This is a genomic window from Nocardia sp. NPDC127526 (assembly GCF_042672265.1).
GTDB lineage: Bacteria > Actinomycetota > Actinomycetes > Mycobacteriales > Mycobacteriaceae > Nocardia.
The window spans coordinates 1-57,313 of record NZ_JBHXVO010000012.1 but is presented as its reverse complement, the minus strand read 5'-3'; the positions used below and the strand labels follow the sequence as shown (position 1 = coordinate 57,313).

Here is a 57,313-nt window from a genome sequence, read left to right as displayed (position 1 = left end):
GTGTAATCGGTCGCCGGAATCTTGGTGCCGTTGAAGATGGTGTCGCAGATCTGCTGCCGGTTGATCGCCATGGAGATGGCCTGGCGGCGCAGCAGCCCCTCCTGCCCGCCGAAGTGCGGCAGGTTCGGCTGAATGCCGAGATGCTCGTTCTGCGCGGTCGCCTTGGTGATGGCGCGATCCCCGAGATCATCCTTGTACGTGGACAGCGCATTGTCCGGGATCGTGTCCAGCACATCGAGATTGCCGGCCAGCAGATCCGCGTACGCGGTATCGAAGGACTGGTACATCTTGAACTGCAGGCCCTTGTTCTTGGCCGGCCGCCCGCCCTGGTAGTCCGGATTCGGCACCAGGTCGATCTTCACATTGTGCTCCCAGGCATCCGGCCCGGCGAACTTGTACGGCCCGTTGCCGATCGGGTTCTTCCCGAACGCCTCCATATCCTTGAACGCCGCTTCGGGCATGGGATAGAACGGCGCGAACCCCAGCGAGAGCTCGAAGTCGATCGACGGATGCTCCAGCTCGATCGTGAAGGTCCGATCATCGACCACCTTCAACCCCGACATGGTTTGCGCGACAGGCTTTTCCGCGGCCACGTCGGCATATCCCTTGATCGAGGTGAACACCCAGTTCTGCAACTGCCCATTGGTGCCGAGCGCACCGTAGTTCCAGGCGTCCACGAACGACTTCGCCGTCACCGCCGTGCCGTCGGTGAACTTCCAATCCGGTTCGAGCGTCACCTTGTAGTGCTGCCGATCGGTCGTCTCGATCGACTGCGCCACCTCGTTGTGCGCCACCCCCTCCGCGTCGTAGTACTTCAACCCCGCGAACAGCCGATCCACCACCCGGCCGCCGAAGAACTCATTGGTATTCGTCGGCACCAGCGGATTCTGCGGCTCGCCGCCATTCACGGTCACCACATCACTGTGGCTCTCGCTCGAGGAACATCCGGTCAGCGCCAGGCTCGTGGCCAGCACCGCCGCCGCTGTCAGCGCACCCCATCGTAGAAATCGCAACGCCCTCTCCTGTCCTCCGGGCATGAGTGATCGTGCGCGACACGCGGGTTCACCGAGGCCCCGCCCGATCACGTCGGAATTGGTTCGCACACTAACCGTGTGAAGGGGACTTGTCAGCGCATCCGGCGAGAAGCCCTGTGAAACCGAGCCTTTCACAGCGAGTCTGTGCCTAGACTACGCAGATCCGAGATTAATCCGGCGGATTGGGTCAAAAGCCTGTCAATCTGCCGGAATAACCGGCGAATAGCCGGATAATATGCGAGGCAGGCGTCAGATGAGAGTTGGCATCACGGGCGGGTCGGGATTCATCGGCTCCTATGTGTGCGAGGAACTCGCCCACCGGGGTCACGAACCCGTGATCTTCGACCACCGGCGCCGCGCGGGCGCCCAGCCGTACGAGATCATGCTCGGCGATATCCGCGACGCGACCGCCATGACCGAGCTCGCCGCACACTGCGACGGCATCATCCATCTGGCCGCGGTACTCGGCACCCAGGAGACCATACGCAGGCCGCAACCGGCGGCGGAGACGAATCTCACCGGCGGCCTGAACTTTCTGGAGGCCGTGGCGCAGTACGAGCTGCCGGGCGTGTACATCTGCGTCGGCAATCACTGGATGAACAACAGCTATTCGATCTCCAAGACCGCCGTCGAGCGGTTCGTGCACATGTACAACGCCTACCGGGGCACCCGGGTCGTCAATGTGCGGGTGGTAAATGCCTACGGCCCGCGCCAGGTGGCCGCCGCGCCGTTCGGGGCGGGCAAGGTGCGCAAGCTCACCCCGGCGGTCATCTGCCGGGCGCTGTCCGGGTGGCCGGTCGAGTTGTACGGCGGCGGCGTGCAGCGCTCGGACATGGTGTGGGTGGGCGATGTGGCGCGGGCGCTGGTTTCGGCGCTGGAGACGTCCGCGCGCGGCGAGGTGCCGGAGGCCGTCGTGGAAGTCGGTCCCGCACAGTCGCATTCGGTCCGGTCCATCGCCGAGCTGATCATCGACCAGTGCGTCGAGCTGGGTCATCCCCGGGTTCCCGTCCTGAGCCTGCCGATGCGGCCGGGTGAGGAGCCGGGGGCCACGGTCTCGGCGGATCCGACCACCCTGACGGCCATCGGGATCGACCCGGAGTCCTTGCGGCCGCTGGCGGAAGGCATGCGCGATACCGTTGAATGGTTCGCCGAAACCCGTGGCTCGCATTGGCTTCCGCAGCCCGCGCCGGTCTCGTCGGCGACCGTGTGAGGCGCGCCGGCCATGCTGAGCCTCACCGTGGTCGTCCCCTGCCTGGACGAGGAGGACACCGTGCTCGCCGCGCACCGGGCGATCGTCGCCGAATTGGGCGAGCACGACCTGGAACTGGTGTTCGTCGATGACGGCAGCACCGATTCGACGCTGCCGCTGCTGCGCGATCTGACCGCGAACGACGCACGCGTGCACTACATCTCGTTCGCCCGCCGGTTCGGTTTCGAAGCCGCCTTCGCCGCGGGCTACAAGTACGCGAGCAAGGACTGGGTGCTGCACGTGGACGCCGACCTGCAGGGCCATCCGGCCGAGGCGCACCGGCTCATCGCGGCGGCGACCGACCAGGTGGACGCGGTCTTCGCCGTCCGCGACCACCGCGACGATCCGCGGCTGCGGCGCTGGGGATCCACGCTGTCGGACCTCATCGCCCGACGCCTGCTCCGGATCGAGCTGCCGCGCGGCGCGACCACCTTCCGCCTCATCCGGACCGGCGTCGCTCGTCGCGTGGTCGAATTACGCCGTCCAGCACCGTATTTCATGGCGACGCTGCCGCGGATAACCAGCCGCTACATCACCGTGCGGACCGCGCATCGGGCCCGCCGGGCGGGACGATCGAAGTTCACCATCGCCCGCCTCGCCAGGCACGCCCTCGACCTGTACGTCGGGCACTCCACCGCCCTCGCCACGGCCGCCACGGTCGGGCTGGCGGCCGGGACGCTCGCGGCGCTCGCGGCACTGATGCTGTTGGGCCCCGCCGGAAACTCGCCGGCTATGGCCGCATTGCTGCTCGCCCAGCTGGCCATGCTGCCGACCGCGGCTCTACTGCTGCGGTATTCGGTCCTGGCGGCCGGCCGCTACGGCCCGGCGCTCTACTACGTCCGCGAATCCGATCTACCGATCGAGCCGCCGGATCGGCTGGAGCTCGAGCGCGCCGAGATCACCGGTGGCGTCCGATGAGCGGCACCCTGGTAATCCTCGGCGGCGCGGACGGTTCCATCCCCACCTACCGCCGCGCCCGCGAACTCGGCTACCGCACAATCTGTGTGGATCGCCGTCCCGATGTCCTCGCACGGCCACTCGCCGACGAGTTCGTGCACCTCAGCATTCACGATCCGGAACCGATCGCGAACGCGCTCGACGGCCGCACCGATCTCGTGGGTGTGCTGTCCCCCGCCAGCGACACCGGCTTGCCCGCACAGCGCAGGCTGATCCGCAACTGGCGGCTCCCGGGTGCACCGGCGGAGGCGGTGGTGCGCGCATCGGCCGACAAAGCCCATTTCCGAGCCGTCTGCGACGGTCTCGGCTTTGCACACCACCGCTATGTCACGGGTCTCGTCGATGCGCATCTGCCGATCCGCGCCGCGTCCCTGCGATTCCCCGTCCTGGTGAAGCCGATCGACGCGCAGAGCAGCCGCGGCATCCAGGCCTGCGCCGACGTGCATGAGGTGGCGGCCGCGGCGGCGACGGCCAGCGACTTCGCCAGCGACGGGAGAGTGATCGTGGAGGAACTCATATCCGGAAGACATTACAGCGCCGAAGCATTCGTCGACCAGGGCCGTATCGCCTTCGTCGGCGTGAGCGCCAGAACCCTCACCCCTCCCCCGCACTTCGTGACCACGGCGCATCGGGTCCCCGCCGATCTCGACGCCGCTCGAACGCACGAACTGACCCACATGCTCGACGACCTGGTCGCCGAACTCGGCTACCGGCGCGGCCCGCTGACCGTCGATCTGCTGATCGATGACGCGGACCGAATACACCTGATAGAGATGGGCGCCCGAGTCGGCGGCAATGGCCTCGGCGACCTGGTCCGCCACGCGTACGGCGTCGACCTCGTCGGCGCATCCATCGCGGCGGCCACCGGACAGCCCGCCGATGTCACCCCGACCCAGACCCGCGAAGCCGTCGCACAGATCCTGTTCGCCGACCGAGCCGGCACGATCACCCGGGTGATCGGCGCCGACGCGGCCGAGACGATCCCGGAGCTGGTCGAGCTCACCCTGTTCGCACACCCGGGTTCCCCGGCGCTGCCGTACGACAATGCGGCGAACAAGCTGGGGCACTTCGTCATCGCGGCCGATTCGCCACAACAGGCTGCCGCTGCGGCCGCACGAGCACACAATGCACTGCGCTTCGAGCTGAGCGGTGCCGCATGAGCTCCGTGATTCGCAGTGCGGGCCTCGGGGTGCTCGCGGTCGTGACAGCCGCTGCCGTCTGGCTGACGGGTGGGCAGGAGCAGGATCTCGGGAATCTGTGGGCGTTGCTCATGCCGCTGGTTCCCTTTGTGTTCGCCACCGAGACGATTGCGAGTCTGCGGCCCGACTGGTTCCGGCGGGGGAGGTTGGTGGAGGTATCGGCGCTTGCCGGGTTTGTGGCGGTGTTCTGCTTCTTGGTGCCGAAGATCTTCGCGGCCGCCATGGACGGTGATCTCGATCGGCATTACGCGTGGATGCGGATATTGGTGCCGATGTTGATTCTGTGCCTGGTCTTCGCGTTGCGGCTGGGTGGGGGCGGGGCGGCGACGGTGCGCAGGGTCGGGTACGCGGGGATTCTCATCATGCTGTCGGGGATCGAGGATCTGACCTTCCAGTTGTTGCGCGGCAATGGGGTTGCCGAGCAATGGGATTGGGCCGATCACATGACGGTGGTGCTCGGGCATGTCGCCAGCCGGGCCGAGGCGTATGTGTTCATCGCGGTGCATTCGGTCATTGCCGTGGTGGTGGTTTGCCTGCCGGATCGGTTGTGGCATCGGGCCGGCGGTGAGGTGCAGCGGCGCGTGCGCGCACGGACGCGGTGATGGTTTCGGCCCCGGATCGGGTGGCGCTGCCCACGATCGGCACCGTGCTGTCGCTGCTGGCCGGGCGGGGAGCTTTCCGGATCGCCTACCACGCAATGGCTTTGGTATTGCTGGCGTGCTGGGGAGCCGAGGCGTTCGGGCTGTATGCCGGGGCGGCGGGTGCGACGGCCTGGATCGCGCTGCTGAGTTCCGGGGCGGAGAAGACCGTGCTCAAGTTGGTGCCACGACTGCCCCGCACCGCGAATGCCGTGGCGCGCACCGCTGTACTGACTTCGGCTGTGCCGCTGGCGATTGCCGTGCTCTGCACCGTGGTCGCGGCGGGTTCGACGGCGGTGGTCTATCCGCTGGCGGCGGCGTGGAGCGCCGGGCTCGGGTTGCTCACCGTGGTGGTGGCGGTCCATCGGGCAGCCGGTCGGCCGGCGCGGGACAGCCGGGGGTTCCTGCTGCTCACGGCACTCCTGCTGATCGCCACGGGTGCGGGAACGAGACTGACTCCCGCCGGTCAGCTCCTGCTGCTCGCGATGACCACCTGCGGCGCTGCGCTGTGGTCGGCCAGGGGAATCGGCGCGGCTCTGTCGGCGACGGCCGGATGGACATCCGCCCGACCACGGCGGCAGGTCACGGCGGCGGTATTGCGTTCCGAACTGCTGCTCGGCCTGTACGAGCCGCTCGGCGCGGCGTCGGTGGGGGTGCTCTATTTTGTGCTCGCACTCGGGAGCCGGCATGGCGACAGCACCACGTTGTATCTGGCCCTGCTGGTTTCGAGCGTCGTGGGATCGCTGCTGCTGTACCTGCTGCGGATCTATCAGCCCGCTTCCTCACTGCGGCTGCGCGGGACGGGGGCACGCGCGGGAATCGACATCGCCCGAAGGCTTTTCGTCATCGCGCTGGCCGGGAGCGGGGCGGGGTGCGCACTGGCGGCCGTGGCCGCCGGACCCTTCTCCGGCACAGCGCTCCTGGTGGTGCTGCTGTGTTTCGAGATCCCGATGCACGCGCTGGTCAGCCTCGCGCTGTTCCTGCTCGAGAACACCGGTTCCCGCGAGCTGATCATCGCCGCCACCGGCGCCGCGGCCCAATTCGCCGCGGTGGTAGTGCTCGCTCCGCTGCTGATCCCCGCGCACGGACCCGTCGCGGCGCTCTGGGCGCTGGTGGCCTCCTACGCCGTGCTCGCGGCAGCGGCCCTGGTCAGGCTCGGGAGGCCGGTGTGACCGTCGAAGTGTTCGACCCGAACCGGGATGGCGAACCCGCCTGGTGGGAGGAGTTCCGGCGCGCCAACGGGCTTCGCGCAACCTGGGCCTGGGAGGTCCTCGCGGCCGGCGGACCGCGGCTGGGCCTGGCCGTAGCGCGCGACAGCGGAACCCCGGTCGCCATGGCCGCGGCGCGCTGGACCTATGGCGTCGCGAACGTCGCCGCACCGGGCAGCACCGGACAGCCGGGCTGGTGGGTGGCCGACCCCGAACGGCACACCGAGATGCTGCGTCTCCTCGCGGGCGGGCTGCGGTCCCGGTTCCGGCATGCGGTGCTCGGCACATTGTGGCGCGAACTCGACCGTGAACAGGCCGCCGCGCTCGGCCACGTCCGCATCCTCAGGGAGGTGAATCCCCTTGCGGTGCTACCGATCGAATGGCCGGATGCGGACGGCTGGCTGGGGACACTGTCGTCGAATCGACGCAGGAGCCTGCGAAAAGGCGCCCGACTACTCTCGGCTGCAACGGATCTCGTTGCCGGAGACGGCTTGGCGAGCGAGCTCGACGCCGAGCAGCTGATCGGACTGTTCCGCCGCACCGAGGTCAAATACCGGGGCGTGCGGCAGCCCCCGCGCATGTCCGATCGGTGGCTGCGTACGCTGCTGGCCCATCCCGAGGTCCGGTCGGTGTCCTATCACGATGCGGCGGGAAACCTATTGGCGGCCTTCACCATCCTCGATCATCCGAGCTGGCCGCTGGTACACCGATGGGGTGCGTTGCCGGTCGGCGCGGGCGGACACCAGCACCTGTACTTCGACGGCGTCCGCCGCACCGTCGCTTGGGCGGCTACCTCCGGAAAGCAGGGCCTCATCTGGGGCAAGGGCCTCGATGAGGTCAAGCAGCGCCTCGGCTGCCGCCTGCTGCCCCGCTACGCCGTCGCCCTGCCCGGGCGCTGACCGCTAGCGGACCGCGAGCGCGACGACCTGGGTCACCTGTTCGGCATTGTCGATATGCGACAGACCGACGTCGTCCAGGTCCACCAGCAGTCGTTTGGTGACGGGCCGGGCGCCGGCCGTCGACGCGCCGTGCACATTGGTCGCCGAACGCAGGTCGGCTTCGTAGACGCGGACCTTGTTGCCGACGCCGGCGACGAACGAGCGTTCCATGACAAGGAGTTTCGAGGCGGTCGTGGAATCCGCGGCGAGGATGGAGACGGTTGAGGGAACCGGTGGTGGCGGTCGGATCGGGCCGCCCTGGAGGAGACTACGGGGGTGAGGGATGACAAGGCCGAGCTGATCGTTGTCGATGCCGCGAACGTCGTCGGGTCACGGCCGGACGGCTGGTGGCGCGATCGCGCCGGGGCTGCCCGCCGGTTGCTCCTCGCGGTATCGACCCTCCGGGACCGCCTGGACTACCCGGTCGACGTGGTGGTCGTGCTCGAAGGCGCGGCGAAAGCGGCCGATCCGGAAGGGATCGGCATGGACGGAGTTCGCGTGGTCCTGGCCGCCGGGTCGGGCGATGACGCCATTGCCGACACCGTGACGGCGGCCGCGGCACAGGACGGCGACCGGACCATCACGGTGGTGACGGCCGATCGCGGACTCCGGAATCGCGTCGAGGCCGCGGGTGCCGGCACGGTCGGTCCGCGCTGGCTGCTGGACCGTATCGAGTCCTGACACGAATGTGAACCATCACCGACCGGGAACTGGTGGCGGCGACACGCCGTCGAAGCCCGCCATCAGTTCCCGGTCGATGCCTTTTCGGATTTGCGGCGGTCGCCTTCGAGGACGGCGTCCACGTATTCGGCTATGGCGTCGCGGTTTCGGGTGAGGACCTCGATGCGGGTGGTCATGCGGGTGAGTTCGCATTCCAGCGTCGCGAGCATCTCCGGGGTGGCGTCGGAGAAGTGGATGACGCGCGGTTTGTCGAGGCAGGGCAGGATCTGCTTGATGATGCGGGTGGGCAGACCGGCGTCGAGCAGGCCGCGGATTTGCAGCACGCGGTCGACACAGGCCTCGTCGTATTCGCGGTAGCCGTTGACCTGGCGCTGCGAGACGATGAGGCCCTGCTCCTCGTAGTAGCGCAGCAGGCGGCGCGAGGTTCCGGTGCGGGCCGACAGTTCTCCGATGCGCATATCGGATCCCTCACAGGACTTCGGGTTGACCTTCACATTAATGTGAGGGTTTCAGCATACGTACATGGTCAATCGAACGTCCTCTCAGAACGATTCCCCGGTCGTGAAAGTCGATTCACGACTACCGCTTTCGGCCCTGCTGGCCTTGACGACGGCCGCGTTTCTCACGGTGCTGACCGAGGCGCTGCCGGCGGGTGTGCTGCCCGCCATGAGCGCCGGGCTGCACGTCAGCGAAGCGGCGACCGGGCAGCTGGTGACCGTCTACGCGACAGGCACCGCGCTGTCGGCGATTCCGCTGTCGGCGGCCACGGCGGGCTGGCGGCGCAAGCAGTTGCTGCTGGCCGGGATCGCGGGCTTCCTGGTGGCGAATACGGCGACCGCGGTGTCGCTGAGCTATCCGCTGACCCTCCTCGCCCGCTTCGTCGCCGGCATCGCCGCCGGGGTGGTGTGGGCCCTGCTGGCCGGCTACGCCCGCCGGCTGGCGCCGGAACCGTTGCAGGGCAAGGCGATCGCCATCGTGATGGCGGGCATTCCGCTGGCGTTGTCGCTGGGGATTCCGCTGGGAACCTTCCTGGGCAAGGCCGTCGGCTGGCAGCTCACCTTCGGCCTGATGTCGGTGATCGCGGTGCTGCTGATCGGCTGGATCATGGCGGCCGTGCCGGACTTCCCGGGCCAAGGTCGGGCGACTCGAATCCCATTGCTCGCCACCGCGAAACTGCCCGGCGTCGGCGCGGTGCTGTTCGTCACCCTGACATTCGTGCTGGCGCACAACATCCTGTACACCTACGTGGCCACCTTCCTCGACGAGGTCGAGTTGAGCGATCACGTCGACGCGGTGTTGCTGGTGTTCGGCATCGCCTCCATGGCGAGCATCTGGTTCACGGGCATCCTGATCGACCGCCAGCTGCGCGGATTGACCATTGCCGCAACCATTCTGGTCGCCATCGCCGTGGCGCTGCTGGCCGCGGTCTCCGGCAGCGCGGTCCTGGTGTTCATCGCCGCGGCGCTGTGGGGCCTGGGCTGGGGCGGCGTGCCCACCCTGCTGCAAACCGCGGCGGCCATCGCGGGCGGCGAGGCCGCCGACACCGCGCAGGCCATGCTGGTGACGCTGTGGAATGCCGCGATGGCGGGCGGCGGCATTGCCGGCGGCGTCCTGCTCGACGCGTTCGGACCGCGGGTGTTCCCGTGGAGCGTGCTCATCCTGCTCGCCCCGACCTTGGTGGTGGTCATGGCCGCTCGGGCACACGGATTCCCGGCCCGCGCACGCTGAAGGCACCCCGGATCAGCTGACAGCTCGGCGCGAGTCCCACCCGTCCTCCCGGCGCGCTTTCGCCCGGGATCCGCCACTCCGTGCGAGATTCCGGCCAAAGGCACGCCGGAATGACGAGGAGGGCCGAGGACTTTCGAGCAGGCGCTCAGTTGTTGGCGCGCCGAATGGAGCGCTGCACCAGACCTCGGAGGCCGGGCAGTTGGATTGCGCGCAGCATCATCTCGCCCAGCCACACCTGCGCCTTGCTGGACGGCACGAAGCGTGCCATCCCCTTGCGCGCCAGGGCTTGTCGTTTCGCCACCTCGGGCCGCAACTCGGCCTCCCATCCGGCGAGATCGGCGGGGATATCGCCATTGCCCGCCGCCAGCGCCGCACCCAGCCGGTCGGCGCCGTCGAGTGCGAGAGCCGCGCCGTAGCCGGCGAATACGGTGACGCACCAGGCCGCGTCGCCGAGCAGGACCACGCGGCCGCGACTCCAGTCGTCCAGCACCACCTGGGTGACGGAATCGAAGTAGGCCGCCTCCGGATCGGCCGCGAGCTGCGCCAGCGCATCGGCGACGCCCCGGCCCAGATCGCCGAAGGCGGCCGTCAGCGAATCCACCGGCCCGCGCGCCAATTCCGCCTCCGGATCGGCGCTGCCGTAGGTGAAGAACGCCGATGACCGCCCCGCACCGAGGTTCATCACCGCCGCCGTCCGCCCCGGCCCGAGGAAGGTCGTACCCACCCCCTGCGGCACATGCTCCGGCACCTCGGCGAGCGGAAAGGCCCCCACCATATTCCCCATATCGACCAGACACTCTGCGCCGGAGCCGAATACGAGATCCCGCACGCGCGAATGCAGCCCGTCGGCCCCGATGAGCAGATCGGCGTCCACCTCGTGGCCGTCGCTCAACCCGACTCGAACCCCGTTGTCGTGCTGGTGGATCGATTCCGCGGTGACGCCGAAACGAATCGTCACGAGCTCGCGCACCGCCTCGTACAACACCGTTTCCACGTCCCCGCGGAACACGCTCAGCGCCCGATCCCCCACCGCAGCCTGGGCGACCGCGGCCGGCACCGTCAACTTCTCCCGCCCGTCGGCGTGCACCAGCACCGAGGTGAAGAACCCGATATCCCGCGGCCCGAGCGCGGGCAGCAGCCCCAGCCGCTCCGCCGCATCGAATCCCGGTCCGTGCAGGTTCACCAGATAGCCGCCGCTGCGCCGCCCCGGCGCCCGCTCGAGGACCAGCACCTCCCAGCCGTCGCGCGCAAGCCGCAGCGCGGCAGCCAGACCCGCGATGCCGGCGCCGACGATCACCACCCGTTTCGCCGCGTTGTCTCTCACGTCCATGCGTCAACTATTAGTTGACGATGCCTATGTGGTCAACCTTAAGTTGACGATCTTGTCGGGCGAGATCGCACCCGAACCCGTCGGCAACGCCCGCGGACATTGCGAAGTTGCACTCATATCCGGTGGTCCGCGGCTATTGTCCCGGGGAGCCGCACCGCACGAGTCACCGTCGAGCTACACCTACTCACGGAAGACGCATCGCATGGCCGACGAACAACGCCTGCCCGTGGTCGCCTCGAGGCCTCCCCGGGATCGCGTCAGCGACGACGCCTGCCCGGCCCCGCCGTCGCGAATCGCACCGGAGGCGGCCCGCAGGCTCGCCGAACTGCTGGCGGGCATCGCGGCCGGGGATCGGGAGGCCTTCACCGAGTTCTACCGCGCCACCCAGCACCGCGTATTCGGGCTGGCGCTGCGCATCCTGCGCCGCCCCGCCGCGGCGGAGGAGATCGCGCAGGAGGTGTACCTGTACGTGTGGAACGCGGCCGGGCACTACGACCAGCGGCTGGCCACCCCGATCGGCTGGCTGATGATGCTGACGCACCGGCGGGCCGTGGATCGGGTGCGGCTCGAAAGGTCAGCGGCGACACGGGATCTCGCGTACGGGCACCGGCAGCTCGGGCGCGACCACGATATCGTCGCCGAGACCGTGGACCAGCGCTCGGACGAGCGGGCGGTGCTCGACTGCCTCGGCACGCTCACCGACACCCAGCACGAGACGATCGCGCTCGCCTACTACGGCGGGCACACCTATGCCGAGGTGGCAGACCGGCTCGGGGTTCCGCTGTCGACGGTGAAAACCCGAATACGCGACGGCCTCCGGCGATTGCAGAACTGTCTGACAGGATCGGTGACCGATGCCTGACATCTCGCGATCCGGCGACCTGGCCGAGTTCGCCCATCCGTACGCGCTCGATGCGCTCACCGAGGCCGAACGGCGCTCGGTCGACGCCTTGCTGAACCGCGCCGACGAGGTGGACGCGGCGTCGTTCCGGACCACCGTGCGGGAGATCCGCGAAACCCTGGCAACCATGACGACCGTGGACGCACAGGACGCACCGGCCGCACTGGAGGCGTCGATTCAGCAGGCCCTCGATGAGCAGATCGCCACTGGGACTTCGGCGGAACGGCCCGGGCGAGCCTCGACGACGACGTCCGATCGCGCCTCGGGGACGACGTCCGAGCAGACCTCTGGGATGACGTCCGAGCCGAGCCGGGGCATACGGTCGGAGCGGGCCGCGGCGATGCGTTCGCGGCGGGCGCTGGGGTGGGTCGCCGCCGCCGCGGCCGCCGCCGCGCTCGTGATCGGCGGGTTCGTCGTCAAAGACCTGGTGCAGCACCGTGATTCGGAGACGCTCACGGCCGAGCGGATCCGCACGGAAGGCGATGCCCGCACGGAGACCGCGGGGCTGGCCGGGGGCGGCAGCGTCACCGTCGATACCTCCCGGGTGCTGGATGCGGCGCTGGTGTTCTTCGATGACGTGCCCGCGCCGTCGCCGGGCCGGGCCTACCAGCTGTGGCTGATCCCGGCGGGCGGAACGCCGGTGTCGGCGGGCGTGCCCGAGACGCTGCCCACCGAAAGCTCGCCGCTGCTGGTGCGACTGGGCGATGCGCGAACCCTGGCGGTGTCGATCGAGCCGGTGGGCGGGTCTCCGCAACCGACCACCGACCCGATCGTGGCCGTACCGCTGGGCTGAGCGCGGATCAGGACAGTGCGATCACCGCGGTGGCGCGGCCGAAGATCCGGCGGCCGTCCTGGGTGGCGGTGATCGCCACCGTCGCTGTTCCGCTATTACGGTGCAGGGCAATGACTTTGCCACCGAACTCGATGGCGCTCGCCGCGCCCGGGACCACGTAGACCGGTCCGGTGATGCGGACGCTGTACTGGCGCATGGCACGCGGGTCCTGCGCCCAGGAGGTGAGGTAGCCCGCGCCGAGCCCCATGGTCAGCATGCCGTGCGCGATGACGCCGGGGCCGAGGCCGACGAGCGCACCGGTCGGCTCGAACCAGTGGATCGGATTCGGATCACCGGCGACGCCGGCATAGTGCACCAGATCGCCCAGGGTGAGACGATAGCTCCGCGCAGGCAGCTGATCCCCCACGGCGACCCGGTCACGGCTGCGGCCGCGCATCCGGAACTGCTGCACGGCAGGGGTTTTCGTATTCGTCGGCACCTCGTCCACCTCGGGCGGCGCAATGGTGAGGACATCGTGGCGCAGCACGCCCGCATTGAGTTCCGCCAGCCGCAGGCCCAGCTCCGCCTCGGGGGTGCGGGCGATAATGCTGGTGTTTCCGATCAGGACGACCTCGCCGTCCTGATCGGTAATGGTGTTGGTGACCGCCAGCAGATCGCCGCCGAACGCCTCGCGATGCGATTGCAGCGAGACGGTGCTGGTGAGCCGATCGCCCACCACCATGGGGCGGTAGAAGTCCATGACCTGCTGGGTCTGCACCGCGGTGGTGAGATCGCAGGCGGTGAGCAGGCCCGCCAGGGCTTCCTGTGCCGCGCCGGCGAGCAGGGCCGCGAAGGTGGGCGGGGCGAGCAGCCCGCGGTAGCCGAAATCGGCGGCGGCGGATTCGCTGACATGCGCGGGATGGTCGTTCTGGACGGCGCGCGCGAATGCCCGGACCTGTTCGCGGCCGATTTCGTAGTCCTCACGGAGCCGGTAGCTGCGGCCGACCATGTCGCGTAGCTCGCGCACCCGGTCATCGGTTTCCGGAACCGCGGCCGCGGGCGGCTCGAGCACATCGTCGCGAGGGGCGTTCCCGAGGGCAACCACCAGTCTGTCTCCTCCAGTTGTGCGAATGCGGATACCAACTAGTCGCGACGGATACTGCTCCGGTTTGGTCATCGACGGAGCCATTCACGCATTGTGATCCACATCACAACCAATCGACCAAACCTGAGGTCCGGGCGTAACGACCAACTGGCGACCGCTAGTGCCCAGCCATCGACGCCGCCCGGAGGTTGCCCGCATGACTCGTCACGCCCCCTTCTACGCCGAGGTACAAGCGCACTACGACCTCTCCGACGACTTCTTCGCCCTGTTCCTCGATCCCACCCGGACCTACAGCTGCGCGTACTGGGAGCGGCCCGACAGCACCCTCGAACAGGCCCAGATCGCGAAAATCGATCTGGCGCTGGGCAAGTGCGATCTGCAGCCGGGAATGACCCTGCTGGACATCGGCTGCGGGTGGGGTTCCACCATGCTGCGGGCGCTGGATGCCTACGACGTGAACGTCATCGGCCTGACGCTGAGCCGGAATCAGCACGATTACATCAGGGCGCAGCTCGACAAGCGCGAATTCCCCGGCCGCCGTGCGGAAGTCCGGCTACAGGGCTGGGAGGAGTTCGACGGCCAGGCCGATCGGATCGTCAGCATCGGGGCTTTCGAGCATTTCCGGCAGGAGCGCTACGAGGACTTCTTCGGATTCGCCTATTCCACCCTGCCCGCCGATGGCGTGATGCTGCTGCACACCATCGTCATGTACGGGCTCAACCATCTCCGGGCCAACGAGATCCCGCTCACCCGTGCGGATATCGGCTTCATGCGGTTCATTCGCACCGTCATCTTCCCGGGCGGGCAGCTCCCGCTGCCGTGGGGGCCGATCCCGCGGGGCGTGCGCGAGTACGCGCAGGAGGCCGGATTCACCGTCACCCGCACGCATCCGCTGCGACTGCACTACGCCACCACGCTCGATCACTGGGCCGACGCGCTGAGCGCGCGTCGCGACGAGGCCATTGCCCTCGCGGGCGAGGACACCTACGACACCTACATGCGCTACCTCACCGGTTGCGCACACCATTTCCGTGCGGGTCACATCGACGTCATGCAGTTCACCTGCGCCAAGGACCCGCAGCCCGATCTCGCGTGCGCTCCGCTCAGCCGACGGGCAGTGGATTCACGGCCAGGGCTCGAGCGGCCTCGACCGCGGTCAGCGCATTGAGGCGGCCGAAGCCGTATTTGCTGCTGCGGCCGTCCGGACCGTAGGCCCCGCCCTGCGGGTCGATCTTGTCGCAGGAACCCTTCAGGAGGTTCTTGACCTCGTCCCAGGTCAGCTCCGGGTTCACCGACAAGGCGAGGGCGACCACGCCGGCCGCGCCCGGGCAGGCGCTGGAGGTGCCGCCGAAGCTATTGGTGAAATCACCGGCGGCGTCACCCAATTCGGCATCGCCCGGGTTGTAGCCGTCGGCGCCGTGACGATCGACGGTCCAGATGCCCGTGGTGCGGGGCTCCGGGTGCGAGAACGGCTCGTGGCCGAAGTCGTTGCTGGGGAAGGCGCACCAGACGGCCTTGCCGAAATCGCTGTAGACACTGCGCTTTCCGGTGTCATTGCAGGCGGCGACGGCGATCACCTTGGCGTGACTGGCGTAGCCGTCGTTGTCGACCGATTCATTGCCATTGCCCGCGGCGAACAGGATGACGCAGCCCTTTCCCGCACGGCCCTTGGTGATGACGTGCTCGATGGCCAGGCGGGTGCTGGCGGGCATCTGCACGACCTGGTTGTGCGCCGGATCGTTCGGGCGGAACCACGCGCCGTCGGCGGGGCCCCAGCTGCACGAGATGACGTCCGCGCCATGGTCGGCGGCCCATGTGAAGGCTTGGGCCTCGGCCTGGGAGCCGAGCCCGGAGGCGAGTCGGATGGGCATGAGCGCGGCCTCCGGGGCGACCCCGGACGCGCCGACGGCGCCGTTCGCACAGGCCACGCCCGCACATGCGGTGCCGTGGTTATCGCCATTGTCGGGGCCCGTGCCGAAGGCGTCCTTCGGGCGCGGGTCATCGGTGCGCAGTGTCGCGTCGCGGGGCGCGACCACCTTTCCGGCGCCGGCGAACTCGGGATGATCGATGTCCACGCCGTCGTCGATAATGGCGATGGTCACCCCGCCGCCGCGCGTGAGCGCATGCGCCGCTTCGACATTCGCGTGCGCATCAATGGTGATGCCGCCGATGGACGTCTTCTTCAGATGCCACTGCCGGGTGAAGATCGCCTTGCGGGACCGGCGGCGGATCAACTCCGGATGGCTGTACTCCACATCGGCGCGATCCAAGAGGGTATTGGCGATATCGAACACCCGCTGTCCCGTGCCCTCCGGCGCGGCGGCGAAGTACGCGTTGTCGGCGTAGTCCACCTGCTCCTTGACCCGCAATCCGGCCTCGCGCAGCACGGCCAGGCAGTGCTCCGGATCGGCGTCGTCGACGAACTTCACGAAAATGTTCTCGGTGTAGAGCACCGGCTCATCCGTGCCCGGATCCACCAGGACACTCCCGGCGAACCGCACCTCCGGCGCGGCGTCGATCCGCGGCTTGCGTTCCTCCACCGAGGGCGAGCCGGGCGGCACCCGGTACACCTCGACGCCCACCTCCGGGTGGGCCTGCACCAGCGTCGCGTCATCGAGTTCACCGGCGACGGCGGTGCGCACCGACCCGATCTTGCGCGGCACGCCGCGCCCTCGATGCGCCCGCACCACAATCAGATCCGGACTCTGCTCGAGTTCGAAACCGGGCTCGTCCTTCGTCCCGAAATTCGCGGTAGGCACCATGACTCCCTTCGCCATATGACCCGAGCACTACCCACAATGTAGCCGCGGCAACCCTGGAAGAGGCGAGTACCGGGGTACTCCAATACCGGCGGGGAAATGCCGGGCAACCGAGTGTTCGGGCCGTATCGGCTGCCGAAGTCCGGGGCCGGTGGGACGATCATCGAATGACCGGCGATTATTTCGATCTCGGTACCCATACCCGGCGGGTCACGACTGCTTCCGCGACCGCGCAGGTGTGGTTCGACCGGGGTCTGGTCTGGGCCTACGCCTTCAATCACGAAGAGGCCGCGCGGTGCTTCACCCGGGCGCTGGACGCGGACCCGGACTGTGCGATGGCCGCTTGGGGGCTGGCCTATGCGCTGGGGCCGAACTACAACAAGCCGTGGGAGTTCTTCGACGAGACGGAACTGGCGGCGACGGTCGCCGATACCTATGCGGCGGTGCGGCGGGCGCGGGCCCGCGCGGGGTCGGTGACGCCGGTGGAGCAGGCCCTCATCGAGGCTCTCGCCGCCCGGTACCCGCGGAATGCGCCCGAGGGCGACGGCTCGGCCTGGAACAAGGACTACGCGGAAGCCATGCGCGCCGTCCACGCGCGATTCCCCGACGACCTGGATGTCGCCACGCTGTGTGCCGACGCCCTGATGAACCTCACCCCGTGGGCGCTGTGGGACCAGCGCACCGGCGAACCCGCCGCGGGATCGTGCACCGTGGAGGCCAAGGCGATTCTGGATCGCGCCCTCGAATCCGCAGCGGGCCGGGCACATCCGGGCATCCTGCACCTGTACATCCACCTGATGGAAATGTCGCCGACACCGGAAACCGCTCTCCCCGTGGCGGATCGCCTGCGCGGCCTGGTCCCCGACGCGGGGCACCTCGAGCACATGCCCACCCACCTGGACGTGCTCTGCGGCGACTACCGCAGCGTCGTCCGCTCCAACTCGGCCGCCATTGTCGCGGACGAGAAATTCGCCCGCCGCACCGGCGATCTGAACTTCTACACGCTCTACCGCGCCCACGACTATCACTTCAAGATCTACGGCGCGATGTTCCTCGGCCAATCCTCCGTCGCCTTGGAAACCGTTGCACAACTGGAGAACTCCATCTCGGAGGAACTGCTGCGAGTGACCTCTCCGCCCATGGCCGACTGGCTGGAGAGCTTCGTCTCCATGCGCGTCCACGTCCTCATCCGCTTCGGTCACTGGGCGCAGATCATCGACCTCCCGCTCCCCGCAGACCGCGACCTCTACTGCGTCACCACCGCAATGCTGCACTACGCCAAGGGCATCGCCTACTCGGCGACGAATCGGCTGCACGAGGCCATCCGCGAGCAGGAGCTCTTCGAGGCCGCCTACGCCCGAGTCCCCGAATCCCGGACCCTGTTCAACAACACCTGCCGCGACATTCTCGCCATCGCCGCCGCCATGCTCGAGGGCGAGCTCCAATACCGGAACGCCGACTACGACAAGGCGTTCGAATCCCTCCGCCACTCCATCCACCTGGATGACAGCCTCCCCTACGACGAACCCTGGGGCTGGATGCAACCCACCCGCCACGCCTACGCCGCGCTCCTCCTCGAACAAGGCCACATCGCGGAGGCCGAAGCCGTCTACCGAGCCGACCTCGGCTTGGACGACACTCTCCCCCGCGCCTCCCAGCACCCGAACAATGTCTGGAGCCTGCACGGCTATCACGAATGCCTCACGCGCCTGGGCAAATCAGAACCGGCCCGGATCATCGCCCAGCAACTGAAACTGGCTCTGGCCCAAGCCGACATCCCCATCGAAGCCTCCTGCTTCTGCCGCTTGTCCACAGCGCACACCGGGACTCCCGGCGAACCCTGCTGCCACTGATCCACTCACCGCAGCCCCGATACTGTGGCGGGATGGTCGATATCAGTCATGAGACGCCCGAGCAGACGGACCGCCGGCTTCGCGAGGTCATCGCCGCCGCGGATTTCGTGGTGCACGAGGGCGAGTGGTGGTTCCGGGAGACGCCGATCACCGAGCCGCCGCAGCCGAGTGAACAGGCTCTGGCGGTGGTGCGGGACGACGAAAGCTGGAGTGCGCTGGTACCGGTCGGCGGGGAGGATCTCGCCGCGGGCGTGGAACGCTTCGGGGTCTTCTCCTTCCACTTCCCGCCCGGCGTGGACAACAGTGGATTCGTGGGCTGGCTTGCCACTCACTTGAAACAAGCCCTCGGCACCGGCGTCTTCGTCATCTGCGGCAGCAACGCCAAGCGCGGCGGAATCTACGACTACTGGGGATGCCCGAGCAGTCTGCTGGCTCGGGTGGAAGCAGAAATCCGGTCTCTCCGATAGGGGTTCGGGTCACCAGCCGCGGCGTTGGGCGGTGCCGGCCATGGTCTTCGAGGTTTCGGCGCGGGTGCGGTAGATGATGTAGGGCCGGAAGAGGTAGGCGATGGGGGCGCTGAAGGCGTGGACCAGGCGGGTGAAGGGCCAGATGGCGAAGAGCGTCAGGCCGATGGCCACGTGGATATGGAAGGGCAGGGGGGCTTCGGCCATCAGGTCGCCGCGAGGTTGGAGGATCCAGATGGAGCGGAACCAGGGGGAGACGGTTTCGCGGTAGTTGTAGGCTTCCCCGCCTACGCCGGCGCCGATGAAGGTGGTGGCCACGCCCGCCACCAGTGCGGCGACCAGCACCAGGTACATGATCTTGTCGTTGCGGGTGGTGGCCATGAAGACGGGGCCGGTGGTGCGGCGGCGGTAGATGAGCAGCAGGATGCCGATGAGCGTGGAGACGCCCGCGATGGAGCCCAGCGCCACGGCCTGGACGTGATAGGCGTGCTCGCTCAGACCCAGTGCGCTGGTCCAGGATTCGGGGATGACCAGGCCGATGATATGGCCGAAGATCACGACCAGGATGCCGAAATGGAACAGCGGGCTGGCGATGCGGAGCAGGCGGGATTCGTAGAGCTGGGAGGAGCGGGTGGTCCACCCGAATTTGTCGTAGCGGTAGCGCCACCAGGTGCCGACCACGAAGATCGCCAGGGTCACGTAGGGGACTATGTCCCAGAAGAGTTCGCCTGCGGCCATATCAATCAGCCCCTTCGGGTCGGGCGGCGTTGGTGGCGCGCCGTGGCGGGACGGTCAGGGTGAACGGCTCCAGGCCGATGGACTCGGCGGGCGGGCCGGTCAGTGAAAGCTGGTGTGCTCGTTGCGCCTCGCGGTCGGTGACGGCGGGCAGGGTTGCGCAGACGGCCGCGATGGTGTGCGCGTAGGGGGAGCCGCGTTCGGCCAGGGCCGTGCGCAGGACGTCGATGGGCACCCGGTGGGCGGTCAGCAGGCGTTCGCCCGCTTCCGGATCCACGGTGGCGGCGAATTCCAGGACCACCGGCAGGTAGTCGGGGGTTTCGCCGAGCGGCGGCGGGAGGCCCGCGTCGCGGTAGGCCTGTGCGAAGGCGTGGATCTCGGCTCCGCGATTGCGGGTGTCGCCGCTGGTCCAGTAGGTCAGGTACATGGTCGAGTCGCGGCGCAGGTCGAAGGTGTCGACGAAATGCTGTTCGGCGGTGAGGAGATCGCCGCTCCGCAGCGCGGTCAGGGTGCGCGAGAGCAGTTCGGCCGGTGTGCCGCTGAGGTTTCCGATCAGGCGCTCGGCAATGGCGAGACGGTCGGGCCAGCGCTCGTCCGGATAGGACAGCAGCAGGGACGCCGACTGGCGGATCACCTGGTAGCGCAGGGCGCGCTCGGCCGCGCTCTCCTTGCGGTTCAGCAGGGCTCTCATCGACCGGCTCCCCCGTCGCGATCGCCCGGGAACATGCCTGCGGGCGCGCCCTTTCCGTCCCAGTTGAGCAGGTTCACCCGCGATGGGCGGCTGCCGTTGGCGGCCATCTCCTCGCTGGTCTGCCGCTGCTTCAGCGCGTGGAAGGTCTCCACCGCGACCGGCACCGGTCCGCCGCTGGCCTCGCCGAACGGCCCGGAGTCGTACATGCCGGGACCGCCGTCGTAGGACAGCGCGCAGTCGGTGGCGGTCTCCTCCAGCCGATGTCCCTCCACCGCGTAGGCCGTCGGAATCACGTAGCGCTCTTCGTATTTCGCCAGCGCGAGGAGTCGATACATCTCGTAGATCTGTTCCTCGGTGAGGCCGACCGATTCCGGGATGTGCGGCTGCGTCTCCCGGCCGAGGTTGATATCGCGCATATACGAGCGCATGGCGGCCAGCCGTCGCAGCACCGCGACCACGGTGTCGGTGTCGCCCGCTGTGAACAGTTCCGCCAGGTACTGCAAGGGAATTCGCAGCGATTCGAGCGCGCCGAACAGGTTGCCCAGATCCTCCCCGTCATGCCCGTCGCGGCTGACCGCGTCGACCACCGGTGACAGCGGCGGCACGTACCAGACCATCGGCACGGTCCGGAATTCCGGATGCAGCGGCAGCGCCACCTGATAGGTGTGGATCAGCGCGTACACCGGTGAACGCTGCGCGGCCTCGATCCACTCCTCGGAGATGCCGCCGGCGCGGGCCGCCGCGATCACCGCCGGATCGGTGGGGTCGAGCAGGATATCGCGCTGCGCCCGATAGAGATCCGTGTCCTTCTCCACCGTCGCGGCCTCGAGCACGCGGTCGGCGTCGTAGAGCACGAGCCCGATATAGCGCAGCCGTCCCACGCAGGTCTCCGAGCAGACCGTCGGCAGCCCCACCTCCACGCGCGGGTAGCAGAACGTGCACTTCTCGGCCTTGCCGGTCTTGTGGTTGAAGTACACCTTCTTGTACGGGCAGCCGGATACGCACATGCGCCAGCCCCGGCACCGATCCTGATCGACCAGCACGATGCCGTCCTCGGCCCGCTTGTACATGGCCCCGGACGGGCAGGAGGCGACGCAGGCGGGATTGAGGCAGTGCTCGCAGATGCGCGGCAGGTAGAACATGAAGGTCTGTTCCAGCTCGAGCTTCACCTGCTCGCTGACCTTCCGCAGAATCGGGTCCCCGGCGAGGATTTCGGTCGAGCCGCCGAGATTGTCGTCCCAGTTGGCCGACCATTCGACCTTCATGGGTTTGCCGGTGATGAGGCTGCGCGGCGGCGCGACCGGAATGTTCTTGCCCAGCGGGGCGGTGGTGAGATTGTCGTAGTCGTAGGTCCAGGGCTCGTAGTAGTCGCTGATACTGGGCATCTTCGGGTTGGAGAAGATGCGCAGCAGCTTGTGCAGCCGCCCGCCGTCGCGCAGCCGCAACCGGCCCTTGCGGTCGCGGATCCAGCCGCCGCGCCACCGGTCCTGATCCTGATAGGTGCGCGGATATCCCTGTCCCGGACGGGTTTCCACATTGTTGAACCAAACGTACTCGGTACCCGAGCGATTGGTCCACGTCTGCTTGCACGTCACCGAACACGTATGGCAGCCAATGCATTTGTCGAGGTTCATCACCATCGCCAACTGCGCCATCGGTTTCATTTGCGCTCCTCACAAGTTCGGATCGGCGGCATCAGTAGGTCACCTCCTGCGAGCGGCGACGAACCACGGTCACCTCGTCGCGTTGATTGCCGGTCGGTCCGAGATAGTTGAAGGCGAACGCCGTCTGCGCGTATCCGCCCGCCAGATGGGTGGGTTTGATCAGCAGGCGGGTCAGCGAATTGTGAATGCCGCCGCGTTTGCCGGTGGTCTCGGTGAGCGGCACGTCGATGGTGCGTTCCTGCGCGTGATAGACGTAGACGACGCCTTCGGGCATGCGGTGCGAGACGATGGCGCGGCAGACCACGACGCCATTGCGGTTCACCGCCTCGACCCAATCGTTGTCGCGCACCGAGATTTTCGTGGCGTCGGCGGGACTCATCCACATGGTCGGGCCGCCGCGCGAGAGCGAGAGCATGAACAGGTTGTCCTGATATTCGGAGTGGATCGACCACTTCGAGTGCGGTGTCAGGTAGCGCACGGTCAGGCCCACGCCGTCGCGGCCCCGCTCCCCCACCCCGGGTTCGCCGAACAGCCGCGACATGTCCAGCGGCGGCCGGTATGTCGGCAGCTGTTCGCCGAGCTCCTCGATCCAGTCGTGATCCACGTAGAAGTGCATGCGCCCGGTCAGGGTGTGGAACGGCTTGAGCTCCTCGATATTCACGGTGAAGGGCGCGTAGCGGCGGCCGCCGGTCTCACTGCCCGACCATTCCGGGCTCGTGATCACCGGGACGGGTCGGGCCTGGGTGTCGGCGTAGCTGATTCGCCGTTCCTCACTGCCCTCCGCGAGATGCACCAGCTTGCGGCCGGTGCGCTTTTCGAGTTCGCGGAAGCCTGCCACCGCGAGCCGGCCATTGGAGGTGCCCGACAGCGCGAGAATGGCGTCGGCCATGCGCTCGGCGCTGGTGATCGCCGGACGGCCCTGCGCGGCACCGGAATCCATGACGCCGAACTTGGCGGCGAGCTGCTTCACCTCTTCGTCGGGATGGGTGGTGATGCCCTTGGTGGTCAGCCCCAAGGTGTCGACGAGCGGGCCCAGGGCCGACCATTTGTCGAAGATGGCGGCGTAATCGCGTTCGACGACCGCGAGCGGGCCCATGGTCTTGCCCGGCACCGGAATCTCGCCCGTGTCCCGCCAATCATGGTGAGTGCCACCGGGATACGCCATCGCACCGGGAGTGTCGTGCTGCAAGGTGCCCATCACCACATCGGTGCGCTTACCCAAATGCCTGCCCGCCAGCGCACTGAACGTGCGAGCGATGGCCCCGAACGCCTCGTAGTCCGAGCGCGTCTCCCACGGCGGATCGATGGCGGGGCTGAAGGCGTGGATGAACGGATGCATGTCCGTGCTGGACAGATCCGCCTTCTCGTACCAGGTGGCGGCCGGCAGCACGATATCGGAAAGCAGTGTCGTGGAGGTCATCCGGAAGTCCATCGACAGCAGCAGATCGAGCTTGCCCTCCGGAATCTCCTCCTCGTCGCGCCAGGCGACCTCGCCCGGCCGCAGCTCCGCCCGGGTCGGCTCGGCCCGGAGATTGGACCCGGTGCCGAGCAGATGCTTCAGGAAGTACTCGTTGCCCTTGCTGGAGGACCCGAGCAGATTGGCCCGCCACACGCTCAGCACCCGCGGCCAGTTCCGCGGATCATCCGGATCGGTGACCGCGAGCTTCAGCTCACCGGCGGCGAGCCGCTCGGCGACATACGCCGGGATCTCCTGGCCCGCCGCCCGCGCCGCATCGGCGACCTCCAGGCTGGACCGGTCGAATTGCGGATAGAACGGCGTCCAGCCCATGGCGACCGCGGAGGCCAGCACATCCATGGTGTGCTTGTCGCGGAATCGCCCACGGCCCAAGGGACTTGCCAGCGCATCGGCGCGATACCCGTCGTAGCGCCACTGATCGGTGTGCGCGTACCAGTAGGAGGTGCCGGCCATCTGCCGCGGCGGCCGCGACCAGTCGGTGCCCATGGCCATGGCCGCCCAGCCGGTGACCGGACGGCACTTCTCCTGCCCCACGTAATGCGCCCAGCCGCCGCCATTGCGGCCCATGGATCCGGTGAGGATGAGCAGCGCCAGCACCGCGCGATAGGTGGCGTCACCGTGGAACCACTGGCAGATGCCCGCGCCCATAATGATCATGGACCGGCCGCCGGAGTCCTCGGCATTGCGGGCGAACTCCTTGGCGATCCGGATCGCCTGTGCGGCAGGCACTCCGGTAATGGATTCCTGCCAGGCCGGGGTGTACGGCTCGGACGGATCGTCATAGCCGGTGGGCCAGGTGCCCGGCAGACCGGGCCGGGCCACGCCGTACTGGGCGAGCATGAGATCGAAGACGGTGCAGACGCGATGCTCGCCGACCCGCCGCACGGGCACGCCGCGCTCGATCGTCTCCCCCTGCCCGTCAACGGTATCGAACGCGGGCAGGTGGATCAGCGCCGTCTCGTCCACGGCCCCGTGCCTGGGTGCGACGGTGAGCGCGGGCGCCAGATTCCCGAGGTCGAGATTCCATTTGCCCACCCCGTCCGCGCCGAAGCGGAAGCCGAGCGACCCGTGCGGGACCGCCGCCGTCCCCGTGGCCCCGTCGAGCAGAACGGGCTTGAACGCAGCGTTCTCCACGTCCTGGCCGAGGTCGGCGGCGGTGAGGTTCTTGCCCGGCACCAGCTTGCCGTCGCGCTCCTCGAGCTTGATCAGGAACGGCAGATCGGTGTATTGCCGGACATAGTCGACGAAGAACGGAACACGCTGCCGGACAAAACATTCGGTGAGGATGACGTGGCCCATGGCCATGGCGAGCGCGCCGTCGGTGCCGGCCGCGCACGGCATCCACTCATCGGCGAACTTGGTGTTGTCCGCATAGTCGGGGCTGACGGTGACGACCTTGGTGCCGCGATAACGCACCTCGGCCATCCAGTGCGCGTCCGGGGTGCGGGTCACCGGGACATTGGATCCCCACATCATGAGATAGGAGGCGTCCCACCAGTCGCCGGACTCCGGGACGTCGGTCTGGTCGCCGAACACCTGCGGGGAGGCCACCGGCAGGTCCGCGTACCAGTCGTAGAAGGAGGTCATCACGCCGCCGAGCAGCTCGATGAACCGTGATCCGGCGGCGAAGGAGACCATCGACATGGCCGGGATCGGGGAGAAGCCCACGACCCGGTCCGGACCGTACTCCTTGATGGTGTGCACGTGCGCGGCGGCGATCATCTCCGTGGCCTCGGCCCAGCCGATCCGCACCAGACCGCCCTTGCCGCGGGCCTTCTGGTACTTCCGGCGGCGTTCCGGGTCGTTCTGGATATCCGCCCAGGCCAGGACCGGATCCCGCAATCGGGACTTCGCCTCGCGGTACATCTCGACCAGCACGCCGCGGGCGTACGGATAGCGGACCCGGGTCGGCGAATAGGTGTACCAGGAGAAGGCGGCCCCGCGCGGGCAGCCGCGCGGCTCGTACTCGGGCCGATCCGGGCCCACCGACGGGTAGTCGGTCTCCTGGGTCTCCCAGGTGATGATCCCGTCCTTGACGTAGATCTTCCACGAGCACGAGCCGGTGCAGTTCACGCCGTGGGTCGAGCGGACCACCTTGTCATGGCTCCAGCGGTCCCGATAGAAGATGTCCCCGTCGCGGCCGCCGCGGCGCGTCACCGTGCGCCCGTCCGCCGATACCTCGCCCCGGGTGAAGAATTGCCCGCTGCTACGCAGCAATTCCTCGACAGGTCCGCCGATCTTGTTGGCACTCATACGATTTCCTTCCCGGCTAGCTACGGGGCGCGGGGGTTTCGATGGGCTCCTGGGTCTTCAACCGTAGCGCGGTGTACAAGAGGGCGACCACGGCCGCGGCCACGAGCAGCAGCAGCCCGATCGTGTAGTCGCTGTCCGTCTCGTTGTAGGTCGCGCCCATCACCAGCGGCGGGAAGTAGCCGCCGAGCCCGCCCGCCGCGGCCACGATGCCGGTGACCGAGCCGACCGACGCGGCGGGCGCGCGGCGCGCCACCCAGGCGAAGACGCCGCCGGTGCCCACGCCGAGGAAGATGGCCAACAGGATGAAGGTGACCGCCGACCACAGATCCGGGGGCGGTTGCAGCACCGCGACCGCCGCCATGACGGCCGTGCCCGCCAGCGAGGCCAGCACCACGTACTTCGGGGCGATGCGGTCCGAGAGCGCGCCGCCGATCGGGCGCGCAATCACCGCGGCGAGCGCGAAACCCGCTGTGCGGCTGCCCGCGTCGACCGCCGAGAAGTCGTAGACATTCTTGAGATAGGTCGGCAGATAAGTGCTGAACGCGACGAAGCCGCCGAAAACGATGGCGTACAGGAACGACATCTCCCAGGTCACCGGAAGCTTGAGCGCGGCAACCAGTTTGGGCACGACCGGGTCGGTATTGGGCTGGAATTCCGGCGAGTTCCGCATCACCAGCACACAGACGCCCGCGGTCACGGCCAGCGCGATGGCGATGATCACGTGTGTGGTGAGCAAGCCGAACCAGTTCACGAATCGCGGCGTGAAGAAGGCCGACAGCGCGGTGCCCACCATGCCCGCACCGAATACGCCGGTCGCGAATCCCCGCCGGCTGGGCTCGTACCAACTGTTCGCGAAGGGGATCCCCACCGCGAAGATGGTGCCCGCAATGCCGAGGAAGAAGCCGAAAACCAACAGCAGCGGATAGGACTCGGCCTCCCCGGCAAGGCCCACCGCCAGCACCGGCAGGATCGAGGCCAGCGAGATGGCGATGAACATGATCCGCCCGCCGTACCGGTCGGTCAGCGAGCCGGCCACGATGCGCCCGAGCGAGCCCACCAGGATCGGCGTAGCCACCAGCATCGAGGCCTGGCTACTGCTTAGCGACATATCCTTCGCATACGTCGTGGACAACGGCCCGATCATGTTCCAAGCCCAGAAGTTGAGAGCAGAAACCCACGTCGCAAGCGCAAGATTCATGCTCTGCCGTGAACCGTTATCCAATCCGGAAGCAGTCACCAATACAGGAAACCATGACAATTCCTGCGCGTCCGAACTTTGAAGCAACCGCGTCCAGCGTGTCTAGTTATCTAATAGCAACCATCAGGCGCGAATAACGGTGGGGCCCAGGGCTTCGAAACGCCCGGCCTCGGCCGGGGCCAGTTCCGCGCCGGTCACCAGCGCCTCGAAATCGGCGATCTCGGCGAAGCGGCAGAAGCTGGACATGCCGAATTTGCTGTCGGCGGCGACGAGGACCCGGCGCTTGGCGCGGCGCACCGCCAGGCCCTTCACCGCGGCCACGGCCGGATCGGGCGTGGTCAGGCCGTGTTCCACCGAGACGCCATTGGTGCCCAGGTAGGCGAGATCGATGACCAGTTCGCCGAGCATGCGCAGGGCCCAGTGGTCGACGGTGGCGAGGGTGCGGCCGCGCATGCGGCCCCCGAGCAGCAGGACGGTGATTCCGGGGCTGTCGGCGAGCACTTCGGCGGCGAGCAGCGAGGAGGTGACCACGGTCAGTTCGCGGTCGGCGAGCTTCTCGGCGATCAGGCGCGGGGTGAATCCCTCATCCAGATAGACGGTTTCGGCGCCGTGCAGCAGATCGGCGGCCGCGGCGGCAATGCGGTGCTTCTGGGCCAGATCCACCCGGCTGCGGTAGTCCAGGCTGGATTCGAAGGCGGCGCTCTCCAGCGGGATGGCCCCGCCGTGCACGCGTTTGACCAGCCTGCGGTCGGCGAGCAGCCGCAGATCCCGACGGATGGTCTCCGCCGCCACCCCCATTTCGGAGGCGAGTTCGAGCACGTCCACCCGGCCGCGCGTGCGGGCGTACTCCACGATCTGCGACTGCCGCGAATCCGAATCCACGAAGGACATTGTGCGGTATCGGGTCAGGCGGGAACGGCGGCGAGGACCTCCCGGATCTGCTCGGGCGTGCGCGCCGCGCGCAGGCGTGCGACCTGATCCTCGGCGGTGAACACCCGGGCGATGCGGGACAGCAGTTGCAGGTGATCGTCCCCGGCTCCGGCGATGCCGATGACGAACTCGACCGGGCTGCCGTTCCAGTCGATGCCCTCCGGATAGCGCACCACCGAGATCCCCGTCCGGCGGATGCTGTCCTTGGCGGCGTGGGTGCCGTGCGGGATGGCGAGCCCATTGCCCATGAAGGTGGACACCGACTGCTCCCGCTCGTGCATGGCGGCGATATACGGCGTGTCGACCGCGCCGGAGGCGACCAGCAGGCGACCCGCCTCGTCGATGGCGTCGGCGCTGGTCCGGGCGCTGCCGGAGAGCACGATCGAATCCAGGGCGAGCTGTTCGCCGCCGGATTCCGGCTCGCCCGGCTCGGGTTCGGCAGCGCCCGCACCGCCGTCGCGGGCGATCATGGCGACGATCTCGTCGTATTCGGGGCTGTTCATGAAGTTGGCGACCGGCACGTGGATGGCGGACGGGGTCCGCTCGCGCGCCCGCTCGGCCAGATCGGTGTGGGTGACGACGAGGTCGTAGCCGTCGGTGAGATTGGCGATCGCCTTGTTGACCACCGTGACCTCGGCGAAGCCCGCGTCGCGAATCTTCTTGCGCAGCACCGAGGCTCCCATCGCCGAGGATCCCATGCCCGCGTCGCAGGCGAAGACGATGCTGGAAATCGTCACCGGCACAGTCGATGTGGTCTGCGGGCCGGACATCGACGCGAGCGCGGCCGCGGCGACGGAGCGCTTGCCCTTCAGCTGCTCCATGGCGGCGGTGGCCTCGGCCAGATCGCCCTCCGCGGCGGCGCGATCGGTGCGCAGCAGCAGCGCGGCGACCAGGAAGGCCACGGTCGCGGCGCCGAGCACCGACAGCGTCACGCCCGGATAGCTGCCACTGGCGGTCTGCGCGTACACCGCGATGATGGAACCGGGTGCGGCCGGTGCGCGCAGGCCCGAACCGAAGACCACATTGATGAAGACGCCGGTCATGCCGCCGGCGATCATGGCCGCGATCAGCTTCGGCTTCATCAGCACATACGGGAAGTAGATCTCGTGGATGCCGCCGAGGAAGTGGATGATCACCGCGCCGGGTGCGGTCGTCTTGGCCGCGCCGCGCCCGAATACCGCGACGGCCAGCAGCAATCCGAGGCCCGGACCGGGATTGGCCTCCAGCAGGAACAGGATCGACTTGCCGGTCTCACTCGCCTGATTGGTGCCCAGCGGCGTCAGGATGCCGTGGTTGATCGCATTGTTGAGGAACAGCACCTTGGCCGGTTCGATGAAGATCGAGGTCAGCGGCAGCAGGCTCTGATCCACCAGGAAATCCACCACATTGCCGGCCAGCCGACTGAACGCGGACACCACCGGGCCGATGCCGAAGAAGCCGGCGATGGCCAGCGCGGCCCCGGCGATGCCCGCCGAGAAGTTGTTCACCAGCATCTCGAAGCCGGGGCGAATCCTGCCCTCCCACAAGGCATCCAGCCTCTTGATCAGCCAGCCGCCGAGCGGGCCCGCGATCATGGCGCCCATGAACATGGGCACATCCGAGCCGGCGATCACGCCCATGGTGGCAATGGCGCCCACGACCGCGCCGCGGGTGTCGTAGACGATCCGGCCGCCGGTCGCGCCGATGAGGATGGGCAGCAGATAGGTGATGGCCGGGCCGACGATGCCGCCGTCGTAGTCGCCCCAGCCGCCGATCTCGGCGACCCAGCTGTCCGCGCCCCATCGATCGGTGAGCGAGGTGATCCAGCCCTTCTCGATGAACAGGGCCGTGAGCAGGCCCCAGGCGATGAAGGCGCCGATATTCGGCATCACCATGCTGGACAGGAACGTACCGATTCGCTGGACGCGCACCCGCGTGCCGCCGCGGACTTCCGGTGGGGAGATAGACATCGCGAACTTCCTCTGAGCAACTCGACGGACATGTGACCACGGACACATCCCTTGCAGTAGTAGACCGCAAAAACGGGCACAATGACAAGAGATCGGGCAGAAATGGGCACACATTCGTGTGGCTTTACGCCCGAATGGCCGTTACGGTTGATTCGAGTGGCCGGCGCCACAGCCCACATTCAGCGGAAGGAACACCGATCCATGAAGGCCCTGCGCTTCTACGCACCCGAGGACATCCGCTTGGAGGACATCCCCGAGCCCGAGTGCGGACCGGGCGAGATCAAACTCCGGGTGCGCAACTGCTCGACCTGCGGAACGGATGTGAAGATCCGGCACAACGGGCACCAGAACCTGACCCCGCCGCGCACCCTCGGTCATGAGATCGCGGGCGAGATCGTCGAGGTCGGCGGCGATGTGAACGCGTTGTACGGCACCGACTGGAAGATCGGGGACCGCGCACAGGTGATCGCCGCGGTGCCCTGCGGGACCTGCCACGAGTGCCGCAAGGGCTGGATGGCGGTGTGCCAGAACCAGACATCGGTGGGCTACCAATACGACGGCGGCTTCGCCGAATACATGATCGTGCCCGGCCAGGTGCTGCGCGTCGACGGCCTGAACCGGATTCCCGACGCCGTCGGCTACGCCGAGGCCTCCGCCGCCGAACCGCTCGCCTGCGCCATCAATGCCCAGGAACTACTCGGCATCGCAGCGGGCGACACCGTCGTGGTCTTCGGCGCCGGCCCCATCGGCTGTATGCACATTCGCATTGCCCGCGGCGTATACCGTTGCGGCCCGGTCTTTCTCGTCGACGTCAATGCCGAGCGCCTGAAGCTGTCCGCCGATGCGGTGCGCCCCGACGCGGTGATCGACGCAGCCCGCACCGATGTCGTGGCACAAGTTCTGGAGCTGACCGGCGGGCGCGGCGCCGACGTGATCATCACCGCCACCGCCGCCAATATCACCCAGGAACAGGCCATCGCCATGGCCGCCCGCAATGGCCGCATCTCCTTCTTCGGCGGCCTCCCCAAGACCAACCCCACCATCACCTGCGATTCCAATGTCGTGCACTACCGCCAGCTGCATATCCACGGCGCCAATGGATCCGCCCCCGAACACAACCGGCGCGCCCTCGACTACATCGCCACGGGGCAGGTCCCGGTGCGGGATCTGATCACCCATCGCATCCCGCTCACCGAGGTCCTCGACGCCTTCTCGGTCGTCGAGAACGGCGAGGCCATCAAGGTGACCGTCGAACCCTGAGCCGGAGCGTCCGGCATGTTCGCCGGTTCGATGCGCCGAATGGCTTTCGGCTCTATCGCGACGGCGTCGTCCGTGGGACAGTGTTCCGCGTCCGCGGGATCGGGATCGTATGAGGAAGACGCGCCGTGATGTACGTGTTGTGGGTTGTCCTGCCCGGCATCGCCGTGGCGTCCTGCCTGGCCGGGCACCTCTGGCGGTATCAGCACGACCGTTTCCTCGGCTATCTCTACGGCCCGCACGCCGATCGGACACAGCGCTTCGGGAGCCTGGCCTTCCGGATCGGCGTGCCACTACTCTTCGCCGTCCGGATCACCGAAGCCCTTGCCGCCGGGCCGCATTCGCGCACCACCGGCGGCCTGGCGGTCATCCTGACGGCGGGCCAGATCATTGCCATCCCGCTGGCCATGGCCGGTGCGTGCCTCATCCTGATCCCACCCCTCATCGATGCCGACCCGCGCCCCCGGATCACGCCCATCGACCGCATCACCCTCCCGGTCCTGGCCGCCACGCTGCTCTCCGGCTTCCTCATCACCTTCGATCCCTACTCCACCGAAACCCGCTACCGCACAGCGGAATACCTCTTCACCTGGGCCCGATCCCTGGCCACCTTCCGGCCCGAGCCGGAAGTCATGCAGCACGCACCCGCCATCTACCGGGCGCGCGCCCTGATCCTCATGCTGCTCATCGCCATCTGGCCCTACACCCGCCTGGCGGGCATCTTCACGGTCCCCCTCTCCCGCCTGTGCCGGCGCGCCGCCCGACTCAGTCCGGCCAGATGGGCGGGCGCTTCTCCAGAAACGCCCGCATTCCCTCTTTGGCGCCGGGTAGTTGGGAGGCAGCAGCCATGACCTCCAGCGTGATCGCGTAAGCATCCGCCTCCGGCCGATCCAACTGGGCATACACGGTCCGCTTCCCGAGCGCCTTACTCGCTCGGCTCCCCCGCGTAGCCCGCCCGAGCAATTCGGCCACGGCCTCGTCCAGCCGTTCCAGGGGCACAACGTAATTCACCAACCCCCACTCCAACGCAACATCAGCGGTGACCGCATCCCCGGTGAGCACCAGCTCCATCAGCCGCTTGCGCCCGATGGACCGCGCGACCGGCACAGCGGGCGTATGACAGAACCACCCGCCCTTCCCACCCGGCAACGCGAAGCCCGCGCAGTCGGCCGCCACCGCAAGATCACACGAAGCCACCAACTGACACCCGGCCGCGGTAGCCAGACCGTGCACCCGAGCCACCACCACCTGCGGCACCGACTGAATCGTCCGCATCACCTCGGTGCACAGCGTCAGCAACTCCCGCACCCCCTCGACATCGCGCGCCGCGACATCGGCGAAATCGTGCCCCGCCGAGAACACCGGCCCCTCGGCCGCGAGCACAATGCCGGACGCATCCGACTCCCCCGCCTCCCGGAACGCGCCCAGCAACTCCCCCAAGTGCTCACCGGACAACGAGTTCCGCCGCTCCGGCCGGTTCATGGTGATCCGGACGGTGTCGCCGGTGCGGTCGACCAGAATATGCCGATACTGCGCCATACCCCTGACGGTAGCCGCCAGGTGTGACATTCGGAGACCGATCGACGCCCGCGAGCTCGGCGCCGCGATTGCGGTCTGCGGCGTTGCCGAAGCGCCCTCGCCGAAAGGTCTGTACGACCGGCCCGAATACGGCTCGGCCAAGGCCGGCCGGCGGCCGTCATCAGCAGGTTCGGGGGTGGGGCGGCACTTGTCGGTGGGGTCACTTACCTTGGGCGCATCGTGATCGACCGGGAGGGAGAACGATGGCCTCGAATACGAGTGCCACGCCGGATGAGCCGGCTTGGGAAAGTGCTTCTGTCGTAAGGGTTTTGCCCGCTGTGGCGCCGCGCAAACTGAACAAGGTGCCGTTCGTGGAAATGGCGGACGGGCGCTTGCAGGGAGTGGTGTCGAGTGGGTCCGATATTTCGCGGGTGTATGTGGCGTCGGTGACGGCGGGGACGCACGGGCTGAGTTGCAGCACCAATAACAACCGGCCGTGTGGCGGGTTGAATCAGGGGTGGGCGTGCAAGCATTTGGATGCGCTCATCGATGAAGCGGTGTTGCAGTACGGGCAGGAGCGGGTGGCGCGGTTCCTGCGGGTCGAGGTGCCGGAGGGCGGTCGACTTGCGAGCTGCCTCAATGGGACTCGGGATCCAGCTCCGGCCGCGGCGGTGTTCAGCCGGTTCCTGCGGCATCTGACGTATCTGGAGCTGCCGGGGAGCGCAATGCCGATTCCGGAGCTGCACTGGTTTCCGGCGGGGGTGGGGCGCTGATGCAGGAAGTACAACTGGCCGGGCTGGCGGATGCGCCCGCCGGCGTCGAGGCAGCGCTGGATGCGGTGAGCGGTTTCGATACCGCGCTGGTCAACGGCTTCGCACGGGTTTCCGAGCCGCAGAGTGCGGCACTGGCGGCACTGGGCGGGGCAGTGGCGGGTTCGCCGCTGGCAGAGGCCGTGGCGGCCGCGGTGGCGAAGGTGAGTACCGGGGCGATCGGGCCGGATGAGCTGTCGGCGCTGGCCGCCGCGCGGGCCGCCCTGCTGGGCGCGGTGCACGACGCATTGGTCGATCAGGCGGATATGGCCTTGAGCCGCAACCGATCCGAGTGGACGGCCACGCCGGGTGCCGATACTCCGAGTCCGCTCGCGGCGGGTTCGCGAGCCTGGCTGGGCGAGCTGGCCATCGCCGGATGGCGGGGCGTGGACCACGAACTGGTGGCGGCCGCGGATCAGACGGTGGAGGCGCTGCTGGCCGAACCCGGGCTGTGGCGGCTGGCGATGCTGCTGGACGGCTTCACCGCCGAGCTGGGGGCTTCCTCGCCGATCGCCACCATGGACCGGGTGCCCGCGCGGCGCTGGGCGGATCTGTGGGCGCGTGCGCTGCTGCTGTCCTGGCGCGGCACGGAATCCGCTGCGGTCGAGTCGGTTTCGGGTCGCCTGCTGCCACTGGGCGTGGATGTGCACGAGCACGGGACCGTGGTGCAGGCGCAGGTGCACGGCGTGCTGGAGACCGCGGGCGCACCGGCCCGCCGGGTGCGGGTGTCGGTGGCGGCGGCCAAGGTGGACACCATTGTGGGACCGGCGGTTTGGCAGTTGCTGGGTGCGCATCGGCAGTTGCTCACGGCGCTGGCCGAGCGGCGCGCGCTGGAACTCACCGACATGCCGCTGACGGCGGGCGGTGATCTGCTGTGGGAGGACGCTCGGGCCAAGGCCGGGGAGGACGCCGATCCGTTCGTCACCGCCACCGTGCAACTGCCGCAGGCGCTGGCCCCGGCGGTCGCGCCGCTGGACCGCGATCCGGTGCATATCGCCGAACCGGTTTTGTTCGAGGGGTACCGGTTCCGCGACGGTGTGCTGGAGATGGGTGAGCAGCGGATTCGGGTGGAACTGGACGCGCTGCCGTCCGCCGGACCACTCACTTCGACCGGAGTGACCGGCTCCAGCAGCATGATCGGATTGCTGCGCTGGGACGGCGGCTGGTCGGTGCGACCGCTGGCCATGCAGCGCAAGGTCAAGGGTGCGCTCACCGCTTTCCACAATGGCGATTGGGCGCTCGGGCCGACCGATGCGAAAGTCGCCAAGGCGCAGGCGAAGTCGGGCGATGCCGTGGCGGTATTGCGTGAGCGGGCGGGACGGTTGCTGCGCAGATGAATATTGCATCGCGAAGCGATTCCGTGGGGGGTGGCGGTCGGGTGACGGGTGGGCCGAATCATGAGACGCGGCGCCAGGTCCTGTACTGGCGTCTACTGGCCGGTGTCTTCACCGGGGATCAGCAATCGACGCTGGCGCAGGCCAGCGTGGGGATCGTCGACGATCTGGGATTGCCGCTGGCGGTGCTCGATCCGGGCATCTCCATCGACAATGTGGTGCAACGGTATCCGGAGATGAAGGACGAGTTCGAACGCCTCGACTTCTCCGAGAGCAAGGACTCCGAAGCCGAGGACTCGGCAGCCGACGACTCCGCGAACGAGGCGCCCCGGCCCATCGGCGCGGCCGATGTCCGCACTGCCGCACTGGTTTCCAAGCTGCTGCTGAATGTCTTCGCCACCGGATCCGGCCAGGTCAGCGCCACCCAGCTGGCGGGCTGGCAGTCCGATGCCAATTGGCTGCGCCGCTGCCTGGGCGAGGAACAGGCCGGCGCCGTACAGGGCGTGCTCACCGGCCTGGAAGGCGAACTGGTGTCCCGCATGCGATTGCGCGAGGTGCTCGCCGATCCGCATCTGGCCGCCCAGCTCACCCCGAGCATGTCGCTCATCGAACAACTGTTGCGCGACAAGCACAATCTGTCCGGTGTGGCCCTGGCCAATGCCAAACGGCTCATCCGCCGCTATATCGACGAGGTCGCCGAGGTGCTGCGCACACAGGTGCAGCAGACCAGCGTGGGCACCGTCGACCGCTCGGTCCCGCCCAAACGCATCCTGCGCAATCTGGATGTGGACCGCACCATCTGGAAGAACCTGCCCAACTGGAATCCCCAGGACGAGCGCCTCTACGTCGACCGGCTCTACTACCGCCAGACCGCCAAGCGCACCGTCCCCGCCCGCATGATCGTGGTGGTGGACCAGTCCGGCTCCATGGTCGACTCCATGGTGAACTGCACCATTCTGGCGTCGATCTTCGCGGGCCTGCCCAAGGTGGATGTGCATCTCATCGCCTACGACACCCGCGCCCTGGATCTCACGCCGTGGGTGCACGATCCGTTCGAGGTGCTGTTGCGCACCAATCTCGGCGGCGGCAATGACGGCCCGGTCGCCATGGCCATGGCCCAGCCCAAGATCACCGATCCCAAGAACACCGTGCTGGTGTGGATTTCGGACTTCTACGAGTTCGACCGCTCGCAGCCGCTGTTCGAGGCCATGGAGGCGGTGCACCGCTCCGGGGTGAAGCTCATCCCGGTCGGCTCGGTGAACAGCTCCGGCCATCAGAGCGTCAACCCGTGGTTCCGCGAACGGTTCAAAAACCTTGGCACTCCGGTGATTTCCGGACGCATTCAAAAGCTCGTGCACGAACTCAAGAACTTTCTCGACTAGGAGAACACGCCATCATGAACGACGTTTTGCGCGCCCCCGCCGAAGTCAAGTACGCCGCGGAACTGGATTGGCTGGAGTCCATCGACGACGGTCCCAAGCCGTTCGCGTGGCGGCTGAGCCCGAAGATGGTGCGGCTGTTCATTCTCGGCTCCGAACGCGCCGACGGGCTCGACCGCGAGGTGGAGCAGAAGTGGTTCGGCGACCGCAGTTTCGTCGAGCGCAGCATTGTCACCCTGGCCTCGGACCGGGGTCTGCTGCTCATCGGCGATCCGGGTACCGGCAAGAGCTGGCTGGCCGAACTGCTGGCCGCGGCCATCAGCCGCAATTCCACGCTGGTCGTGCAGGGCACCGCGGGCACCACCGAGGACCACATCAAGTACTCGTGGAATATCTCCATGGTCATCGCCAAGGGGCAGTCGCGGGAGTCCATGATTCCGTCCCCGATCATGACCGCCATGGAGCAGGGCGTGATCGGCCGCTTCGAGGAGCTCACCCGCTCCACCAGCGATGTGCAGGACGCGCTCATCTCCATCCTGTCGGAGAAGTACGTGTCCATTCCCGAGCTCGACGACGACAATGTGGTGTTCGCGCAGCCGGGCTTCTCCATCATCGCCACCGCCAACAGCCGCGACCGCGGCGTGAACGACCTGTCCTCGGCGCTCAAGCGGCGCTTCAACTTCGTGCGTATTCCGGTGGTGTCCAATAAGAAGAGCGAGGCGGAGATCGTGCGCTTCCGCACCGCGGAACTGCTGCGCCGCCATTCCATCGAGCTGGAACTGCCGCCCACGCTGCTGGACATCCTGCTGGAGAGCTTCGCCGATCTGCGCGCCGCCGCGGCCGCCGCCACCAGCGATGACGACAAGCTGGAGTCGGCGCTGTCCACCGCCGAGCAGATCGGCGTGCTCGAGGACGCCATCCTGCACAGCCAGTTCTTCGGTGAGCGGGAACTGCGCGCGGAGACCCTCGCCGGCTCGCTGGTCGGGTCCCTGGCCCGGCGTCAGCCCGAGGATCTGGCCATTCTCAACAAGTACCTGCACGGCGTGGTCGAGCCGCGCAGCAAGGACAAGAAGGGCGAGATCCCCTGGGGCGAATTCCTGGAGGGCGGCCGGGCCGCGATCGCGAGGCTCTCGTGAGCGAGCTTGTGAGCGAACCATCGACACTGACCGTCTCCGATACCCGTCCCGCACCGAATACCTTTGCCGCACTGCGGGATCAGCTGGCGGACGCGGCGGTCGCGTTCGCCGGCGTGCCCGGGGCGGCGGGCGACATCCTGGCGGGCATGATCGACGATGTGGACCGGGCGCTGGCGGAGCGGCTGGAGATCTTCCCGGTCTGCCACCACTCCCCCGCCTCCGGTCTGGCCATGGTGCGGCGGCTGCGAGAGAAGCAGCCGGCCGTCATCTATCTGGAGCTGTGCGAGGACATGCGGCCGCTGCTGGACGAACTGCGCAATTGCCGGTTGCCGGTGGCATTGCAGGCCTTCGCCACCGATACCGAGGGCTTCCCGGCGGAATGGGCGCCGCTGTCGGTGGTCGCGCCGATCACCGAATCGTCGGCCGAATACCAGGCCATCGCCTACGCCCTCGATACACCGGGCGTCGAACTGGTGCTGGTTGATCGCTCCACTGATCACGTCTTCCATTGGGCGCCAAAGGAATCGGCGTCGGCCGAGGCGCCGGCCGACGAGGAGAAGCCCGAGGACGACGGTCTGCACGGCTCGGCGGTGGGCATCGAAATCGGGGATCTGCGACCGCGTTTCGCCGAACTGGAAGAGCACCTGCTGCACCACGGCAAGGTCCGGCACTGGTCGGAATGGTGGGATCAGTACGTCGAACAGCCCCTCGCCGACGCCGATTACGACACCTACCGCCAGGTCATGGTCATGATCGGCAGCCTGTTCCGCCGGCTGCGGCGCGGCAGCACCGCCGAGGACGAGGACCGCGAGCGGTACATGTGGACCCGCATGCGGGAACACCTGTCCGCCAATGACATCGACCCCGCGCGGGCGCTGTACATCTGCGGTGCGGCACACGCGGCCAGCCCGGTCGAGCAGTTCGGGATCGACTCGGACGCCCCGTTCGAGATCTCGCCCCGCTCGGCCACCACCTGGCACTACGGCCTGATTCCCTCCAGCCACTCCGCCATCGAGGCCCAGTTCGGGCTGGCCGGCGGCGCGGTCTCGATCGCGGCGGCCACCTGGGCCAAGGGCCTGCGGCGCGGCAAGGTGCAGTCGTTCCGGCTGGAAGGCCAGCAGGGAGCGAAGAAGCGAGCCAAGAAGCCGCTTGTCCCGACCGAACCGGAAAACGAAGTAGCGGACCGTCTTTCGGGATTCCTGTCCCGCCCGCCGGTGCTGGATCCGCTCGACGAGGCCGAACTCCTGGAATGGTCGGTGGACATCGTCCGCCTGGCCCGGCGCAATGGCTACCTGGCCAGCACCGCCGACGCCATCGCCATCTTCGAAACCTCGATCCTGCTGGCGGGCTTGCGCAATCGCGCCCGTCCCACGCCGTACGACTTCCAGGACGCGGCGGTCACCTGCATCGAGAAGGACCGCGTCCCCGGCCGCCGCGATGTCCGCCGCCTGTGCGAAATCCTGCTCGGCGGCGACCGCATCGGCCAAGTCGGCTACGCGGCCCTGCCGCCCCTGGCCCGCGACGTCCTCGACCGTCTCGAACCACTGGGCCTGGACCTGTCCAAACGCACCCTGCAGCGCGCCCTCCTGGACCTGAAAACCAACCCCCACCTGCGCCCCTGCTCGGACCTCCTCTGGCTGCTGCGCAGGCTCCTGCCCCAGGACGCACTCCGCCCCATCATGGGTTCACGCGGCCTGGGCGAGACCTCCATCCAGGAGAGCTGGGATATCGGCCTCGGCAAATACCAGCGTTCCCTGGTGGAACTCGGCTACGAGGGCGTCTCGGTCGAACAGGTGCTCGAGCAGCGCCTCCGCCGCGCGGTCACCGCCCCCGACGCGACCGCGGCCGTGGCCCTGGCCGCCGTCGAAGACGCCCTGGTCTACCTGAAATCGGTCCGCCTGGCCGACGAGCTGGGCAACCGCGCCGTCGAACTCCTGGCCGCTGAACGCACAGTGGACGACGCCCCCGTCGTACTCCGCCGTATCCGCGTCCTGCTCAACTATTTCCGCTCCACCGAAGGCGGCTTGCCCTCCTGGTGCGAACGATTCGTGACAGCCGGCTACGCCCACTACTGCACCCTCCTCCCCACGGCCTTCGCCGCCGAGGAAACCGACCCGTCCCAGGTGGCCGCCATGCTCGGCTTCCTCTTCGGCATGGAGAACCTGGCCCTGTCCCTGGGCTGCGACCACACCCAGCTGGAACTCGCGGTCCTGCAATCCCATCCGGAGGCCCCCGCCAAGGTGGCCCTCCTCTGGGCAGCCCGCTTCCAACTCGGCCTGCTCACCATGTCCGACCTGCGCACCCGCTGCGACACCATGCTGTCCAACCCCCTGGTGCTGCCAACGGTTCCGCAATACGTCAGCGGTTTCGTCCAAGCCATCGACCCCGCTCCAGCATTGAAACCCTTCGTGGTGGAGCTGTTGTCGAAGGCCTTCGGCACCCTCCCGGACACGGTCCTACTCCCCTGGCTCCCCAAACTCATCACCACCCTGAAGGACCAAACAGCCGACCTGATCCCCAACCTGGTCCGGGAAGCAGCCCGCACCTTCCCCGGCTCCCTCCCCGCCGTGGACGCCTTCACCCCACCCTGGTCGACCGAATTCACCACCGCCGCAACACCGCTGGTGGCGGCACCCCGCGGCCCCGTCACCGACCTACTGGCCGCCCACCCCGCCACCTGCGACGCACTCGCCGCCCTGCTCGGCATCGAAGGCAACTGGCAGGAATCCGGCCCAACCGGAAACCGCGAGACAACCGACCTGCTCACCCGTTTCCCCGCCACCGCAGCAGCACTGGCGGCGCAACTCGCGGGATAACCACGGGTTGGTTCGAAACAGGTCTGGCCCGGCGAAACGCCGGGCCAGACCGCTTACGGCTGCGGCATGGAGCGACTGCTGTCGAACCGACGCTGTGTGTCATAGTACGTAGAGATCACTTCCTACCGGTGGTCTCCTGATCCCATGGCAATTCAACAACTCGAGCCCACAGACGACCTGGACGCGGCACTGCGCACCATTTCAGAGTTCAATCGCATCATCGGGGCTGCCGATACAAAGATCGGATTCTTGCTTACTGCAAATGGATTCGGCCTGATGGGGTTGGTGACCGCAGGCAGAACTCCGACACACCTTGCTATCACCATCATGGGAATCGCTCTCGAGGTGACCATCTTCTCGTGTATGTGCTACTTGGCCATGGCGCTGCGGCCCAACCTGTATAGCGCCGGTGCTGGGAACTGGTTCTGTTTCCCAACGTTCCCCATCGAGGTGAGCCAGCGCCCGACCCCGGCAGTCCTCGCCGACTATGCGTGGCAGCAAACAGCGGCGCTCGCTGCGATTACCCAGCGCAAGTATCGACGTTTCGAAGTCGCATTGCGCTGGAGTGCATTCAGCTTGGTCATATTTCTTATATGGTTCGCTATCTCGCTACTTCGCGCGACTTCCGCATAGCGGTAGATGTGGTCCTCACTCTGGCCGGCGCTCAGCATCAGCCCCTGCCATTTGGATCCACTGCTGGACCGGCGAAACACATGGATCCGATTCACCCACACAGGATTCGCTGTTCCAGACAAGCATTCCAAGGATGAAGAACAGGCTGACCGTCAGATGAGGAAACTTGCCGGCTCGGCCCAGAAGGCGCAGTACGACAACCACCAATCGCCCAATTGCATCCGTGAGTGCAAACACGCCATCACCGTAGCCATACAACATGCTCCCTGGGGCACGGCCAAACCTTCCGAGCAATTTGGTCACGAGCCACTCAGGCGCAAGCAGCAAAGCTGGTATGGCCGCGGCCCATTGGCCGGCCGAATTGATAAGCCGGTCGCTCAAGTAGGGAATCAACCTGCCGACGACAGCCGTGAGCACGGCGAACGAGACGGTTGTCAACACTACGAATTCCACGGACTCGGCCCCCCACACCGAGAAGCCGAGATCGAGCAGGCACTTGTCGAACAATGCGACCAGATCTCCAACAATGGGAAGGTCGAGCAACGGATTTTCCGCCGTGGATGAACTAGACATAGCCATCCTCGTTGTCCTCATCATCTGGATCATCTATTACTCGAGCGACCTCACCTCCAGCGTTCGGCGAGGCAGCCAGTTGTTGCGGTTGCTCCGCGGGACCAGCCTGCGGCAGTTGGGTCCAGTGGTCTGCGATGACCTTGGTCGCGCGCGCCATGATGTCTTGGACATCCCTTCTATTGACCAGGCGCTGATCCAGCAGTGCTTTCAACGCACCGTGTGCGGATTCGAAATCCAGCTGCCTCTGGCGCATCAGCAACTGGATGACCTCGTTCACGTCCTCACGGTTGGACGCCAGCTTGAGCGAGATCGCACCGAAGTCGCCGGCTTGCAGCGCAACCGCGTAGAAGTCCATCCGCTGCCGTTCCAGCTCGAGCACGTGCCGCTGCTCGAGCTCTACAATCTCTTGTTTGAACCTCACATTCTGCAGTGCCAAGCTGTGGTCGGTTTCGTTCTCATCATGCTGAAGATGAACATCATGCAGTTGAGCCTTGTGGTCTGCTTCGCGTCGCTCCTCTTTCCAGCGATCGCGCGTGCGTTGCTGAATATGGATCAGAGTGCTCTCCTCCGGCGCGAGCTTCACCTTGCAATCAAGCAGAACTACACCACATGACAAATCGACAGAGCGGTCGGTGAAGTAGGTGTTCAGATGCTGCTCGGCATCGGAAAATTGCGCGGTCTCGAATCTCCGGCAAATTTCCCGAAGCCGATTTTCAAGGAATGGCCGATAGACGAGTTCCCCACTGGCCAAGTTTGTTCGAACTGCCTCGACAGGGTTGCCTATCCGCCAGGACAGATCAACCGCGGCGTGGAAGTCGAAAACCCCTTCCGCAGTGGGGACATCCAGATTCAGGGAGGTGTGATGTACAGAAACGTCGACCCAGAAGAGGACCGGGGGCGGGCTGTAGAAAATCTCGGACGCGACTGGCCTTCGATCCATCAGCATCAGCTGGCCGCGGCGGTCCTGAGACACCGCCGCAGCATATCCATCCGGCGTCGGACGAAACTTTCGCCATGTCGCGCGAGTCATATCCTTGTAGTGGATCAGAGGGGTTGGATCGTTTGCGCTCACGTCGGCTTGTCCTCCTCGTCGAGCATCATCAGTAACTCGTCCACAGCCCGCACTGGGCCGTTGATTTCCTCGGCCCAGTCGCGCAGGTGGTCACACACGGTCCCGGTATCCCGAATGGCATGCCCAAAGTCGATCAGCAATTTCCCCAGCGGTCTGCGCAATTGCGGATCCTTCTCCGCAATCCGAACCCAGCGCCGGATCTCCAGATAGGCCGAGGGCATGTAGTAGGGCGCTTCCATCAGGCGCGCGAAGAGGGTGACGATGGAATCCCGGTGACCAGCCGATTCATCTGCCAGCCATACCATTACCGGCCACACCCGGACGCCCCGGAAAGTTTCGATCTCGAGGCCGAAGCTCAGCTCGAGTACGCATCGGAAACCGGTGTCACGCAATGGGATTTGCTCAGAGTCGGTCCAGATCCGCAACTCGCCAAGGACCAGACCGGTCAACTCGGCAACCTCGAAAAGCTGAACCATGCTGTAACACACAGCCTCCTGAATCACCGGTTCGCTGCTGCGCGCCGCACGACGTAGCAACTCGAGGGCGCGATTCGGCATGATCTGCCCAACAGTGCTACCCAACGCTGCGGCAGCGGTCGCTCGGCGCTCCAGCGGTTGCCTACCCCGTAACCACGCCGCGAGCATTCGTGTCACAAGGGGCGTGAGTTCAGGCTGCAGGCTGGGAAACTGGAGTGCACCGATGGCGGCGAACTGGTCGTGCCCTTCGCTGCTGTCCGCCCACGGTTCGATCACCAGCCTTCTGGCATGGTCGAACTCGAAGGTGGCCAATAGACCCACCGCGACGCCAGCGCGGGTGCACACTCTGAGGTCGGGGTCGGCACCGAGCGCCCGCAACCATTCCCGGACCAGCTCGTGCGCGGCAGGGTATTCCTGCCATACGTATTCCAGAACTCGACGCGGGTAGCGGTCGTCGTCGAATCTCGCGGCCTGGACCGGTATTCGTCCGAACTCGGTGTCCTCGGAGGACTGGTACAACACTGCCCGCGTTCTGCAGAGCATCTCGGCGCTGCGCACACCGAACACCGAGCGCACATGTTGGCTTACATCGGGTATCTGCTCTTGCATGATCAATCGTGCCAGTGTGCGAGCGGCGCTGGACACAATGTGCAACGGCATCCTGTTGAACACTGCCAGGCCGATCGCGAAGGCGCGGGCCTCGACATCAAGCTCTTCGTCGAACCACTTCCGGAAGCGGTCTTCGACTGATGCGGAGTGTCTGTTGACGACGTCAGTGATATCGATTCGACCGACAGCCACCTCAGCCAGTTGCTCAGCCAGGAGAGCTAGTTCACGGGCCGGTGGCCGGTGATCTGCCACATCGGCAAGCAGCTGCACTACGTCAGGGCGCTCGAGCACATCTGTTTGCCCACCGGGTACACGCCAGCGCACATGCTTACTCACCAGCTCAGTCGCATCAGCCGGTTCACCCCCTTCGAAAAGGAATGGGTCGACGTCGGCCAGCAGCTCAGCCGAAAGATCCACCACTACGATCAGCCGGCAACCTTGCCGTGCAAGCGTCCGGCTCAGTTCCTCGAGATGAAACGCCTGCAGAGCAGTCGTCTGTTCGACTTCGAGAGACTCGACCAAGTAGCCGGTGTCCGGCTCGAACTCGAACTCCAATTCGAGCGACCGCAGCCGTACATCGGGGTTGAGTTTCTGCACACCGGCAGAGCACTCCGCGGCCAGTGCGCGGACGGCTGTGGCAGTGCGTCCCCAACCCTTTGGGGCCCGTAAGAGCAGCACCTTCTGTTTGCGGAGCCTGCCGCGCACCTCTCCAAATCCGCGCGGCGGAACAAAGGTGCATTCGAGGTGCTCGAGTAGTGTGGCAGACACCGGTCCACTACGTACGACACTCGGACCAGAGGCGGTGGCGTAATGATCGCGGCCCACCAGGGTCTCAACCGACGCATCGCCGAGGATCAGCGTGTTGGCATGGATCGACGACAGCCCTTGAAGCGAGTTGACTGCGTCCGATAAGGCATTGACTGCTGTGCGCGACTCGCGGCGACGGTCCGGATCAGTGGCCCGCTTACGCGGATCCTCACGTGCCGCGCTGTCAGCACCGGCGTTGTCATTCGATTCGCGGTTGTCCGGGGCGTCCACCGACGACGCTTCGGGTTTGGGCTCGCTCATACGGCCCTGCCGTGATTGTCGCGACCGATAATATTGCGGGCCTTCACATCTCCGAGAAACATATTGTTGGCAGTGTTGGAGTCGTACCCGACGGAAGTCGCGCCAGCGGCACTCCTGGCAGCCTCCGTCGCGGCCGCCGGCCCGCCAGGAAAGGGTGGCGCCGGATATCCGGGCACACGCGCCCAGATCCTGACATCGCCCTCCTTTGTACTGATCACGGCGCTGCCGTACCCAGCGGGTGTCACTGCCGCGCGGTAGCTATGGCGCACAACGCCCTGGTAGACGGCATCGGAGATAACGACCACGCCGTGGGCTCGGGCGGCATTCTTCAACGTGTCCTTGACCAAGCGAGCACCGTTCATCCGGAAGGTCGCGGTCAATGCGTCGCTCAGCCAGCCGTTCTCATCTTCGTGCACATAGCCTTCGTGGACCGCGATGCGCACCCTCAACCAGCCCAACGGATCAACTGTGTGGTTGTGGCTCCGCACACCGTCCAGCAGCTTCTCAACGATCTGGTCCAGTACATCCAGCACGGAAAGATCGAGTACGAGCATGCCCCCGTCTCCCCGATCCTCCTTCGCCGCAACAGCTTCGGGACTCGGAATCGCCGCGTCCAGGATGCGATAGAGCGTCGACCGTATGGTTCCGAGTTCGACGTTGTTCAGATCGCCTGAATCCTCGACATCCACCACAAGGAAGGATCGGTGCGTGGGTTCGTTCATGGCTCCTCCGTGACATTTGAGTTGCGTCTTGTCTATAGGGGCCGGTCAGGAGCGTCTGCGTCCAAATACACACTCGGGAGGCCCTCAGCGAGTTCCGCAAGCAATTCCGGGCGCAATAGCTCCACGCGACGCCTGGCGGTCCGGATGGCGCCGAGTTCCCGCAGCCGCTTCAGCGCCTTGGCCACCGCCTCCCGAGACGCTCCGGCCGCATGCGCCAATTCGGTCTGCGACAGGGGCAAGGCGATGATCACGCGATCGTCATCCGCCCGTCCATAGCGTCCGGCGTAGTCGAGCAGCAGTCGGGCGATGCGCTCTCCGACCGTATACGCGCCGTACTCCAGGCGTTGCATGTCCGCTTCTCGCAGCCGACTGACCACCATCCGCAGCAAGCTGAGCGCGACTTTGCCATCGTTCATCAGAAGTGATCGAAACACGTTGCCCTGCACAACAGTTGCGGTGACAGACGATAGCGCCGTGATGGTCGCAGACCGCGCCCCGCCGTCGATCGCTGAGAGCTCGCCAACCAGATCGCCCGGCCCCCGGATGGCAAGCAGAACCTGCTTGCCGCTCGACGCGGACGAGGTCACTTTCACGCGACCGGCCTCTATCACCAGGATGTGGTCAGATAGTTCGCCCTCGTGGACGAGGACGGATCCGGCTGGCCACTGACGTCGTATGCCGTTAGCCAGCAGAGCATTTCGGCTGTGCTGCGACTTTTCGTCGGAGTTCAGTCCGTCCCCCTTGCAAGCGTCGGAACTCCGCCCCCTTGATCGCAACATGACCGGTAGCCGCGAGGCATACGTCGAGCGCTATGCCCGGTTCGGAGTTCTTCTCCAAATAGACTGATACGGGCCATCTTCCGACAGATAATCTACCCGAGCACAACGTCGCCCGCGCAGCGATTGATTTGCACTTGTGTTGCACGCCCTTAGATTCCACGCACACAGTGCGGCGCTTCAGGCTCCGAAGTCGGCGCGGTGGTCGGCGGCCCATTCGGCCAGGGTGCGGCCGGGTTTGCCGGTGATGGCGGTGACGGGGCGGATCCGGTCGGGTGTGGTGAGGGTGTCGGTCCAGTAGTCCAGGAGCATTTTCATGATCGGGTGGGGGATGAATTGTGCTGTTTCGGAGCGGAATTCGTCTGCGGTGATCTCGGTCAGGGGGATCTGGCGGCCGAGGGCGGCGACCAGGGTGGCGACCTGTTCGGTGCGGGTGAGAGCCTGCGGGCCGGTGAGCGCGATGATCCGGCCGAGATGGTCGCCGGAGAGCAGGGTCTCGGCAGCGGCTTCGGCGACGTCGTATTCGTGAATCGGCGCTTGGGCGGAGGCCAGGAAGGGGGCCCGGATGGGTGCGCCCGAGCTGATCTGCCACCGCCATTCCAGCAGGTTGTTGGCGAAGGTGCCGGGACGCAGGATGGTCCACGCGTCGGTGCGGCCGGTGACCGCAGCCTCGACGGCGCTGTGGTGGAGCTGGCTCGCCGAGCCGTGGTCACGGGGGAATTCCATCGCCGCGGCCAGCGAGACAGCACCGTGAAGCGGCGCACACCGGCGGCGACGGCCGCGTCGAGAAAGACCTCGATGCCCTGGGCCGGGAAGACGAAGGCGCGATCGACGCCGTCGAACAGCTGCGGGCCAAGGGTGGAGGCGTCGGTGAGATCGCCGGCCACGACCTCGACGCCGTCGGGCAGGTTCGCATCCGCGGGCTTGCGGGTCACGGCGCGGACCCTCGCACCGCGCGCGAGAAGGGTGGTGACCAGGTGTCGTCCGACGGCGCCGGTCGCGCCGGTGACGAGAACGGCCGGGCGGGAGGGGCGGGTATCTGTGCTGCTCATGACATGAATGTTTCCGGTAAAGCCCCGGCCCCCACATCACGAGAATTCGTTATTTCGCGGTGTAACGCGGAGGAGTTGATACGTGACGTACGTCACGTAAGGGTGGTTCGTCGCGGAGTCCCGCGCGCCGCCGAAGTTCGAATCGAGCGTGGGCCTGTCAGGGTCGGGGCGTCGAGCCCCACGCTGATGGGAGGTTGTGATGAGGTCGCTCGGCAAGAAGATGCTGGTGAGCGCGGCCGCGACGGCGGTGCTCGGCGCGGGGGTGGCGATGGGTGCGGCGCCTGTTCAGGCGCAGCCGTGGCAGCCGGGGTGTGCGGCGTATCCGGTCAACAACAGTGCGGCGTTCTCGACGTGTTATTGGCCGGTCTGGCATCAGGTGAAGATCGAGTGCCGGCACTGGTGGGGCTGGTTCGGCAGTAGTTGGGCAACCTATGAACGCCGCGGTCCGGTCGTGTGGGACGGTCAGCAATCCTGGGCGCACTGCGATACACCGGGCACGCTGCAGCATTGGGAGGTCGTGACCTTCTGGTGGTGGTGACGTACCGCCCATCGATCGAATAGCAGCAGATCCGGCGGGCGCGTCGGCCGAACCAGCCGGCGCCCGATGCGCTCGCCGGTCACCAGGTCACGGGCAGTGATTTCGGCCCGCGTACGAGAAGGCCTGTCTTCCACGGCACTTCGTCGACGGGGACGGCCAGGCGCAGGGTGGGGAAGCTGCGGAGCAGGGAGGCCATGGCGACCTGGAGTTCCAGGCGGGCCAGTTGGGCGCCGAGACAGTGATGGGCGCCGTGGCCGAATGCCATGTGCGGGTTGTCGGTTCGGGTGAGGTCGAGGTGTTCGGGGTCGGTGAAGACGGTTTCGTCGCGGTTGGCGGCCTGGGTGTTGACGAAGACGGCCTCGCCGGCGCGGACGGTGATACCGCTGAGCTCGACGTCCTCGGTGGCGATGCGGGCGAAGGCGCCACCGGATCCGAGCTGCACGTGGCGCAGCAGTTCCTCGACCGCGCCGGGGACCAGTTCCGGGTTGCGCTGCAAGAGTTCCCACTGCTCGGGGGCGGTGAGCAGGACGTAGGTGAAGTTGGCGATCTGGTTGGCGGTGGTCTCGTGGCCGGCGATGAGCAGGCCGACGCCGAGGTTGACCAGTTCGAGCTCGCTCAGCTGGTCGTCGTTGTCGCGGGCGGCGACCAGTGCACTGAGCAGGTCATCGCGCGGCTCGGCGCGGCGTTGTGAGATCAGTTCCGCCAGATAGGTTTCCAGGCCGATGCGCGCCTCGATGATCTGGGCGCGAGTGTAGGCGGTGGTGGACAGGATGGCGTCGGAGAACTCGCGGAACCGATGCTGCTGTTCGGTTGGCACACCGAGCATTTCGCAGATCACGGTGACCGGCAGCGGCAGCGCGAACTGTTGCACCAGGTCCGCCGGCGGGCCGGACCGCTCGATCGCGGCGAGAAGGGAGTCCACGATCTGCTGAGCGCGCGGGCGCAACAGCTGGACGCGACGCCCGGTGAACGCCTTCGCGACCAGTTTGCGCAGCCTGGTGTGCTCCGGCGGATCCATGCTGAGCAGCGAATCACCCCGCGGCGGTTCGGGTGTCGAGCGCGGCAGGTCTTCCCGGTCGACGGTCGCCGCCCGGCTGAAGCGCGGATCGGCCAGCACCAGCCGGACATCGTCATAGCGGGTGACCAGCCACCCCTCCCCGCCGTACGGGAGCCGGATCCGCGCCACCGGTTCCTCCCGCCGCAGCCGCGCCAGCAGTGGATGCATATCGAGCCGGACCGGCTCGCCGAACGGATAGTCGCGAACCTCGAGACTGGTGGACATCACGATCTCCCTTCCCCGAAGCCGACCGGCCGCGGAGACGAAGCGAGTTGCTTTCCCAAGCTAAGTAAACGCCCGGCCCACCGTCCCGTCAACGATTTCCATTCCAGCGCTGAGTGATTGAGCGACGTGCAGCTGGCGGATCGCGCCTGGTCGACGCCGGTCTCGACTGTGATCCATCCCCTATATCCGATTCCGTGACCTGTTCGGTATCGACAGCGCTTAACGTGCGCGGGGCACAAACAGTTTGGTTGGAAGGTGGCAGTAAGCGTGATCGGTACGCGGGCGAAGCTCGATGAACTGACCAAGATCCTGGCGATCGCCGCGGAACCGGCGGGTGACGCCGGTATCGCCAAGCGGGAGAAGAAGGGCATCCCCAGCGTTCGCGAGCGGGTGCACAGGCTGCTCGACCCCGGGACGTTCATCGAGACCGGCGCGCTGGCCCGCCAGCCCGGCCAGCCGGACGCACTCTACGGAGACGGCCTGGTCACCGGCCACGGGCTGATCGGGGGCCGTCCGGTGGTGGTGATCTCCCACGATCAGACCGTGTACGGCGGGTCCGTCGGCGTCACCTCCGCGCAGAAGTTCATGCGGGCGCTGCGTTTCGCGTTCGAGAACGCGTGCCCGGTGGTGACGATCAATGATTCGGGCGGCGCGCGCATCCAGGACGCGGTCGGTTCGATCGCCTCGTTCGGTGACATCTCCCGGGTGCTGGAGAAGCTGTCCGGGTACGTGCCGCAGGTGTCGATCATTCTCGGCAAGTGCGCCGCGGGCTCGGTGTACGGGCCGATCAATACCGATGTGCTCATCGGCACCAAGGATTCCTACATGTTCGTCACCGGACCGGACGTGATCAAGGCCGTCAACGGTGAGGACATCAGCGCCGAGGAGCTCGGCGGCGCCGAGGTGCAGGCCAAGCGCGGCACCCTGCATCATGTGGCCGAGACCGAGCAGGAGGCCTACGACTGGGCCCGCAGCTACCTGAGCTTCATGCCGACCAGCTGCCTGGAACAGCCGCCGATCGTGAATCCCGGTCTGGAACCGGAGATCACGGCCAGCGACCGGGAGCTCGACACGATCATCCCGGACTCCGATCGCGCGGGGTACGACATGCACGAGATCCTGCTGCGCCTCTTCGACGACGGTGAGTTCCATGAGATCCGCGCCGCCTTCGCCCCGAATCTGATCACCGGCTTCGCCCGGGTCGACGGACATCCCGTCGGCGTGATCGCCAATCAGCCGCTGGTCCTCGGCGGTTCCATCGACGCCGCCTGCTCGGACAAATCGACCTACTTCATCCGGCTGTGCGACGCCTTCAATATCCCGCTGATCTTCGTCGCCGACACCCCAGGCGTGCTGCCGGGCCTCGCGGAGGAAGCCGCCGGCGTGATCATCCGCGGCGGCCGGGTCCCGCGCGCCATCATCGAGGCGACGGTGCCGATCATCAACCTGGTGGTGCGCAAGTCCTACGGCGGCGCCTACGGCATGATGGCGGCCCGCCAGGTCGGCGCCGACATCAGTTTCGCCTGGCCGACCGCCCGGATCGCGGTGATCGGCGCCGAAAGCGCGGTCGACCTGCTCGGCAAGCGGCAGTTGGCGGCGGTGCCGGAGGAACATCGGGCGGCGGCGCGCGAGTTCATGGTCAACCAGTACAACGAGACCATCGCCACCCCGTGGATCGCCGCCGAACGCGGCTACATCGACGCGGTCATCGAACCGTCGCGCACCCGTCTGGAGATCCGGCACGCACTGCGCCTGCTGCGCGACAAGCCGCCGGTCAAGCCGGAATTCAACCCGCGCAAGCACCCGGTGTACCCGATGTGACCGGAGCGTTCGCGCGACTATCGCCCTGCTGCGTCCGGGGAGAGTTCTTGTGCTACAAGGCTGTCCACCAGATCGTTCAGTTGCGATACCAGTGCGGCAGCACCGTCGTTGTGCGCGAGGTTGTGTAGTTCGAGCGGATCCTCTTGGCGATCGTAGAGTTCGTACTCGTAGTCCGAGCGCGGTCCCTCGAGGTTCCGCTCCGTGGAGTAACGGCCGAAGCTGTAGCGCGGTGTGATCGCACCGCGCATGAAGTAGTTGACGCCGGGCACTTGTCCGCCACTGGATTTCGCATCCGAGGTGAGCAGCAGGGCGGATCTGACGGTGGCGTCCGGGTTGGCCAGCAGTGGTGTGAGGTCACGCCCGGCGACCGGAGGCACCGTGCCGGCACCGGCTCCTGCGATGGACGCCAGTGTCGGCACCAAATCCACGTGAGAGGTCAGGGCAGTCACCGTCTTGCCATGCGTCGCAGGGTTTCTCGGGTCCGAGATCACCAGCGGCACCCGATTGTTCTCGCGGTAGATCATGGCGCCCTTCTGCCGAAGACCGTGCGCGCCACCGAGTTCGCCGTGATCGGCGACCTGGACCACGACGGTGTCGCCGGCCCTGCCGCATTGGTCGAGGCCGTCGAGGAGCCGCGCCAGCAATTCATCGGTGCGGCGCAACAACTCCAGATACCAGTTGCCCCATTGCCGCCACTGCCGCCGCCCCTGCTCCGAACTCACCTCATTGGGCATGAGGCCGCCGACGGCCTCGTTCATGGCACGCCACACCGATTGCACGCGCGGCTTGGTGGACAGGTCGGATTCGAAATTCGGCGGTACGTCCGCGCCGTAATTCGGCACGTCTTCGAGCCGGTAGAAGCGCGGGCAGTACATCATGTCGTGCGGATTGACCAGGCTCACCACACACAGCCACGGCTCCGGATCGTCGCCGTGCCGGCGCAACCAGTCGATCGCGTGGTCGACGACTCCCGGATCCTCCCGCATGCCCTCGTTCGGGCTGCCGCCGCCCAGAAGGTCGACGGCCTCGTCGAACCCGTAGGCCGACAATGCCGTCGGCTCCGCGCCGACCGGCTCGGACAGATGCCATTTGCCGATATAGGCGGTCCGATAGCCCTGCTGCCGCAGAACCGTTCCGAGCGTGGGGATTCCGGTGTCGAGGTCGGGGCTCCACGCGTGCAGCGGCCCGAGCACCGTCCCCATCAGATCATTGCCGCGGACATTGTCGCGCATACCGCTGACCGGGGCGTGCAGCCCCGTGAAGAACGCCGACCGCGCCGGCGAACACGGTGCGGTCGGCGTGTGATGCATGGCGAAGCGCACCCCGGCGGCCTGCAACCGTGCTCGCGCGGGCAATGAAAAGCCCGATGGCAGAACAACATCCGCCCGCTCCTGATCGGTCATGAGCACGAGGATGTTCGGACGGTCCGCGGAGGCGGCGGAGGCCGGGGCGGGCGACCCCAGAACGGGCAGCGCAGGCGCCGCCGCCATCATCGCGAGAACCTGCCGCCTGGTCGGGAGTCGTCGAGGGGAATTCATGGTGACGCGGCCCTTCTTGCCGTGAGTGAAGCCGCGACCACTGTAACTGATAAATAGACCAAATCGTTCAGTTGATCTGTTATCCCAGCTCGAGCGCGCACGCTACTGTTCACGAATGGCCAGATCCGAGACACCGCCGACCACATCCCGTGGCGAGCAGACCCGGCAGCTGATCCTCGACATGGCCATCCGCCGATTCGCCGACCAGGGCTTCCGCAATACCTCGGTATCCGCCATCGCCCGCGACCTCAACCTCGCCCCCTCCGCGGTGTACTTCCACTTCGCCGACAAAGAGGCCCTCTTCGCCGCCGCCTTCGACCGCGACGCCGCCCGCCTGTGCGACGAAGCCCTCGGCCTCCCCGGCCCCGTGGACCCCGACTACTGGCAGCGAGTCGTCGCCCGTTTCGTCACCGCGATGGACACCCACCCGCTCGCCCACCGAGTCCTCTCCGGCCGCGAGCCGGAACTACTCAGCAGACTCATCGACGGCGATGTAACCCAACGCATCCGCACAGCCATGGAGAACTCCCTCCGCGCCGGCCAGTCCATCGGCGACATCGCCGCAGACCTGGACCCCCACGACACGGCAATAGCCCTCGAAGCCATCTTCACCGCCGTCGTCCTCACGGTCACCCAAGTCGGCGGCACCGGCTCCTCGGAACGCGTACACGCCGTAGGCCACTTCGTCCGATCCGCCCTGATGCCGTCCCACGGCACTGTCCGCCCAACCCCCGGCACCGAACAGAACTCCCCGTAACCGCCTCTACCCGAAGGCAGTTCGACAGCCGAAGTGCGCGATCGCCGCCGGGGAAATCACTCTTCCGGCTGGCCACCGCCCATGCCGCCACCGTCAGGCTGGCCACCGCCCATGCCACCGCCATCGGGCTGACCTCCACCCATGCCACCACCATCGGGCTGGCCACCACCCATGCCACCACCGTCAGGCTGACCACCACCCATACCGCCACCATCAGGCACCTGCACGGGAACGCAGACCCACTTCGCCCCGGTCCACTCCCATTGGCCACGCCCCGAGCCGTCGTAGGGGCACGGGTCGCCCGCCTTCGGTTCGCCAGCGGTCGGCGGTGTGGAAGTCACGGGCGGCTGTACAGGACCGGTGGTTCGGCCCGGCGTCCCGGGCCGCGGTGACTGACCGGGCACAGCCGGGACCGAACCAGCGGTGGTCGCGGTGGTCGAGGTCGCCGGCTGATCCGACTTCCCATCCGAGCCTCCACACGCCGTCAGCACGACCGCGGTCGCCCCCGCCATGGCTGCACCGACGATTGTTCGGGGCATTGTTCGGCATTTGCCGGCAAACGTTTGCATACCGATCCTTTCATCGCACAGCGACAGAGATCCACATTGATGAATGGTGAGAAGCGCGCTCATGCTCGGCGCGACAATCAAAGTTAACGAAACCGACATTCCGAGATGGATAGCAGTTGGTTAGAGAAGAGTTAGAACAGACGACGTTGAATCAACACCCGTTCCGCTTGCCCACCGTAAATTACCGCTGGCAGGCGCGGTGCGCGACGCTCAAGCGCACGATCCGGCGGCCGCGCGGTCGAATGCCTCCGACCAATCGGCGGGTGAGGTGAACAGCGGCGGTGGCATTTGAGCTCGCATGGCCGGGAGCCCACCCGGGAAATTATCCATTTGATTGAGGATTCCTTGGCAGAACCCGCGAATGGTGGCCTCGCGCAGGTCGGTCGGTGGTGCGGGCTGCTCGGGTGGTGCGGGATTTGTGGGCTCGGGCTCGATAGGTCTCGGTGCGGGCGGCACCGTGATAGTCGGTACGGGCCGCGCCGTGGTAGTCGGGGCAGGCGGCTCGCTGGTTTCCGGTGGGGGTGAGACCTCCAGCGGCAAGTCCGGTTTCGTGATTCCGGGCTGCGCGGGGTTGCCGCCACTCGTTGCGGGGCTGAAGACGATGGTCGGCCGCAGTGTCGTGGGTTGCGGTGTGGTGGACGCCGTCGCGGCGCTCGCTGTGTTGTCGCCACGGGTTGCGACGATGACAGCTGTTGCCCCACTGAAAATTACGATAGCCAGCGCGACACCGGGCACCCAGAATCGGGAGGCTCGGCGGGCCTGCGGCGGAGTTCTCGCCGCCGATGGAGCCGGACGCGAATCCGATTGCGCTGGACGCTGATAAGGAACCGGATCGGTCGCCCGAAGCAACGCACCACGTGCAGCCGCCGGGGCCGCTCCACCCCCTGCGTTACCGGCCGCATCGTGCGCGACAGTGGACGAAATCGGTATCAGCCGAACCAGATTCGCCGAATACCCCACAACTTCCGCCGCTCGCGCGAGCATCCCGGCGTGCACAGCCAGCCACTCATCCGGACACGCCAGGACCAATCCAGCGGGTGCCTCCCCATCCCGTCCGGCACGCGCGGCTGCCAGCGCCGTCCGAAGCACCCACACCACGGCCTCCGGCTCCGGCGGAATCTCCCCCGCACTGGGCAACTCGATCGACTTCACTTGCCGCACAGCCAGATCCAGACCGGCCGCAGCGGCCCCCGCTTCGCCGAACGCCACGCCCAACAGCCAGTTGCCCCCCATCCATTCCTCCTGGACGGTCGGATAAGGAAGCCCAGTATCCCATCACGCTCACGTCCACGGTCGCGATCTAGAACAATGAGCCGATGGGAGGTACCGCCACCGACGCCCCGTCCCGGGTCTACGCCCCCAAACGCGCAGGCGCGTAGTAGTTTCCGGGATGGAGCAGGGCGTGAACGACCGTCTCGGCCTGGGCGGCGGGGCCATCGGGTCCGAACTCCTGGACCGTGGCGTAGACACCCTCCATGATCAGCATGAGCTGGTCGGCCAGTGCCGCGGGGACCGGATGTGGCGTGCGCGCCGACAATTCGCCGACCAGGGCGGAGAACTGGGCGCGAACCCAGGTCTTCATGGCTACGGCGCGCTGATGGCTCACCAGGTCTCGGTCGGGGAGTTCGCCGAGTGCGATGAGGAAGGGGCAGCCGCGGCAAGAGGCGGGGCGGACCTGCTCCGCGAGGGCGCGGAAGACGGCGAGTATGCGGTCGCGCGGGTCCGATGCGGAATCCGCTGCGGCGGTGAACCATTCGCGGTAGCGCTGGTCTTCTCGGTCCAGGTACGCGGCAATGAGGTCGTCCTTGGTGGCGAACAGCCGATACAGCGTTGTCGGCGCGACGCCGGCCGCCGCCGCCACGGTGTCCACGCCGGTCGCCCGGATGCCGTTGTCGTAGAAAAGATCACGCGCGACGGACAGCACATGTTCGCGAGTTTCGGAGGCGGGTCGTCGTTTCGGCGGCACCGGAATAGCCTACCGGCCTTCCGAGTTCTTGTTAGGGATCGTTCCCTAACAATCGATCTCAGGAGTTCGACATGACCGATCTTTCCGGTAGAACCGCACTGGTCACGGGCGGATCCCGCGGCATCGGCCGCGCCATCGCCGAACGGCTCGCCGCCGACGGCGCGCAGGTGGCCGTCCACTACGGCAGCAATGAAGCGGCGGCGAAGGACACCGTCGCCGCCATCGAACAGGCGGGCGGGAAGGCCTTCGCCGTGCGCGCGGACCTCGCCGACCCGGCGGGCCCCGACCAGCTGATCACCGCACTCGAGGACCGGCTCGGCGGACAGCCGCTGGACATCCTGGTCAACAATGCGGCGATCATCGTCTACGAGGCCACCATCGCCGAGGCCACCCTCGAACAGTTCGAGCGCCAGTTCGCGATCAATGTCCGCGCACCCTTCTTCATCATCCAGCGCGCCCTCCCGCTGCTGCGCGACGGCGGCCGAATAGTCAATATCTCCTCCGGAGTCACCTGGTTCGCCACCCCGCAGACCGTCTATTCCATGACCAAGGGCGCCCTCAACGCCCTCGGGCGCTCCCTGGCCAACACCCTCGGCGCGCGCGGAATCACCGTCAACACCGTCTCGCCGGGCGTGACCGACACCGAAATGAACTCCTGGCTACACGAATCCGACGACGCCGTCCCCGGTATCGCCGCCATCACCGCCCTGGACCGAGTCGGCCGCGCCCCCGACATCGCCGACGCCGTCGCCTTCTTCGCCTCCGACGACGGCCGCTGGGTAACCGGCCAAACCCTCGAGGTCAACGGCGGATTGTTCCTCGGCCCCAAAACCCAATCCTGGTAACCGAAACGTCGCGATGCGACAAACAGGTCAGGCTCGGCGATTCGCCGGGCCTGACGGTCCGAGGCATTTCGTCGCGGTCACGAACGTCTGCACATCTCGGCGGTCCAGTACGGCCCGTTGGAGTCGTTGTCATTCACATCGGATCCACCGACATGGACGATGCACACCACCCGATCGCCTGCGCGCAGGTCCGGTATTCCGCTGGAAATCGCCGATTGGCTGATGGTTCCGCTCGGCCTTCCGTCGCGAGCCATACGCGGAGTGTGTTCGGCCTCGCTCTCCAGCAAGCAGGCCCCACCCGGCTCCGGTGAGCAGCGGACGATGAAGGGCACTTCGCCATCCCACCGGGGCTCATGGAGCGAGAGCAGCTTCCAGGCGCCCACCGCGGCCCCCACCGCGACCACGCAGGCGAACACCGCACCGAGCAGAATCGCCATCGCATCGCCGAATATCTCTCGCGTCCCGCCCATTTCATTCCCTCCCGTACCGTCGCATCGCTGCGAATTGTGAATCTCTATATATGCGGTCTGTTTTCGGACCACAATCGGGAGTCTTGGAAGAAACCCCAGGAGGGCACCATGATTCGCAAAATCGCTGCTACCGCGGCCATAGCCACCGCACTCATCGGCGCCGGCGCCGGTCTCGCACAAGCCGAAACCCCCGCCGCCGAAGCCATCCAGCCCGCCGTCGCGGTACAGCCGGTGCAGCCGGTCGCCGCGGGCCAGACCCAATCCCTCGTCGGCCAGCAGGTCGGCACCGTCGTCGGAACGGTGATCGGCGTCGGAGTCGGCGCCGTCGCCGGCGGCGCCATCGCATGCGCGGCCACGGCACCCGTCTGCCCGTTCGGCGCGGTCGTCGGTGTCGGTATCGGCGCCGTCGCGGGTGGCGTGATCGGCGCGGGCCTCGGCGCCGGAGCCGGGGCGGCAATCGGCGCGCAGATCCCGGCCTAGCCCGGAAACGACGTTGGGGCCGGTACCGCTTCGGCGGTACCCGCCCCAACGGGAACGGTTCGTGCAATGACACGATCGGTGGAGCTAAGGGGACTCGAACCCCA

At 67.0% G+C, this 57,313-nt stretch carries 48 protein-coding genes and 3 pseudogenes (1 of these 51 cut by a window edge); 26 read left to right on the top strand and 25 right to left on the bottom strand.

Annotation, left to right across the window (positions count from 1 at the left end; translation table 11 throughout):
• Positions 1-1,013: the 5' portion of an ABC transporter substrate-binding protein gene (locus tag ACFVIV_RS20760; protein ID WP_379198623.1), read on the bottom strand. 592 nt of this gene lie to the left of the window's left edge; 1,013 of the gene's 1,605 nt are visible here — the first part of the coding sequence; its start codon is at positions 1,011-1,013; the stop codon falls past the left edge of the window.
• Between the two features lie 274 nt (positions 1,014-1,287).
• Here ACFVIV_RS20760 and ACFVIV_RS20755 point away from each other — a divergent pair, with 274 nt between their 5' ends.
• The 6 genes from ACFVIV_RS20755 to ACFVIV_RS20730 are packed head-to-tail and all read left to right on the top strand — an operon-like array spanning position 1,288 to position 7,184.
• A complete protein-coding gene (locus ACFVIV_RS20755) occupies positions 1,288-2,244 on the top strand; it encodes an NAD-dependent epimerase/dehydratase family protein (protein ID WP_379198622.1) in 957 nt (318 codons plus the stop codon).
• A 12-nt stretch (positions 2,245-2,256) separates the two neighbouring features.
• Positions 2,257-3,201 (top strand): glycosyltransferase family 2 protein, encoded by a 945-nt coding sequence (locus ACFVIV_RS20750; RefSeq protein ID WP_379198621.1) that lies wholly within the window; start codon positions 2,257-2,259, stop codon positions 3,199-3,201.
• Positions 3,198-4,400, top strand: coding sequence for an ATP-grasp domain-containing protein (locus ACFVIV_RS20745; RefSeq protein ID WP_379198620.1), 1,203 nt, complete (start codon positions 3,198-3,200; stop codon positions 4,398-4,400). The genes ACFVIV_RS20750 and ACFVIV_RS20745 overlap by 4 nt, the downstream gene beginning before the upstream one ends.
• Entirely contained in the window at positions 4,397-5,041 is a 645-nt protein-coding gene (locus tag ACFVIV_RS20740; protein ID WP_379198619.1) for a hypothetical protein, read from the top strand. The genes ACFVIV_RS20745 and ACFVIV_RS20740 overlap by 4 nt, the downstream gene beginning before the upstream one ends.
• Positions 5,041-6,249 (top strand): hypothetical protein, encoded by a 1,209-nt coding sequence (locus tag ACFVIV_RS20735; protein WP_379198618.1) that lies wholly within the window; start codon positions 5,041-5,043, stop codon positions 6,247-6,249. The genes ACFVIV_RS20740 and ACFVIV_RS20735 overlap by 1 nt, the downstream gene beginning before the upstream one ends.
• Complete coding sequence (locus tag ACFVIV_RS20730; RefSeq protein WP_379198617.1) at positions 6,246-7,184, top strand: hypothetical protein; 939 nt, start codon at positions 6,246-6,248, stop codon at positions 7,182-7,184. The genes ACFVIV_RS20735 and ACFVIV_RS20730 overlap by 4 nt, the downstream gene beginning before the upstream one ends.
• A gap of 3 nt (positions 7,185-7,187) precedes the next feature.
• On the opposite strand, the gene ACFVIV_RS20725 is transcribed toward ACFVIV_RS20730, so the two are convergent.
• Positions 7,188-7,472, bottom strand: coding sequence for an esterase-like activity of phytase family protein (locus tag ACFVIV_RS20725; RefSeq protein WP_379198832.1), 285 nt, complete (start codon positions 7,470-7,472; stop codon positions 7,188-7,190).
• A gap of 27 nt (positions 7,473-7,499) precedes the next feature.
• Between ACFVIV_RS20725 and ACFVIV_RS20720 the strand changes: the two genes are divergently transcribed.
• On the top strand, positions 7,500-7,904 hold the full coding sequence (locus tag ACFVIV_RS20720; RefSeq protein ID WP_379198615.1) for a hypothetical protein: 405 nt from the start codon (positions 7,500-7,502) through the stop codon (positions 7,902-7,904).
• 62 nt (positions 7,905-7,966) lie between these two features.
• On the opposite strand, the gene ACFVIV_RS20715 is transcribed toward ACFVIV_RS20720, so the two are convergent.
• Positions 7,967-8,362 carry a MerR family transcriptional regulator gene (locus ACFVIV_RS20715; RefSeq protein WP_379198613.1) on the bottom strand — a complete coding sequence of 132 codons (396 nt, stop codon included), beginning with the start codon at positions 8,360-8,362 and terminating at the stop codon, positions 7,967-7,969.
• Positions 8,363-8,426: 64 nt separating this feature from the next.
• Between ACFVIV_RS20715 and ACFVIV_RS20710 the strand changes: the two genes are divergently transcribed.
• A complete protein-coding gene (locus ACFVIV_RS20710; RefSeq protein ID WP_379198611.1) occupies positions 8,427-9,632 on the top strand; it encodes an MFS transporter in 1,206 nt (401 codons plus the stop codon).
• Between the two features lie 145 nt (positions 9,633-9,777).
• Here the strand turns inward: ACFVIV_RS20710 and ACFVIV_RS20705 are convergent, their stop codons facing one another.
• Positions 9,778-10,962, bottom strand: a complete 1,185-nt coding sequence (locus ACFVIV_RS20705) for an FAD-dependent oxidoreductase (protein WP_379198609.1) — start codon at positions 10,960-10,962, stop codon at positions 9,778-9,780.
• A 202-nt stretch (positions 10,963-11,164) separates the two neighbouring features.
• Here ACFVIV_RS20705 and sigK point away from each other — a divergent pair, with 202 nt between their 5' ends.
• A complete protein-coding gene (gene sigK, locus ACFVIV_RS20700) occupies positions 11,165-11,824 on the top strand; it encodes an ECF RNA polymerase sigma factor SigK (RefSeq protein WP_379198607.1) in 660 nt (219 codons plus the stop codon).
• On the top strand, positions 11,817-12,656 hold the full coding sequence (locus ACFVIV_RS20695) for an anti-sigma factor domain-containing protein (protein ID WP_379198605.1): 840 nt from the start codon (positions 11,817-11,819) through the stop codon (positions 12,654-12,656). The genes sigK and ACFVIV_RS20695 overlap by 8 nt, the downstream gene beginning before the upstream one ends.
• Before the next feature lie 7 nt (positions 12,657-12,663).
• On the opposite strand, the gene ACFVIV_RS20690 is transcribed toward ACFVIV_RS20695, so the two are convergent.
• On the bottom strand, positions 12,664-13,740 hold the full coding sequence (locus tag ACFVIV_RS20690; protein ID WP_379198603.1) for a fused (3R)-hydroxyacyl-ACP dehydratase subunits HadA/HadB: 1,077 nt from the start codon (positions 13,738-13,740) through the stop codon (positions 12,664-12,666).
• 196 nt (positions 13,741-13,936) lie between these two features.
• On the opposite strand from ACFVIV_RS20690, the gene ACFVIV_RS20685 reads away from it, so the two are divergent.
• Positions 13,937-14,908: a cyclopropane mycolic acid synthase family methyltransferase gene (locus ACFVIV_RS20685; protein WP_379198601.1), complete on the top strand. Its 972-nt coding sequence runs from the start codon at positions 13,937-13,939 to the stop codon at positions 14,906-14,908.
• Here ACFVIV_RS20685 and ACFVIV_RS20680 read toward each other — a convergent pair.
• Positions 14,844-16,502 carry a S8 family serine peptidase gene (locus ACFVIV_RS20680; RefSeq protein WP_379198599.1) on the bottom strand — a complete coding sequence of 553 codons (1,659 nt, stop codon included), beginning with the start codon at positions 16,500-16,502 and terminating at the stop codon, positions 14,844-14,846. The genes ACFVIV_RS20685 and ACFVIV_RS20680 overlap by 65 nt on opposite strands.
• A gap of 164 nt (positions 16,503-16,666) precedes the next feature.
• Here ACFVIV_RS20680 and ACFVIV_RS20675 point away from each other — a divergent pair, with 164 nt between their 5' ends.
• Positions 16,667-18,352, top strand: a complete 1,686-nt coding sequence (locus ACFVIV_RS20675; RefSeq protein WP_379198597.1) for a tetratricopeptide repeat protein — start codon at positions 16,667-16,669, stop codon at positions 18,350-18,352.
• A 32-nt stretch (positions 18,353-18,384) separates the two neighbouring features.
• On the top strand, positions 18,385-18,819 hold the full coding sequence (locus tag ACFVIV_RS20670) for a DUF6196 family protein (RefSeq protein WP_379198595.1): 435 nt from the start codon (positions 18,385-18,387) through the stop codon (positions 18,817-18,819).
• Between the two features lie 9 nt (positions 18,820-18,828).
• Here ACFVIV_RS20670 and narI read toward each other — a convergent pair.
• The 7 genes and pseudogenes from narI to ACFVIV_RS20635 form a co-directional block, all read right to left on the bottom strand.
• Positions 18,829-19,561: pseudogene (gene narI, locus ACFVIV_RS20665) on the bottom strand (respiratory nitrate reductase subunit gamma); the annotation flags it as partial.
• An 18-nt stretch (positions 19,562-19,579) separates the two neighbouring features.
• Positions 19,580-20,242: pseudogene (narJ, locus tag ACFVIV_RS20660) on the bottom strand (nitrate reductase molybdenum cofactor assembly chaperone); the annotation flags it as partial.
• A complete protein-coding gene (gene narH, locus ACFVIV_RS20655) occupies positions 20,239-21,906 on the bottom strand; it encodes a nitrate reductase subunit beta (RefSeq protein ID WP_379198593.1) in 1,668 nt (555 codons plus the stop codon). The gene narH and the pseudogene narJ, both read right to left, overlap by 4 nt.
• A 31-nt stretch (positions 21,907-21,937) precedes the next feature.
• Complete coding sequence (locus tag ACFVIV_RS20650; protein ID WP_379198591.1) at positions 21,938-25,636, bottom strand: nitrate reductase subunit alpha; 3,699 nt, start codon at positions 25,634-25,636, stop codon at positions 21,938-21,940.
• Between the two features lie 16 nt (positions 25,637-25,652).
• Positions 25,653-26,834, bottom strand: coding sequence for a nitrate/nitrite transporter (locus ACFVIV_RS20645; protein WP_379198830.1), 1,182 nt, complete (start codon positions 26,832-26,834; stop codon positions 25,653-25,655).
• A gap of 123 nt (positions 26,835-26,957) precedes the next feature.
• On the bottom strand, positions 26,958-27,716 hold the full coding sequence (locus ACFVIV_RS20640; protein ID WP_379198589.1) for a DeoR/GlpR family DNA-binding transcription regulator: 759 nt from the start codon (positions 27,714-27,716) through the stop codon (positions 26,958-26,960).
• A 23-nt stretch (positions 27,717-27,739) separates the two neighbouring features.
• Positions 27,740-29,713, bottom strand: coding sequence for a PTS mannitol transporter subunit IICBA (locus tag ACFVIV_RS20635; protein ID WP_379198587.1), 1,974 nt, complete (start codon positions 29,711-29,713; stop codon positions 27,740-27,742).
• Positions 29,714-29,914: 201 nt separating this feature from the next.
• Here ACFVIV_RS20635 and ACFVIV_RS20630 point away from each other — a divergent pair, with 201 nt between their 5' ends.
• Both ACFVIV_RS20630 and ACFVIV_RS20625 read left to right on the top strand, forming a co-directional pair.
• A complete protein-coding gene (locus tag ACFVIV_RS20630) occupies positions 29,915-30,973 on the top strand; it encodes a zinc-dependent dehydrogenase (protein WP_379198585.1) in 1,059 nt (352 codons plus the stop codon).
• 128 nt (positions 30,974-31,101) lie between these two features.
• Positions 31,102-31,821, top strand: coding sequence for a respiratory nitrate reductase subunit gamma (locus ACFVIV_RS20625; RefSeq protein ID WP_379198828.1), 720 nt, complete (start codon positions 31,102-31,104; stop codon positions 31,819-31,821).
• Here the strand turns inward: ACFVIV_RS20625 and ACFVIV_RS20620 are convergent.
• A complete protein-coding gene (locus tag ACFVIV_RS20620) occupies positions 31,736-32,509 on the bottom strand; it encodes an enoyl-CoA hydratase-related protein (protein ID WP_379198583.1) in 774 nt (257 codons plus the stop codon). The two genes, ACFVIV_RS20625 and ACFVIV_RS20620, sit on opposite strands and share 86 nt — an antisense overlap.
• 317 nt (positions 32,510-32,826) lie before the next feature.
• Between ACFVIV_RS20620 and ACFVIV_RS20615 the strand changes: the two genes are divergently transcribed.
• The 6 genes from ACFVIV_RS20615 to ACFVIV_RS20590 all read left to right on the top strand — a co-directional run bounded on the left by ACFVIV_RS20615 (position 32,827) and on the right by ACFVIV_RS20590 (position 40,595).
• Entirely contained in the window at positions 32,827-33,261 is a 435-nt protein-coding gene (locus ACFVIV_RS20615; protein WP_379198581.1) for a hypothetical protein, read from the top strand.
• The gene (locus ACFVIV_RS20610) at positions 33,261-34,634 is read left to right on the top strand and encodes a hypothetical protein (RefSeq protein WP_379198579.1); all 1,374 of its coding nucleotides are present in this window, start codon (positions 33,261-33,263) and stop codon (positions 34,632-34,634) included. The genes ACFVIV_RS20615 and ACFVIV_RS20610 overlap by 1 nt, the downstream gene beginning before the upstream one ends.
• Positions 34,635-34,675: 41 nt before the next feature.
• Positions 34,676-36,013, top strand: a complete 1,338-nt coding sequence (locus tag ACFVIV_RS20605; RefSeq protein WP_379198577.1) for a VWA domain-containing protein — start codon at positions 34,676-34,678, stop codon at positions 36,011-36,013.
• A 14-nt stretch (positions 36,014-36,027) separates the two neighbouring features.
• A complete protein-coding gene (locus ACFVIV_RS20600; RefSeq protein ID WP_379198575.1) occupies positions 36,028-37,146 on the top strand; it encodes an AAA family ATPase in 1,119 nt (372 codons plus the stop codon).
• Positions 37,143-39,962 carry a DUF5682 family protein gene (locus tag ACFVIV_RS20595; RefSeq protein WP_379198573.1) on the top strand — a complete coding sequence of 940 codons (2,820 nt, stop codon included), beginning with the start codon at positions 37,143-37,145 and terminating at the stop codon, positions 39,960-39,962. The genes ACFVIV_RS20600 and ACFVIV_RS20595 overlap by 4 nt, the downstream gene beginning before the upstream one ends.
• Before the next feature lie 144 nt (positions 39,963-40,106).
• Positions 40,107-40,595, top strand: coding sequence for a hypothetical protein (locus tag ACFVIV_RS20590; protein ID WP_379198571.1), 489 nt, complete (start codon positions 40,107-40,109; stop codon positions 40,593-40,595).
• Between the two features lie 15 nt (positions 40,596-40,610).
• Here ACFVIV_RS20590 and ACFVIV_RS20585 read toward each other — a convergent pair whose 3' ends face one another.
• From ACFVIV_RS20585 to ACFVIV_RS20555, 7 genes and pseudogenes are all read right to left on the bottom strand, one after another.
• On the bottom strand, positions 40,611-41,168 hold the full coding sequence (locus ACFVIV_RS20585) for a hypothetical protein (RefSeq protein ID WP_379198569.1): 558 nt from the start codon (positions 41,166-41,168) through the stop codon (positions 40,611-40,613).
• On the bottom strand, positions 41,161-42,240 hold the full coding sequence (locus ACFVIV_RS20580) for a hypothetical protein (RefSeq protein WP_379198567.1): 1,080 nt from the start codon (positions 42,238-42,240) through the stop codon (positions 41,161-41,163). The genes ACFVIV_RS20585 and ACFVIV_RS20580 overlap by 8 nt, the downstream gene beginning before the upstream one ends.
• A complete protein-coding gene (locus ACFVIV_RS20575; protein ID WP_379198565.1) occupies positions 42,237-44,393 on the bottom strand; it encodes a hypothetical protein in 2,157 nt (718 codons plus the stop codon). The genes ACFVIV_RS20580 and ACFVIV_RS20575 overlap by 4 nt, the downstream gene beginning before the upstream one ends.
• Positions 44,390-45,115, bottom strand: coding sequence for a hypothetical protein (locus tag ACFVIV_RS20570; protein WP_379198563.1), 726 nt, complete (start codon positions 45,113-45,115; stop codon positions 44,390-44,392). The genes ACFVIV_RS20575 and ACFVIV_RS20570 overlap by 4 nt, the downstream gene beginning before the upstream one ends.
• A gap of 32 nt (positions 45,116-45,147) precedes the next feature.
• A complete protein-coding gene (locus ACFVIV_RS20565; protein ID WP_379198561.1) occupies positions 45,148-45,894 on the bottom strand; it encodes a Crp/Fnr family transcriptional regulator in 747 nt (248 codons plus the stop codon).
• A gap of 177 nt (positions 45,895-46,071) precedes the next feature.
• Positions 46,072-46,617 (bottom strand): hypothetical protein, encoded by a 546-nt coding sequence (locus ACFVIV_RS20560; RefSeq protein WP_379198844.1) that lies wholly within the window; start codon positions 46,615-46,617, stop codon positions 46,072-46,074.
• 23 nt (positions 46,618-46,640) lie between these two features.
• A pseudogene (locus ACFVIV_RS20555) lies at positions 46,641-46,943 on the bottom strand (SDR family oxidoreductase); the annotation flags it as partial.
• Positions 46,944-47,142: 199 nt separating this feature from the next.
• On the opposite strand from ACFVIV_RS20555, the gene ACFVIV_RS20550 reads away from it, so the two are divergent.
• Positions 47,143-47,481, top strand: a complete 339-nt coding sequence (locus ACFVIV_RS20550) for a hypothetical protein (RefSeq protein WP_379198559.1) — start codon at positions 47,143-47,145, stop codon at positions 47,479-47,481.
• 79 nt (positions 47,482-47,560) lie between these two features.
• On the opposite strand, the gene ACFVIV_RS20545 is transcribed toward ACFVIV_RS20550, so the two are convergent.
• Positions 47,561-48,763, bottom strand: a complete 1,203-nt coding sequence (locus tag ACFVIV_RS20545; RefSeq protein ID WP_379198557.1) for a cytochrome P450 — start codon at positions 48,761-48,763, stop codon at positions 47,561-47,563.
• Between the two features lie 267 nt (positions 48,764-49,030).
• Between ACFVIV_RS20545 and ACFVIV_RS20540 the strand changes: the two genes are divergently transcribed.
• Positions 49,031-50,584 carry an acyl-CoA carboxylase subunit beta gene (locus ACFVIV_RS20540; RefSeq protein WP_379198555.1) on the top strand — a complete coding sequence of 518 codons (1,554 nt, stop codon included), beginning with the start codon at positions 49,031-49,033 and terminating at the stop codon, positions 50,582-50,584.
• Positions 50,585-50,601: 17 nt separating this feature from the next.
• Here the strand turns inward: ACFVIV_RS20540 and ACFVIV_RS20535 are convergent, their stop codons facing one another.
• Positions 50,602-52,077, bottom strand: a complete 1,476-nt coding sequence (locus tag ACFVIV_RS20535; protein WP_379198553.1) for a sulfatase-like hydrolase/transferase — start codon at positions 52,075-52,077, stop codon at positions 50,602-50,604.
• 160 nt (positions 52,078-52,237) lie between these two features.
• Here ACFVIV_RS20535 and ACFVIV_RS20530 point away from each other — a divergent pair, with 160 nt between their 5' ends.
• Positions 52,238-52,879: a TetR/AcrR family transcriptional regulator gene (locus tag ACFVIV_RS20530; protein ID WP_379198551.1), complete on the top strand. Its 642-nt coding sequence runs from the start codon at positions 52,238-52,240 to the stop codon at positions 52,877-52,879.
• A gap of 1,920 nt (positions 52,880-54,799) precedes the next feature.
• Here ACFVIV_RS20530 and ACFVIV_RS20525 read toward each other — a convergent pair.
• The gene (locus ACFVIV_RS20525; RefSeq protein WP_379198549.1) at positions 54,800-55,414 is read right to left on the bottom strand and encodes a TetR/AcrR family transcriptional regulator; all 615 of its coding nucleotides are present in this window, start codon (positions 55,412-55,414) and stop codon (positions 54,800-54,802) included.
• Between the two features lie 71 nt (positions 55,415-55,485).
• On the opposite strand from ACFVIV_RS20525, the gene ACFVIV_RS20520 reads away from it, so the two are divergent.
• On the top strand, positions 55,486-56,259 hold the full coding sequence (locus ACFVIV_RS20520; RefSeq protein ID WP_379198547.1) for an SDR family NAD(P)-dependent oxidoreductase: 774 nt from the start codon (positions 55,486-55,488) through the stop codon (positions 56,257-56,259).
• Between the two features lie 77 nt (positions 56,260-56,336).
• Here ACFVIV_RS20520 and ACFVIV_RS20515 read toward each other — a convergent pair whose 3' ends face one another.
• The gene (locus ACFVIV_RS20515) at positions 56,337-56,729 is read right to left on the bottom strand and encodes a hypothetical protein (protein ID WP_379198545.1); all 393 of its coding nucleotides are present in this window, start codon (positions 56,727-56,729) and stop codon (positions 56,337-56,339) included.
• Positions 56,730-56,837: 108 nt separating this feature from the next.
• Between ACFVIV_RS20515 and ACFVIV_RS20510 the strand changes: the two genes are divergently transcribed.
• On the top strand, positions 56,838-57,209 hold the full coding sequence (locus tag ACFVIV_RS20510) for a hypothetical protein (protein ID WP_379198543.1): 372 nt from the start codon (positions 56,838-56,840) through the stop codon (positions 57,207-57,209).
• Positions 57,210-57,313 lie beyond the last annotated feature (104 nt).

Excerpts from the sequence above, each read along its gene's own strand:
- ACFVIV_RS20530 (WP_379198551.1), top strand. The coding sequence starts at position 52,238 with ATGGCCAGATCCGAGACACCGCCGACCACATCCCGTGGCGAGCAGACC.
- ACFVIV_RS20560 (WP_379198844.1), bottom strand. The coding sequence starts at position 46,617 with ATGGAATTCCCCCGTGACCACGGCTCGGCGAGCCAGCTCCACCACAGC.
- ACFVIV_RS20735 (WP_379198618.1), top strand. The coding sequence starts at position 5,041 with ATGGTTTCGGCCCCGGATCGGGTGGCGCTGCCCACGATCGGCACCGTG.
- ACFVIV_RS20755 (WP_379198622.1), top strand. The coding sequence starts at position 1,288 with ATGAGAGTTGGCATCACGGGCGGGTCGGGATTCATCGGCTCCTATGTG.
- ACFVIV_RS20590 (WP_379198571.1), top strand. The coding sequence starts at position 40,107 with ATGGCAATTCAACAACTCGAGCCCACAGACGACCTGGACGCGGCACTG.
- ACFVIV_RS20680 (WP_379198599.1), bottom strand. The coding sequence starts at position 16,502 with ATGGTGCCTACCGCGAATTTCGGGACGAAGGACGAGCCCGGTTTCGAA.
- ACFVIV_RS20600 (WP_379198575.1), top strand. The coding sequence starts at position 36,028 with ATGAACGACGTTTTGCGCGCCCCCGCCGAAGTCAAGTACGCCGCGGAA.
- ACFVIV_RS20570 (WP_379198563.1), bottom strand. The coding sequence starts at position 45,115 with ATGAACGAACCCACGCACCGATCCTTCCTTGTGGTGGATGTCGAGGAT.
- ACFVIV_RS20630 (WP_379198585.1), top strand. The coding sequence starts at position 29,915 with ATGAAGGCCCTGCGCTTCTACGCACCCGAGGACATCCGCTTGGAGGAC.
- ACFVIV_RS20610 (WP_379198579.1), top strand. The coding sequence starts at position 33,261 with ATGCAGGAAGTACAACTGGCCGGGCTGGCGGATGCGCCCGCCGGCGTC.
- ACFVIV_RS20585 (WP_379198569.1), bottom strand. The coding sequence starts at position 41,168 with ATGTCTAGTTCATCCACGGCGGAAAATCCGTTGCTCGACCTTCCCATT.
- ACFVIV_RS20710 (WP_379198611.1), top strand. The coding sequence starts at position 8,427 with ATGGTCAATCGAACGTCCTCTCAGAACGATTCCCCGGTCGTGAAAGTC.
- ACFVIV_RS20515 (WP_379198545.1), bottom strand. The coding sequence starts at position 56,729 with ATGGGCGGGACGCGAGAGATATTCGGCGATGCGATGGCGATTCTGCTC.
- ACFVIV_RS20695 (WP_379198605.1), top strand. The coding sequence starts at position 11,817 with ATGCCTGACATCTCGCGATCCGGCGACCTGGCCGAGTTCGCCCATCCG.
- ACFVIV_RS20645 (WP_379198830.1), bottom strand. The coding sequence starts at position 26,834 with ATGAATCTTGCGCTTGCGACGTGGGTTTCTGCTCTCAACTTCTGGGCT.
- ACFVIV_RS20535 (WP_379198553.1), bottom strand. The coding sequence starts at position 52,077 with ATGATGGCGGCGGCGCCTGCGCTGCCCGTTCTGGGGTCGCCCGCCCCG.
- ACFVIV_RS20715 (WP_379198613.1), bottom strand. The coding sequence starts at position 8,362 with ATGCGCATCGGAGAACTGTCGGCCCGCACCGGAACCTCGCGCCGCCTG.
- narH (WP_379198593.1), bottom strand. The coding sequence starts at position 21,906 with ATGAAACCGATGGCGCAGTTGGCGATGGTGATGAACCTCGACAAATGC.
- ACFVIV_RS20740 (WP_379198619.1), top strand. The coding sequence starts at position 4,397 with ATGAGCTCCGTGATTCGCAGTGCGGGCCTCGGGGTGCTCGCGGTCGTG.
- ACFVIV_RS20550 (WP_379198559.1), top strand. The coding sequence starts at position 47,143 with ATGAGGTCGCTCGGCAAGAAGATGCTGGTGAGCGCGGCCGCGACGGCG.
- ACFVIV_RS20565 (WP_379198561.1), bottom strand. The coding sequence starts at position 45,894 with ATGTTGCGATCAAGGGGGCGGAGTTCCGACGCTTGCAAGGGGGACGGA.
- ACFVIV_RS20685 (WP_379198601.1), top strand. The coding sequence starts at position 13,937 with ATGACTCGTCACGCCCCCTTCTACGCCGAGGTACAAGCGCACTACGAC.
- sigK (WP_379198607.1), top strand. The coding sequence starts at position 11,165 with ATGGCCGACGAACAACGCCTGCCCGTGGTCGCCTCGAGGCCTCCCCGG.
- ACFVIV_RS20625 (WP_379198828.1), top strand. The coding sequence starts at position 31,102 with ATGTACGTGTTGTGGGTTGTCCTGCCCGGCATCGCCGTGGCGTCCTGC.
- ACFVIV_RS20635 (WP_379198587.1), bottom strand. The coding sequence starts at position 29,713 with ATGTCTATCTCCCCACCGGAAGTCCGCGGCGGCACGCGGGTGCGCGTC.
- ACFVIV_RS20745 (WP_379198620.1), top strand. The coding sequence starts at position 3,198 with ATGAGCGGCACCCTGGTAATCCTCGGCGGCGCGGACGGTTCCATCCCC.
- ACFVIV_RS20520 (WP_379198547.1), top strand. The coding sequence starts at position 55,486 with ATGACCGATCTTTCCGGTAGAACCGCACTGGTCACGGGCGGATCCCGC.
- ACFVIV_RS20650 (WP_379198591.1), bottom strand. The coding sequence starts at position 25,636 with ATGAGTGCCAACAAGATCGGCGGACCTGTCGAGGAATTGCTGCGTAGC.
- ACFVIV_RS20510 (WP_379198543.1), top strand. The coding sequence starts at position 56,838 with ATGATTCGCAAAATCGCTGCTACCGCGGCCATAGCCACCGCACTCATC.
- ACFVIV_RS20670 (WP_379198595.1), top strand. The coding sequence starts at position 18,385 with ATGGTCGATATCAGTCATGAGACGCCCGAGCAGACGGACCGCCGGCTT.
- ACFVIV_RS20575 (WP_379198565.1), bottom strand. The coding sequence starts at position 44,393 with ATGAGCGAGCCCAAACCCGAAGCGTCGTCGGTGGACGCCCCGGACAAC.
- ACFVIV_RS20750 (WP_379198621.1), top strand. The coding sequence starts at position 2,257 with ATGCTGAGCCTCACCGTGGTCGTCCCCTGCCTGGACGAGGAGGACACC.
- ACFVIV_RS20675 (WP_379198597.1), top strand. The coding sequence starts at position 16,667 with ATGACCGGCGATTATTTCGATCTCGGTACCCATACCCGGCGGGTCACG.
- ACFVIV_RS20545 (WP_379198557.1), bottom strand. The coding sequence starts at position 48,763 with ATGTCCACCAGTCTCGAGGTTCGCGACTATCCGTTCGGCGAGCCGGTC.
- ACFVIV_RS20705 (WP_379198609.1), bottom strand. The coding sequence starts at position 10,962 with ATGGACGTGAGAGACAACGCGGCGAAACGGGTGGTGATCGTCGGCGCC.
- ACFVIV_RS20620 (WP_379198583.1), bottom strand. The coding sequence starts at position 32,509 with ATGGCGCAGTATCGGCATATTCTGGTCGACCGCACCGGCGACACCGTC.